Origin of the sequence: Sphaerimonospora cavernae, assembly GCF_042435035.1 — a bacterium.
In the GTDB taxonomy this organism is placed as follows: Bacteria; Actinomycetota; Actinomycetes; order Streptosporangiales; family Streptosporangiaceae; genus Sphaerimonospora; species Sphaerimonospora cavernae.
In genome coordinates this window covers 1-56,202 of the sequence record NZ_JBHMQT010000063.1, presented here as the reverse complement: position 1 = coordinate 56,202, position 56,202 = coordinate 1, and the positions used below count along the sequence as shown (strand labels likewise).

Sequence of the window (56,202 nt, the reverse complement as noted above, 5' to 3'; positions counted from 1 at the left end):
CTTCGGGGGATTCGTTGGCAACGTGGTGATGGGCCTGGTCTTCGGGCGCCTCTATCAGCGCTGGGGCCGGGCCATGCCGCTGGTCGCCGCCCACACGATCATCGACGTCGTCGCCTTCGTCGGGTACGGCATTCTGCGCGACCGAGTCTCCTGGCTCCCCTGACCGACCCCTCCCCCCCACCCCTCTTGTCGTGATCTTGCAAATGCTCGCATATATGTCTGTGACCAGGGAAAACACCTTCCGTGATCTTGCAGAAACTCGCATAGATGGCCGCTGGCCTGGGGAAACAATGTTCGTGATCTTGTATTTGGAGTCGGACTGCAAGATCACAAAAGGCGTTCGCGCAGGTCGACGGCGCAGCATGCGAGTTTCTGCAAGATCACAACAAGGGTTTTGCCTGGTCGGAGGGGTTTCTTGCGAGAAATCGCAAGATCACGGGTGGGGGGTGGTGGGGGGTAATGGCGCGCCTCGTTGATATGCGGCCGATCGCGGTGCATGGTTGACGTGCCGCCGCCAATCGCCTGGACGACTGGATGAGCGACACGTCCGAATCCCCCCGGCAAAGCACCGTCAAACCAGCCGAACCGGCCGAACCTTCGGCCGTCATCATCGGGGATTTTCGCGTTGATTCGCTTACTGGAGCGTTCTTCACATAGCACGTCGGTCCGGCCCGTGACCGTACGGCGGCAGGCCGCCACGCGAGCGCAGCGCGCACGCGGACCGATCACGCCACGCACCCGGCGGGGGCCTGCCACTCGGTCGAGATCCACGACTTCGCCGGGCATCCGTCCGGCCCGGCCCCGCTTGCGCCCGTGCCCGGCTCATCCTCGTCTCCCCGCCTGGCCCGGCCGTACGATTCATCGTCCGGCTCAGACCGTCGCGGTGGCAGGTGGCGGTCCGCGCGAGCCCGGTCGAGCCCTGCTGTTCGGCCCGTCGCCGTCGCCGTCGTCGACGACCATCGCACCCGCTCCGCCGTCCGCCGCGGCGGACCACCGCGGGGAGTTATTACCCGCGACCGCCGCGGCCGCGGCCGACCCTTAAGGCCCTTAAGGCCCTTGAGGCCCTTGAGAGCCGCTGAGGCGGGTCAGGCGAGACAGCGGAGTGTGCCGCGGATCCGGGGATCGAGCGGGTGCGCGGCCGGCAGCCGGCCGACCGTCGCCTCGACGAACTCCACCTCGGTCAGATCAGCCGTCAGGCCGTCGACGTGTGCCGTGATCCGATCCCCGTCCCGCTCGATCCGTGCCTTCGAGCCGTGCTCGTCGAGAGCGAACAGCCCGAAATCGACCCGCCAGGCGAGCCTCGCCGCCGCCTCGTCGTCCGCCACCGGGGCACCCACGTCGTCGGCATGCGTGGCGTACTCGGAGTCGTAGTGGAAGGACTGCAGACCCACAGGGTACGGCCCGACGGACGTCTGGAGCGACCCGCCCCGGCCCAGGTCGCGCATCCGCCTTCGGGTCTCGGCGTTCTTGCTCCGCCACTCGTCCAGCACCTGCTCGACCGGCAGGCTGTGGCGCTTGTGCACGCACCACTCGTTGAACGCGTCGAAGCCCGACCGCACCCCTTCGCGTTCGAGCATCTCGAAGAACCCGTCCATGTCCTCGTCGAGGCAGGCGTGGTTGTAGAGCTCCTCCCCGGCGAGATGGGCGAGTACGTCGCGCACCGTCCACCCCTCACACCTCGACGGCCGGTTCCAGCCCTCGTCGTCCAGTCCGGAGAAGAAGCGGTCGAGCCGCCTCGCCTCGGTGTCGAAGATGTCGAACGGCTCAAGCCGCGCCAGCACATCGGGTTCAGACGTCATCATGTCGTGAGCGGTACCCGATCCGCCTGGTTTCACTACCGCCACCGCCCGCCCCCGGTCCCGGTGTGAAGATCGGGAAGCGTTCGGGCAGCATGAGGGCATGAACACCATCACTCTCAACAACGGTGTCACCATGCCGCAACTCGGGTTCGGGTCGTGGCAGGTGCCCGACGACGAGGCCGAGCGGGCCGTGAGCGTCGCTCTCAAGGCCGGCTATCGCAGCATCGACACGGCCAAGCTCTACCGCAACGAGGAGGGCGTCGGCCGGGCCGTACGGGAGTCCGGCATTCCCCGAAACGAGCTGTTCGTCACCACCAAGCTGTGGAACCGCGACCATGGCCATGACAACGCGCTGCGGGCCTTCGACGCCAGTGTCGAGCGTCTCGGGCTCGACGTGGTGGACCTCTATCTGATCCACTGGCCGTGCCCGGCGCAGGGTAGGTACGTGGAAACGTGGAAGGCGCTGGAGAAGCTCTACGCCGACGGCCGGGTCCGGGCGATCGGGGTCTCCAACTTCACGGCCGAGACGCTGGACCGATTGCTCGCCGAGGCGGAGGTGGTCCCCGCCGTCAACCAGATCGAGCTGCATCCACAGTTCGGGCAGGCCGAGATGCGGGCGGTAAACGCCAAGCACGGCATCGTCACCGAGGCGTGGAGTCCGCTCGGCCAGGGTCAGGGCCTGCTCGACCTTCCGCTGCTCGCGGAGATCGGAGGCAGGTACGGCAGGAGCCCGGCCCAGGTGGTGCTCCGCTGGCATATCCAGCTCGGCCACGTGGTGATCCCCAAGTCGGTGACCCCCGCGAGGATCCGCGAGAACATCGAAGTCTTCGATTTCGCCCTCGACCAGGAGGAGATGGACGCGATCACCGCGCTGGACTCGGGCCGCCGCCTCGGCCCCGACCCGGCCAGGTTCAACCGGGCCTGATGGTCCGACACCTGGGCCCGGCAGGCGGCACTTCCCGCACAACGGGGGCTCAGGCCAGGACGACCTCGACCACCAGGTCGCGTGGGCGGACGCCGTCGCGGCGTCGGAGCCGTACGCGCGTGATTTGCGCTCGTCATCCGGGTGCGCGACCAGCGCCACACACGCCGGGATGAGCTCGGGCCGGGTCGTCGGCCTCCCCGCGGCGTACCCATGCCGACTCCAGGCCGTCGAGAGTGGGCTTCTCGGGCATGGCGGTGTGGTGTGATCACTGCTGTGTCATGCGCCAACCGTAGGGTCTCCCCTCCGGAAAACCCCGAAGGACAACGGACGATCTAGCCTGATGATCTACGGAACGGTAGGCTCGATTCCGCTGTTGTAGGCCGAGCGGGAGAAGATTCGCGTGAGCGACCAGGACTTCGCCGAGCCCTCAGACCGGCCGGCGGCGCGGGAGATCGACACCGGCGTGCCGCAGAGCGCCAGGGTGTGGAACTACTTCCTCGGCGGCAAGGACAACTATCCGGTCGATCGCATGGTCGCCGAGCAGGCCATGCGGGTCTTCCCGCAGATCACCGAGATCGCCCGCAACGACCGGGGCTTCCTGAAGCGTGCCGTACGGTATCTGGCCGGCGAGGCCGGCGTTCGGCAGTTCCTGGACATCGGCACCGGCCTGCCGACGATGGACAACACCCACGAGGTGGCCCAGCGGATCGCCCCCGAGTCGCGGATCGTCTACGTCGACAACGATCCCCTGGTCCTCGTGCACGCCCAGGCCCTGCTGACCAGCACGCCACCCGGGGTGACCGACTACATCGAGGCCGACCTGCGGGAACCCGACGCGATCCTGGCCGCGGCGGCCAAGACGCTGGACTTCAGCCGCCCGATCGCGATCATGCTGCTGGGCATCCTGCACTACATCCCCGACTACGACCAGGTGCGTGCGATCCTGGCCAGGCTGCTGGAGGCCGTGCCCTCCGGCAGCTACCTGGCCATGACCCACTCCACATCCGATCTCGGTGACGAGGCGGTCAGGAAGGCGAACGCCGACGCGCTGGCGGTCTGGAACGAGCACGCGCCGGTGCCCCTCACCGCCCGCAGCCGGGAGCAGGTCGGCCGCTTCTTCGACGGACTCGAACTGGTGGAGCCCGGCATGGTCTCGATGTCCCGGTGGCGGCCCGAGGACACCCCCTTCGGCGAGCCCCCCGTGGTCGCCGGCTTCGCCGCCCTCGCCCGCAAACCCTGACCTTGAAGCGGGTGATCCGACACACCTCCACCGATGGATTACTCGCGGGACACCGTGGTGGCGGAGGCAGCGGCGGCTCCGGCGGATGCCGGCGGCCGGATCCGGCGGCCGGAGATCTGCTCGGGCGCCATCAGGATGAAATGGTCACGATTTCCCGGGGCCCAGGGCGACAGCGGCAGCCGTGACAGGCGGGCGATCTCCTCAGGGTCGGACGCGGCCCGCGCGTGTCCGACCGCGGTCACCGACCATCCCCAGCGGAAATCGACGTCGAAGTCGTCGATTTCGAAGGCCACGATGGCGTTCCGCGCCGCGGCGGCGAGTTTCGAGCCCGCCATGGTACGGATGACGACGTTCCCCTCGAACAGGCAGAAGTTCACCGGCTGAACGGCGGGGAGGGCGCGATCGGTGAAGACGATCCTCCCTATAGGAGTCGAGTCCAGCAGTTCGAGACACTCACCCCGCGAGAGGATCTCCAAGCCGGCCGAATCAAGTTTCATGCCCTCCAGGATGCGTGTTTCGAGGCCGCGATCGTTAGGGGCGAAGGTCCCGTCATCGCCGCTGATCAAGCCGGTCTGCGAGACCCCGGTGGCGTTGGGCGGCAGTGAATCCGGCCTTCCCTTCGGCCGGCTGGGTAGGGACGTAAGTCCCTGGATCACCGAAGCCGCGACGGGAGACGCTGATCACATGGACGCACTTGAGCTCATCGACGTTTACTGGCGTGCCGCCAACTACCTGTCGGTCGGGCAGATCTACCTCCTGGACAACCCGCTGCTGACCGAGCCGCTGCGGCCCGAGCACATCAAGCCGCGCCTACTCGGCCACTGGGGGACCACGCCCGGGTTGAACTTCTGCTTCGTCCACCTGAACAGGATCATCCGTGAGCGCGACCAGGACATGATCTACATCGCGGGCCCCGGGCACGGCGGCCCGGCCGCGGTGGCGCATGCCTGGCTCGAGGGTTCCTACACCGAGAAATATCCGGAGATCACCCAGGATGCCGAGGGCATGCGGCGGCTGTTCCGCCAGTTCTCCTTCCCCGGTGGGATCCCGAGCCATGTCGCGCCCGAAACGCCCGGTTCGATCCACGAGGGCGGTGAGCTCGGCTACGCCCTCGCCCACGCGTACGGCGCGGCGTTCGACAACCCGGATCTGGTCGTGGCCTGCGTGATCGGCGACGGCGAGGCCGAGACCGGGCCGCTGGCCGCGAGCTGGCATTCCAACAAGTTCCTCGACCGGTCCAGCGATGGGGTCGTGCTGCCGATCCTGCACCTCAACGGCTACAAGATCGCAAACCCCACCGTGCTGGCGCGGATCCCCGAGGAGGAGCTGGTCAAGCTCATGGAGGGGTACGGCTACCGCCCTCACATCGTGTCGGGCGACGATCCCGCCGTCATGCACGCACTCATGGCCGAGACACTCGACACGGTCTTCGACCAGATCGCAGAGTTCAAGCACGGGTCGGCCGACCGGCTGCCGATGATCATTTTGCGTACGCCGAAGGGATGGACCGGCCCGGCGATCGTGGACGGTGTGCCCGTCGAGGGCACCTGGCGTGCCCACCAGGTCCCGCTGGCGGCCGTACGGGACAACGACGAGCACCGCGCGATGCTGGAGGAGTGGATGCGCTCCTACCGGCCGAACGAGCTGTTCGACCCCGAGGGCCGGCCGGTCGCGGCGATCACCGAGACCGTTCCCGAGGGACCGCGCCGGATGAGCGCCAACCCGCACGCCAACGGCGGTGAGCTGCTCCGTCCGCTGCTGCTTCCCGACTTCCGGGACTACGCGGTCGAGGTCAAGGCGCCCGCCGCGGCGCACAGCGAGCCGACCCGGGTGCTCGGCGGCTTCCTGCGCGACGTGATCGCGGCCAACCCCGTCGACTTCCGCCTGATGGGCCCGGATGAAACCGCCTCCAACCGGCTGTCGGCGGTGTTCGAGGTGACCGACCGGGCCTGGCACGCCGAGACGCTGCCCACCGACGAGAACCTGTCGTCCGACGGCCGGGTGATGGAGGTGCTGAGCGAGCACCTGTGTCAGGGCTGGCTGGAGGCCTACCTGTTGACCGGACGGCACGGCCTGTTCAACTCCTACGAGGCGTTCGTCCACATCGTGGACGCGATGTTCAACCAGCACGCCAAGTGGCTGCAGGCGTCCAAGAAGATCCCGTGGCGGCGTCCGGTCGCCTCGTTGAACTACCTGCTGTCCTCACATGTGTGGCGGCAGGACCACAACGGCTTCACCCACCAGGACCCCGGGTTCCTGGACGTCGTGGTCAACAAGAAGGCCGAGGTCGTGCGGGTCTACCTGCCGCCGGACGCCAACACGCTGCTGTCGGTCGCCGACCACTGCCTGCGCTCCCGGGACTACGTCAACGTGATCGTGGCGGGCAAGCAGCCGGTGCTGGACCTGTTCACCATGGACGAGGCCGTCGCCCACTGCACCCGGGGTCTCGGCATCATCGACTGGGCCTCCAACGACGAGGGCGCCGAGCCCGATGTGGTGCTGGCCTGCGCCGGCGACGTGCCGACCCTGGAGACGCTGGCCGCCGCCGCCCTGCTGCGCGAGCACCTGCCCGAATTGAAGGTGCGGGTCGTCAACATCGTCGACCTGATGCGGCTGCAGCCGCCGTCGGAGCACCCCCACGGGATGAGCGACGACCAGTTCGACGCGTTGTTCACGACGGACAAGCCGATCATCTTCAACTTCCACGGCTACCCCTGGCTGATCCACCGGCTCACCTATCGACGTACGGGCCACGGCAACCTGCACGTGCGCGGCTACAAGGAGGAGGGCACCACGACCACGCCGTTCGACATGGCGATGCTCAACGACATCGACCGCTACCACCTGGTTATGGACGTGATCGACCGGGTGCCGGAACTGGGCGAGCGGGCGGCGCACCTGCGCCAGCGCATGGTCGACGCCCGGCTGCGGGCCCGCGCCCACACCCGAGAGTACGGCGAGGACCTCCCCGAGGTCCGTGACTGGACCTGGACGCCGCACGCCGACGCCCGCTGAGCCCGCTCTTTCGCCGAGTCCCGCGATGGCCCCGCCAATGGTGGGGCCTCAGGTCCTGTGCGGGCCGTACGGCGGTCGATGAGACGATCTCACGCATGTCCAGCGCGATCCCACCCGTGATCCTGAGCGACGAACCCGGCTCCTTCGCCTGGGGCGTCTTCCACGAACGGCATCCGCGGCTTGTCCGGCAGGTGATCGACGCACTGCCGTACGGCCCGGCCGAGCGGCAGCGGCTTGAGCAACTGCTCGTCGAAAGCACGACGGGCGTCCTGACGCCGCTGGACGAGAGCGCCCACGACCACGAGCAGTGGCAGGAGTGGGGCCGGGATCTGTTCGGCCTGCCGTGGGGCGAAGCGCCGTTCCTGTGGGCGGAGAGCTACTTCTACCGCAGGTTGCTCGAGGCCACCGGCTATTTCGCACCCGGCGCCTGGCAGGGGATCGACCCGTTCGCCCCGTTCAAGAACGCCGAGCTGGCCGGTGCGGCCGTGGATGACGAGCTCGCCGCGCTCGGAGACATGGTCTCCCTGCCCGCCGAGGAGCGCGGGGAGAGGCTGCTCCTGTCCGCGCTCTGGGGCAACCGCGCGGACCTGGGATTCAAAATCACCGCCGCGGACGACGATCTCCGGCCACTCGGCGTCCTCATCGACGACAGCCCGCGTCTATGGACTGAGCTCGCCACGGTCGCTGACTCACGGGTCTGCCTCGTCGCGGACAACGCCGCCGGAGAGCTGCTGCCCGATCTCGTCCTGATCGACCACCTGCTCGTGAACGGCCTGGCCGCGCAGGTCGTCCTTTACGTCAAGCCCTATCCCTACTACGTCTCGGACGCGACCATGGCCGATGTCCTCGCCACCGTCCGGCGTCTCCGCAGGGCGCACGAACCGGCGGCGGAACAGATCGGCCGACGGCTGTGGCAGGCGATGAGCGGCGGCACCGTGCTGGTTCGCACCCATCCGTTCTTCTGCGCGCCGCTGCCGTTCCACGACATGCCGGCCGACCTGCGGTCGGAGCTCTCGGGCGCCGCCATGACGATCCTGAAGGGCGATCTCAACTACCGGCGCCTCGTCGGTGATCGGCTCTGGCCCGCGACCACTCCCTTCACCGAGGTCGCCGCCCACTTCTCCTCCCCTGTCACGACGCTGCGCACCCTGAAGTCGGACGTCGCCGTGGGCATCGACGCCTCGACGGTCGCCGAAGTCGACGCCCACGACGACGCCTGGCGTACCAGCGGTAAGCATGCCGTCATCCAGGTCCACATCGGCACCGACAAGCCATGAAAAGCAACCCTGAGCCAAAGCCCGTGCGACGCCGGCGGTCCGTGGCCGTGAAGCCGATGCCCGCAGGTACGACTGGATCGACACGCTCGGCGCACGCGAATCGTCCGTAAGGTGGGGATGTGGCTCCCGCGCTGACCCTCCTCGACGGCGTCCGCTGGCGAGGCGTCCGTGTGATCGGAGATCGCGCGCAGACCCTGCTGGCGGTGCTCGTCCTGCATGGACGGGCGGGAGCCGGTGACGAGCGCCTGGTCGACGAGCTGTGGGGCGACGAACCGCCGGCCAACCCCACGAAGGCGCTGCAGGTGGTCGTCTCACGGACCCGGGCCGTGACCTCCGCCGACGCCGTGGTGCGTACCGCGCATGGTTACCGGCTGGGGCTGCCCGATGAGCAGGTGGACGCGCTGCTGCTGGGCGCGCTGGTGGAGCAGGCACATGCCGCGCTGGGCAGGGGCGACGCGGCCCTCGCACGTGGCCATGCCGAAGCGGCCATGAGCCTCGCAGCCGACGGCATGGAAGCCGCCGCGGGTCCGCTGGGGGAGCTGAGGGAGATCGCCGCCGGGCGGCTGGCCGAGGCGCGCCGCATGTCGGCCGTCGCCCGCGGCCGAGGCGGAGATCACGAGGGCGCGTTGCCGCTGCTGGAGCGGGCCGCGGCCGACCGGCCGCACGACGAGGAGCTGCTCGCCTGCCTGCTGCGCAGCGAGGCCGCGGTGCGTGGCGCCGCCGCGGCGCTGGAGCGTTACGAGCGCTATCGAGCGGGCCTGGCCGAGCGCCTCGGCGCCGATCCCGGGCCCGAGCTCGCTCGCGTGCATGCTGGGTTGGTCGTCGCGGATCGACCGGTGCGAGAGGGCGTCCTGTTCGACGGCTCCTCGTTGCTTGGTCGCGAGGGCGACATCCGCGCGGTGCACGCCCTGTTGCAGACCAACCGGGTGGTCTCCGTCATCGGTCCGGGTGGGCTGGGCAAGACGCGGCTGGCCCACGTCGTCGGCAGGAACGCCGCGCAGCCCGTCGCTCACTTCGTCGAGCTCGTCGGCGTCTCTTCTTCCGAGGACGTGGTCGGCGAGGTGGGCGCGGCGCTCGGGGTGCGCGACTCGGTCAGCGGGCGCCGTGCCCTCACCCCCAAGCAGCGGTCCGACGTACGGGCCAGGATCGCCCAGCATCTCGACCAGGCCCCGGCGCTGCTGATCCTCGACAACTGCGAGCACGTGATCGAGGCCGTCGCCGACCTGGTGGCTTTTCTGTCCACGACCACCCGGGACCTGCGGGTGCTCATCACCTCACGCGCCATTTTGTCGATCCCCGCCGAACGGGTCTATCTCCTCGGCCAGCTGGACGCCGGCGACGCGGTGGAGCTGTTCCGTCAGCGCGCCACGGCGGCGCGCCCCGATGTACGGATCGACGAACGGGTGGTCGGTGAGGTCGTCGCACGTCTGGATGGGCTGCCGCTCGCGATCGAGTTGGCCGCCGCCAAGGTGCGGGTGATGTCGGTGGAGGAGATCGCGCGGCGCCTGGCGGACCGGTTCGCCCTGCTGCGCGGCGGCGATCGCACCGCTCCCGACCGGCACCGGACGCTGCTGTCGGTCATCGACTGGTCGTGGAACCTGCTGGGCGAGCCGGAGCGGCGGGCCCTGCGGTGGCTGTCGCTGTTCGGCGACGGGTTCACGCTGGCCGCCGCCGAGCACGTGCTGGGCCAGGATGCCCTGCATGCCGTGCAGGCGCTGGCCGAGCAGTCGTTGTTGAGCGTCCGCGAGACCGGCTATGGCCTTCGCTACCGGATGCTGGAGACCGTCCGGGAGTTCGGCCGGGTGCGGCTGGCGGAGACCGGCGAGGAGGCACCCGCGCGGGCCGCGCTGCGGGCCTGGGCGATGGATTACGCCTGGACGAACGCCGCCATACTGTTCGGCCCCGCCCAGTTCGCGGCGGTCGACGCGCTGCGGGCCGAGGAGGGCAACCTGGCCGATCTGCTCCGCCGCGCGCTTGGAGAGCCCGACCCGGCCACCGTGGTGCAACTGCTGGCGAGCATGGGCACGCTGTGGTCGATCCGGGGCGACCACCCGAGGATCATCGCGCTCAGAGACGCGATCAGGCAGGCCGTCACCGGCTGGCATCCGCCACCGGAGCTCGAAGAGGCGACCCGGGCGGCTCTGCTGGTCGTTCTCATAAACGTGATGACCCTCGCGGACGGTTACGGTGAGGAGTTGCGTGGTCTGCTCGGCAGGTTGCCCCTCCGGGACACGACGGACCCCCGGATCGCGGCGATGGCGACGGTGCTGCACGCCTACGACCCGGCCGATGGCGCCGGATTCCGCCACCGGCTCGCTGAGCTGTGCCGGAGCGACGATCGTGACGTGGCGCTGATGGCGACGCAACTGAGCGCCCAGGTCCTGGAGAATGCGGGCGATCCACCGGGGGCGATCGCGGCGGCCAGGCGGGCGCTGGAGCTCGTCCGCGAGGACGACGGGCCGTGGTTCGGGGCGATCCTGCACGCTGTGCTGGCCCACCTGTCCATGCAGCTCGGTGATCGTCGGCGGGCGGTCGACCACGCGCGGGCCGCCCTTCCGGTCCTGAGCCGGCTTGGCGCCACGGATGACGAGACGCAGCTGCACGCGGTGCTGCTGCTCGCCGCGCTGGCCGAGGGAGACCCCGAGACCGCGGAAGCCGAGTTCATGGAGATCGCCCGGATCAACGACGTAGGGGCGGTCCTCGGCGGCCCGGTGTTCGTCCCATTGTGCGCCGCCGAGCTCGCCTTCTCGCGCGGTGACCCGGTCGCCGCCCTGGCGGAGTGCCGCCTGGCCGTTCAACGAGCACGTGACCTGCGCATACCCGGCGTGCGGACCGGAGCCGAGCCGTGGGCGGTCATCGCCGAGGCCTTCGCCCTGACGGCGCACGCCTACCACGCTTACCACGCGGGGCCGGCGGACCTGCGGTACGGCGAGGAGCTGTTTCACTTCTGCGTCGGCGTCCGCGCGGGCGACATGTTGGCTGAGGGCTCTGCACAAGACGGCCATGGGCCTCGGGCTTTCCTCGACTACCCGGCGTGCGGATCGATTCTGTTCGCGCTCGGCGCCTGGGGGGTGTTGCGCGCGGCCATGGCCCCCGGTGACGCGGTCGGGCTGCTGGCGCTGGCTGAACGGTTCGCCTACAACCGCCTCGTGCCGAGCCTCGCCTTCGAGCGGATCGAGCCGTACGCCGAAGCGGCCGCGCCCGGCGTGATCGCGGCCATGCGTGCCGAGTACGGCGATCGGCTTGGCTCGGACCTTCTCGACGAGGCACGGGCGCTCGTCGAGAAGGTCCGCCGTGCGGGCTCACATGTGCCGCCGCTTGTAGCTGCGGACGGACAGCGGCGCGAAGATCGTGATGACGGCCAGGCACGCCAGGACCGTCCAGGCTACCTCTCCGGTGACGAGAGCGCCGTTGGCCAGGTCGCGGGCGGCCGTGACCAGGTGTGAGACCGGGTTGACCCGGACGAACGTGGCAAGCCAGTCCGGCAGCGTCTCGACCGGGACGAACGCGTTGGACAGGAAGGTCAGCGGGAACAGGATCATCATGGAGATGCCCTGCACGGCCTGGGCGCTCCGGGCGATCGTGCCGACCCAGGTGAAGACCCAGGCCAGCGACCAGCCCGTGAAGATCGCCAACAGGATCGCGCCGAGCACGCCGAGCGCGCCCCCACCGGGCCGATAGCCGATCAGCAGGCCCATGCCGAAGGTCAGGGTCGCCGCGATCGTGTAACGCACCAGGTCGGCCACCATGGGGCCGGCCAGCGGCGCGATCCGGGAGATCGGCAACGACTTGAAACGGTCGAAGACCCCCTTGTCCATGTCCTCACGCAGTTGCGTCCCGGTGGCCATGCAGGTGGTCAGGATGGTCTGGGCGAGGATGCCGGGGATCAGCAGCGGGAGATAGCTCGCCACGTCACCGGAGATGGCGCCGCCGAAGATGTAGGCGAACATCGCGGTGAACAGGAGGGGCTGCAGCGTCACGTCGAAGAACTGCTCCGGGTTGCGGCGCATCTTCTTGAGTGCCCGCCACGCCATCGCCAGGGTCTGGCTCAGCGTCTCGCCCAGTGAGACGTGTCGCCGGGCGGCCGCCACCCGGTCGGCGGCCCGTACGGTCTCCCGGGCGGGTGCGATCATGGTGCTCATCGGTTGTCCTCCGTGTCGGTCTCGTCGTCTCCGTCTCCGTCTCTGTCTCCGTCTCTGGCTCCGTCCGCCTCGTGGCCGGTGAGGGCGAGGAACACCTCGTCCAGGCTGGGCTTGGCCACGCTCACCGAGGAGATCGAGACCCCGGCGGTCCGCAACGCGATCAGCACGTCGGCGGCGAGGTCGGCCTGGTCGAGGGCGACGTTGAGCCGGCCCCGCTCCGGGCTCAGCACGGGATCGGAGCCGAGGACGCGCCGGATGACCTCGGCGGCGGTGGGCACCTCGCCCGGCTGGGTGAGCAGCAGTTGGAGGGTGGAGTCGCCGACCGCGGTTTTCAGTTCGTCTGGGGTTCCCTCGGCCACCTTGCGGCCGCGGTCGATGACGGCGATCCGGTCGGCGAGTTGGTCGGCCTCATCGAGGTACTGCGTGGTCAGCAGCACCGTGCAGCCGTCGGAGATCAGGCCGCGGATGGTGTCCCACATCTGGCCACGGGTGCGCGGGTCGAGGCCGGTGGTCGGTTCGTCGAGGAAGATCAGCGGTGGTCTGCTGATCAGGCTGGCGGCCAGGTCGAGGCGCCGCCGCATGCCGCCGGAGAACTGCGCGATCGGTTTGTTCGCGGCCTCTTCCAGGCCGAACTGCCCGAGCAGCTCGGTGGCGATCCGGCGGGCGCGCGGCGAGGCGATCCCCAGCAGTCGGCCGAAGAGCCAGAGGTTCTCGCGGGCGGTCAGGTTCTCGTCGACCGACGCGTACTGCCCGGTGACACCGACCAGTTGCCGGACCACATGCGGGTTGCCGGCCACGTCGACCCCGAAGATCTCGGCGCGACCGGCGTCGATCTTCAACAGGGTGGCCAGCATCCGCAGCATGGTGGTTTTGCCAGCGCCGTTCGGCCCGAGAACGCCGAAGATCTCACCAGGACGAACGGCCAGGTCGATGCCGGCCACGGCACGGTGCTCACCGAACGTCTTGACCAGCCCTTCGGCATGTACGGCCAGATCGGTTCCGTCGGGAGTGGTGATAACGCCCCCGGCACGGTCGAGTTCTGTAGTGGTCATGACTTCACTCTCGGCGGTACCGGTTTCACGGCGCCCTCGACCCGGTTTCATCACCTGAAGGCGTGCGGCCCGGCGGCACCCGGGCGGCACCGCCGGTCAGCGGCGGGAGAGGCGGCGGAGTGCCTTGCGGAGACGGCCCATGACCGGTCGGCGGTGGCTTCCCTGGGCATCTCGGGCCTGCCGCAACTCGGTCAGGGCGGTCGCCGCGTCGGGGCGCTTGCCCGGCGTCGGCTCACGCATGCGCCGTACCAGATCCATGATCTCCGGGGCGACGCCGCCCGCGTCCGGCTCGGCGTCCGCGCCGGGGGTGGGCAGCTCGCCGGTCAGCAGCTGAAAGGCGATCACCCCGGCGGAGTAGACGTCGGACGCGGTGGCCATCCGGTCGGGCCTCGCCCGGCACTCGGGCGCCACATAGTGGACGTCGAGGATGTTGGGCAGTTCGTTGGCCACGGTGTGCTTGCGCTGCCCCGGCTTGGCGTAGTCGAACCCGGTGAGCATCGCGTGGCCGGAGTCGGTCACGAGCACGCACGCGGGGGTGAGCGCACGGTGGATGACCTTGTTGGCGTGCACGTGGGCGAGGCCGGCCAGCATGTCCTCGAACACGCCGAGCTTGGCGGTGACGCCCAGCTTCCGCCCGGGGAGATGCAGGTGCAGCGCCTGTCCGTGTACGTCGTCGAGAACGAGGACGAACCTGCTCTCGTCGTCGATCGCAAAGAAGTCGCGGGAGCGTACGACACGGGGATGCGGCGGGATCTTCGCGAGCGCCTGGTAGGCGTTGGCGATGCGCCGCTGCTCGGCCACCCGCCGCCGCTCGGGCGCCATCGGGTCGGCCCGATAGACCCGCAGCAGGACGGTCTCGCCGGCTGCCGCGGTCGCGTTGACCGCGCGGTACTCGGTGACCCGGTCGTCGCCGCCGAGCTGCTCCTCGACCTCCCAGTTGCCGAATCTCGGCGGCGCGGTGGGCCTGCGCACGGTCCCGTTGAGCGCCTCGAGGATCGCGGTGCGGTACGGCATGGCGTCCCGGCTGCAGCCGTGCCTGACGCGTGACACGTCGCTGAGCATGTCGATGAGGCCGGCGAGGTTGGTGACGTGCCGGGCGTCGCGGCCGGTGGGGTCGATGAGGACGGCTCCGGGTGCGGTCAGCACGACGATGTTGTCGACGTACAGCCGCTCCAGCTCACGGTGCTCGTCGATGAGCAGGCCCTTCAGCGCCCGCGCCGTACCCCGCAGCTTGGCGACCGGGGATCCGAAGGCCTCCCGGTGCTGGGGGAACCACCGGTTCCCCGTGACCTGGAACCGGCCGCGTGCGCCCTTGACGTCGATGACGCAGAGCGAGTGGTCGGTGAGCACCGCCACATCGACCTCGAACAGGTCGGCGCCGCGCGGTACCTCGATGTTGTGCAGCAGCAGCCAGTCGTCAGGGGCGTTGTCACGCAGGTGCGCGATGACCCTTCGTTCGGCGTCATTGACGGGCCGCCCGCCACCGACGATCTGAGCCATCTCCCTTGTGCCGCCTCTCTGACCAGAATGAGAACTCCATCCTCGTTGGTATCGGTATTCCCGCGCCACCACTGAATTTCCCACCTATGTCCAAGCTGACACCTCCGATCGCTGGTCAGGTGAGCCCGGGGTGGGTGCTGTCCGGTTTGCTGGGCGTTTTGTCGGGAATGCGGGGAACATGCGAGTTGTCGTGGTCGGTGCGACCGGAAACGTTGGAACCAGCCTGCTCAGCGCTCTCGAGTCCGATTCCACGATCACCTCGGTCGTCGGAGTGGCGCGACGGATGCCGGGCTGGCGGCCGGGGAAGACCGAGTGGCGGCAGGCCGACGTCTACCGGGACGACCTCGGCGAGATCTTCTCCAACGCCGATGCCGTCGTCCACCTCGCCTGGCTGTTCCAGCCGACACACAATCCGGTGACTACCTGGAACACCAATGTGCTGGGCAGCGTCCGGGTTTTCCGTGCCGCCGCCCGGGCCGGGGTGTCCGTGCTCGTCTACGCGTCCTCCGTGGGCGCCTACTCTCCGGGGCCCAAGGACCGGCCGGTCGACGAGAACTGGCCGACGCACGGCTGGCCGGGGGCCGCCTACGGGCGGGAGAAGGCGTACGTGGAACGGGTCCTCGACACGTTCGAACGCGACCATCCCGACATCCGCGTGGTCCGCATGCGGCCCGGGTTCATCTTCAAGCGGGAGTCCGCGACCGAGCAGCGGCGGCTGTTCGCCGGGACGCTCCTGCCGCAGCGGTTGGTCCGGCCGGACCTGATCAGGTTCATCCCGGACGTCCCCGGGCTGTGCTTCCAGGCGCTGCACACCGCCGACGCCGCCGAGGCGTACCGGCTGGCCCTCACCCGGCCCGTCTCGGGTGCGTTCAACCTGGCCGCCGACCCGGTCATCGATCCGGCCGTCCTGGCGGAGATGTTCGGGGCGCGGCGGGTCCCGATGCCGTCGACGGTGGCCAGGGGCGCGGTCGCGGCAGGATGGCACATGCGGCTGATCCCGGCCTCGCCCGGTCTGATGGAGATGGCACTGCGGCTGCCCGTCATGGACGTGACCCGGGCCCGCACGGAGCTGGGCTGGGATCCCCGGCACAGCGGTACGGACGCCCTGCGCGCGGTGATCGAGGGCATGCGCGGCGGAGCCGGCATGGACACACCACCGCTCGCGCCCGAGTCGGGAGTGGGCGGCCGGATCAAGGAAGTGACCACGGGCGCCGGGACGCGTCCGTGAAATGAGGCGATCGAACCAGAGAGTGCCGAGGAGGCGGAGGGCATGCCGCTCGTGGACCGGGAATGCGCCCGGCGGCTGCTGGAGTCGGACGATCCGGACGTGGCACTGGTATTCGTCCGAGGTGAGTGCCTCGTGCTGCCCGTCGACGAGATCGACGACGAGCACCGCGGGCTGGTGATCATGCAGCGCAGAGACCTTCCGGACGCCTTCGTCGCCGCTCCGATCAGCGATGACCGGGTGGAGGCGCTGGCCTGCCGGTTGGACAACGCCGCCAGGGATCTCGGCGGCTGACCGGACGGGTGGAACCGCCGCGGTCTCATCCGGTCGGCCGGGTGGCGCCCAGGGCGGTCACGAACTGTTGCGGTATTGTTGCTTTCCGTCATGGCATCGACGCGCGCCGCCGGCCTGGTGCTCGGCCTGGGCATCGGCGGCTTCATCGACGGGATCCTGCTGCACCAGCTGATGGGCTGGCATCACATGCTCAGCGGGTGGTATCCGCATGACGACCGTCTCAACATGATCGGCGACGGGCTGTTCCACGCGGGCTGCCTCGTGCTGGTGATCGTCGGCGTCGCGCTGCTGTCGCGGAGCGGTCCGCATCCCGGACGTGAGCTGCTTGGGTACGGCGTGGCCGGCTGGGGCGTCTTCGATGTCGTCGAGGGCCTCGTGGACCACGAGTTGCTGGGGGTCCATCACGTACGGCCCGGCCCGCATCAGGTCGCCTACGATGTCGGGTTCCTCTTGCTCGGTGCGACCCTCGTCGCGATCGGGCTGTGGGTGGCGAACAGCGCGCGGCGCGGGAGGCGGAGCGGCCGCGCCGCCGGGGACGTTCACCGCGCTTGATGGCCCTCCTCCCAGAAAAATGACGGCGTGTCGCGGCCTGACCCAAAATTCCGGAAAGAGCGGACGGACAAATCGGACAGTAAAATGCTCTTATCGGGACATATCGGGGCTAAAGTATATAGCAAACTGTGATTCGATCGTCACTCTTCGTAGCGTCGGCAGAATGCTGCTCGATCTCCATTGCGTACGCGGCGCGTCAATGTGACCATGAAATCCACCGTCCGGAATCCCCCACCGGGGTTGGCGCGAAGGCGCTGCGGGGATTCCCGTGCGGCCTCGTGACGTCCCGGGGGATTCCCGCTCGGTCCGGCATCTCGGGGGGCATGCGTTCCCCGGGTGGAGCATATGGAGAGGGGGCCACGATGACTACCACTCGGCCCCGCGTACGCGGGGGACGCCGTGACGAGAAGCGGTTTCACGACCCGGAGTTCGGCTCCTGGATCGGAGAGGTGGCGAGAACGGTCCGGGACGTAGTTGACAGCACCCCCCGGACCATCCGCCTCTGCATCCTGATCGCGGTTGCCGCCGCGTCATGGGCGTACCTCAAGTAGCGGTTCACCTGTGGTCGCGGACCCCAGATTAGGGCGAGCAGTCGACCTCGTCGGCCCGATTTACGGGACTCCGACGATAACGAGGTCAACTCCAACGCTTGACAGGGGTCCGCGACCATCATTTTTTGCGCCCGACAGCAAATGACTTGACCCCATTCCCGCTTTATCCCGTGATCTTGTAGTTTCTCGCAGACTTCACCGTTGACCTGGGTTTTTGGCCTTCGTGATCTTGCAGAAGCTCGCACGGACATGGCGTGACCTGGGGGATGGCAATCCGTGATCTTGCAGTACGCGAGACGGTGCAAGATCATGAACCGAGGATTCGCAGGTGACCGGCGGTGTGTGCGAGAAACTACAAGATCACGGGAGGAGGGGGGCCGGGTGCAGGGTCATCGACAGACGGACCCGTGAGTGCCCGGGCGCCTGCTCGATGCTCACCGTGTCGCAGAGCAGGCCGATCAGCCACAACCCGTAGCCACGAGGGGCGTGCGGATCAGGCCGGGGCCGCGGAACGTCGTCGGGACGCAGTCGGCCCGCGTTGTCCACGATGTCGACGGTCAGGTGGTCGTCGTCGTGCCAAATGGTCAGCGTGCCCGATCCGCCTCCGTGCTCGAGCACGTTGATGGCCGCCTCGTTCGCGGCGATGACGACATCGTCCAACCGGGTTCCGGTGAGTCCGGCCTGGACGGCGTAATTGTGGACGTGCTCGCGCAGGGCGGCCAGATCATCCGTGATCGGCCACTGCCGGAGCTGATCTTCCACCTTTCCCTCCTCGATGCCGTCCATTCTCACCCTCACCGCAGGCCCCTCCGCCGAGGCACCGCCGGGATCACCGATCGACCGGTTCGTTTTCCGACACCATGATGGTCTCGGGTGCTTCTGCAACGCTACCGGAACCCGGACCGGCACCCGGACCAAGGGCAGCCGGGCCCGGCAGGGCGTGATTTTCCTTGAAGGGCGGCACTAGCTCGAAGACGACCGGATCCGGGCCCGGGCGCCGCCGAGCGCCTCCGCCAGGTCGGCCGTGACTTCGAATCCCCTGATGAGCCCGGTGATCCGGAACATCTTGGAAAGCCGGGCGTTGAGGTTCACCAGGGAGACGGCTCCGTCGCGCTCGCTCAGGAACTCACGCACGTCGAGCAGCGTCCGCAGGCCGGTCGAGTCGCAGAATTCCAGGGCCGTCAGGTCCAGCACGAGCTCCCGCTGCTCCGGCGCCAGGGCGGCCCGTACGTCCTCGCGGAGTTGGTCGGCGTTGGAATAGTCGAGTGACCCGGTCAGCGCGGCGACCAGAATGCGGTCGTCGCTGCCGTTGGACATCGGGGTCAGTTCGACGGCGGCTGTCACTTGCACACCTCGTCGGACGCTGCGGGAACGGTCAGGGCAGGGGCGCTTCGCCCCGCTGTGGGCGTTGTTCGACAGATCATGCTCTGCCGTACATGATGCGGTGAACGCGTCGCGACGGTTGGCATGTGTAGAGCACTCCCCGGAACTGGCCGCCGGGCAGGCGAGCCTCGATCAGGCCGTCAGCCAGTTTAGGCCACGCGACGGTTCAGGTCACCCGGACGTCACCACCTTCCACCTCGACGGAGACCGCCTCTCTTGCCCGTGTCCTGAGCTCCTCAAGAATCTACAAACGTGGTTTTCCCCGCATCCGCCGGGGAAAACGGCTTTTGACCATTGGCTGCCCCTAGAGGAGAAGCCGGTAAGACCGCCCATGCCTGACGGGACAAAGGGGACCCAGTTCGGCACCGGTCGGGGGACCGCCCCTGCGACGACGGCGAAGGCAGAGGCGGCGGTGCGCCATCCCGTCCCGCGGCTCACTGTGGGAGTGGAGGAGGAGTTCCTGCTCCTCGATCCCGCGACCGGATGTGTCGTCCCCGCTGCCGAGGACGTTCGCCGCCGCGTGGACGGCCGGGTGGCGAGCGGCCTGGTGCCCGAACTGACGCAGTTCCAACTCGAGACCAACAGCACGGTGCACACCGATCTCGGGTGGTTGCAGCGCGAGTTGCTGGAGATGCGCGGGGCCGTGGCCGTGGCGGCCGCCGAGGTGGGAGCGCGGCTCGTCGCCTGCGGTACGGCACTGCACGGCAATGCCGGGATGCCGCCGCTGTCGGTCTGCCCGCGCTATCACGCGATGCTCAAGGAGTTCGGCGCGGTGCTGCGCGGTCAGGGCGTGTGCGGGTGCCATGTCCACGTGGGGATCGGTGACCGTGAGGAGGCCGTGCTCGTCAGCAACCATGCGCGTCCCTGGCTTCCCGTCCTGCAGGCGCTGACCGGAAATTCCCCGATATCCGACTCGGTGGACACCGGATACGCGAGCTGGCGGGCGATGATGATGGGCAGGTGGCCCAGTGCGCGGCCTCCGCCGTACCTCCGCTCCGTAGGCCACTACGAGAGCCTGGTCGACGGCATGCGGGCCAGCGGCGTGATCCTGGATCGTGGGATGATCTACTGGCTCATCCGGCTCTCCGATCACGTGCCCACCCTCGAATTCCGCACCGCCGACTCCTGCGCGACGGTGGCGGAGACCACGATGCTGGCCGGGCTGGTACGTGGGCTGGCGGCCACCGCGCTGCGGGACGTACGGGCCGGCGTGCCCGCTCCGCGGATCGACGACACGCTGCTGAACGCCGCCTGGTGGCGGGCGGCCCGGGACGGGGTCGAGGGCGAAGGGCTCGACCTGATGTCCGGCGGGCGCATGCCCGCCTGGGATCTGGTGGGCCGGTTGGTCGAACACGTACGGCCCGGCCTGGAGGAGAGCGGAGACTGGCCGGTGGTGGCCCGCGTCCTCGGGCGGTTGCGGCGGCGCGGTTCAGGAGCCGCCCGTCAGCGTGCGGTCTACGCGCGGCGGGCCCATCTCCCCGACGTGGCCGACCTGCTCGTCCGGCAGACCCTGGCCTCGCCCGCCGACACCCCCTGACCTCAAATCTCACGCGACGTGGTTTCAGGCGACGACGCGCAGCGTCCGCAGGGTCGGATCGCAGGCGTCGGGGATGTTCATGCCGGCGGCGACGCCGGTGGACACGTAGCGGAGAACGGGAGCAGTGATCAGTTCGCCGGGCGTCAGCGCCGGCGCGCCCGGCGGATAAGGCGTGACCATCTCGGCGATGACCCGGCCGGCGGCCTTCTCGATCGGCACCTGCTCGGTGCGGCCGAAGAAGGCGTCGCGCGGTGACATGACGGTTTCGAGTTCCAGCTCGCCGGGGCCGGGAAGGTCGATCTTCGCGGCCGACGGCAGGTCACCGGCGGCGGCCATGGCCCGCAGGGACTCGACCAGCACGTTAGTCGTCTCCGTGTCGTCACCTACCGTGATCTCCGCGCTGATCCGCCGATGGTCGCTCAGCGCCATGTTGATGTGGGTGCGCTGACGGAGCCAGTCGGCGGCGTGATAACCGTCGGCGCCGAGGCCGGAGACATCAATGACGATCTTCAGGGGGTCGAGCTCGAAGGCGTCGCACGACTCCTTGTCCAGCACCCGCAGGCCGCCGATCCGATTGATCGAAGCGCGGGCGGACATGGCCAGGTTGATGGCGCGGTCGAGCAGCTCCTTGCCCTGTTCGACCATCTGCCTGCGCCAGCCGTCCATCGCCGCGTAGAGCAGGGTGGACGGGCTCGTCGTGCCGAGCAGGTCCTCGCGGGCCCCGAGCACGTTCGGATCGACGCGGTCGCCCTGCAGATGGAAGACGGATCCCTGTTCGAGGCCGTTTCCCATCTTGTGGACACTGGTCACGCACACGTCCGCGCCGGCGTTCATGCCCCAGACGGGCAGACCCTGCGGGTGGAACGGCAGATGGGCGCCCCACGCCTCGTCGACGATGAACGTGCGGTCGTGGCGTACGCACACCTGCTTGATGCCGGCGAGATCGGCGCAGGTGCCGTAGTCGGTGGGGCTCGCGACCAGCACGCCCTTGGCGTCCGGCTCCGCCTTGAAGGCCGCTTCGACCGCGGCGGGCGAGGGCGGATAGGAGAAGTGGAGGTCGGCGTCCCATCCGGGGTGCACCCAGATCGGCTCGACCCCGCTCAGGATCAGCCCGGAGATCACCGACTTGTGCGAGTCGCGCGCGACCAGCAGTTTCTCTCCGGGTCCCGCCACTGACAGCATCGCGCTCTTGACCGACAGGGAGCTGCCGCAGGTGGAGAAGAACGCCTTCTGCGCGTTCACGGCCTCCGCCATCAGCTGCTGGGCCTCCTCGAGCACGCCGCCGGTCATCCTGCGATCGTCCAGCCCGTTCGGAAGCATGACGTCGGCCTTGAAGACGTCCTCCCCGAGCACGGCGAGCACCCGTGGGTCCACCCCCCGTCCCTGCTTGTGCCCGGGCGGCGTGAACGACAGGTCGCCGCGCTCGTGATAGGCGACGAGCGCTTCCAACACGGGCACCCGAGACTGATCCATGGTTTTCCCTCCTCGGGGTTCGCCCGACGGGCACCCGACGGTGGGCGCCGACGCGGACCGATTGAACCGCGTGGCGGGCTCCACCCCCGGAGGGTGGAGCCCGCCACGCCCAAACCATGATCGATAAGGCTCAGGCCAGGCCGCTCAGCGCAGGCCTCTCTCGCCGTTCGCTCATGGTGACGTCACGGACGGGCGCGACCAGCACGTCGGCCAGCGCCTCGGCAGGAGTCGGCCTGATCTTGAGCGTCTCAGTCCCGGTCACGTCGAGCACCAGTCGCAGGACGCCGTGCACTCCGGCGAGGCACATGGATCCGCCGGCTTCCCTCAGAGTGTCGTGCATCTCCAGCAGAGCCTCCAGCCCGTACGAGTCGCAGAACTGGAGCACGGACGCGTCCACCACCAGCCTGACGCGTCCACGCTGGATGAGATCTCTGATCGCGCCACGGAGCACATCCCCGGTGGCGATGTCGAGCTCACCGGCCAGCGCGACCACGGAAGCCGCCTGGTGATCGCTGACAGTAATCTCGAGTGGTATTGCCATATACGCGCCTTCATCCATTTTCGGGGCGTACTGTCTGAAACGACGCTACCCGGCGGTGTGTCAGGTCCTGGTAATGCCGGACGGTCGATGCGTCGGGAGTCCGTCGCCGAGTCCCACGTTCCCGCCACAAAGCGGCAAATCTGTAAAGAACCGTCTGAAGCGGGTCTTTGTCGCGATCACTCTGTCAGATGCCTGGAGTTCCCGGCCGGGGGTGCGGGTAATAATGCCGCGCCGTGCCTTGGTCTGCCTCTGACCAGGGGTATGCCTCCCCTTGGGAGCGATTGGTGTTCCCTTTTCGAACGAGGGACGAATCCGACCACTTGTTCCTGAAAAGGGGGTGCCTCTTGAGATCGTTCGAGATGAGGCTAAATGGAGCTCCTTGTGGCGCTGCTGACCGCGCTGGGCGCGGTCGCCGGCGTGGTGCAGGCAGTCGTCGAACTGATCGAGCGATCAGAGCGCAGGCGCCGCCGCCGAGAGGGCGGCGCCGGACTCGGCGGCCCTGATGCCGAGAGCTTCGAGAGCCCTGGCGTAGGGGGCGGCTTGGGAACCGATGCATCTAATGTCGGTTATGTGACGCCGTTCGGCGCCGCGCCGCCCTTGGACCCGGAGGTGCTCAGCACTTCCTGGCACTCCTGCTTGGCGTACCTCTTCGGGCTCGTCGGCGCTCTGATCTTCCGTCGCGACCCCAGGCCCAAGGTGCGCTTTCACGCCGCTCAATCGCTGCTGCTCGACGTGGTGTCCCTGGGATATCTGACGGTCGGCCTGGTCGCATGGGTGCTCTACAGCGCCGTACGGTATCCGGGGCCGGACGCGGAGATCCCACCGAACGACGCCGTGACCTGGGTATGGGTGCTCACGTCGCTGGCGGGACCGCCCGTGACACATCTTGTACTCGCGCTTCTCGCGCTCATGGGGCGGCATCCGCGGATCCCCGTGTTGTGGAAGGTCGCCGCGACGATCAGCGCCCGCCCGGTCTCGTATTCGGGTTCGACTCCCTCCGACTTCGAAGCCGTCTGGCACCGCGTCGAGCTCTACGAGGGCGCCGAGTTCCGCAGGGCGTGGGGCGGGCGGTTCGTCTACCGGGTACGGGACGGCAGGGTTTGCCCGAGCTGTACGACGATCGACTCTGGCACCGGCATCCTGGGCAGTGGGCTGCTCCGCAGGCTCAGCGCGATCGTGTTCCCGAAGCATGTGCGCGACGGCATCCCTCGGGAGGATTTCGAGCGGGCGTGGCACATCATGCCGGTGCGGGGATCGAGGCAGCTCGATGACGTCATTGGGCGGCCGTATGTGTATGCGATCCTCACCGACCCCCGGGTGAGCCAGACGGAGACCGGAGGACGGAGGAGACACGCCGCGCCGGTGGAGCTGGTGGAGGAACGGCCCTTCGATCCGAGCCTGTTCGCGGGTGTGCTCACGGCTCAGCCCAGTTGTTCCTGGCATGGTCATACATGTGCCCGTCCAGTTGTCGCCGGCGTTCTGGTCCGTGACAAGGGCGGCGAAACCTGGCACGCCGTCTGTGACCATGCCCTCACCGCCCTCCGCCACGCCTGACCTGGCTGCCGATCACTGTTGGGGGCTGGTGCGGCCGCGGCCGCACCCGAGGTCAGCGACTCAGATGGCGGCGATGGTGGCCGGGGCGCGCTCGGCGCGGCTGAGGGCACGCAGGACGGCGGTCGCGCCGTGCCGCTGCACGGCCAGGCGGGACAGCAGGTCGATCACCGTGTCCACGACGGAACCAGGAAGTTCCGGCGTGGGGACGCTGACGCTGACAGCGAGGTCGTCGGAGTGGACCGCGAGCTCCATCATCCGGGTGATCAGCAGGTCGTCGAGCGTCAACGGCCTCCCGCTCCACGGCAGGCCGACCACCCGGTCGCCCGCCGCCGTCAGGCTCTGTGGCAGCTCCTCGATGGTGGCGTCCACGCGGGCGATCAGCACGGCCGGCCCCTCGGCCGCGACCTTCTCACCGCTGTCGCGGACCCTGACGTTGACCTCGGCATCGAGATCGGCCCCGATCCACTGCGCCTTGCGGTAATTCTCCAGGAGAGTAAGGGGCCGCTCCTGCGGCACGGGCGCGGCCAGAGCCTGCGGGACGATCAGGATCTGGTTCGCCAGGTGGGCGGCGAGGCCGCCCACGCTGAACTCCGCGAGCGTGCTCGGGCTGCTCCAGGCGGCGGCGACCACCGGTTCCCGCAGCAGGTCCGCGGCCGATCGGGCCATGGACAGGTAGTCGGTCTTGATCCCGTTCAATCCCGTCTCGCCTCCGAGGCTCGCTCCTGACCTTCGTGGCGTACGGCCCGCCTCTGGCGGGCGGATCATCGAGCGCCGGGACAAGCCTCTCACAGACAGGGGGAACCGCCGTCTGCGAGAGGGGGGCGGGTGTGCCGGCATCCAGGGCGTCGAGCAGTTCGTCCGCCCAGGACGGGTCGTAGGCGTGGCAGCCGCGGGGAACCACCCGATGCCGGGTGAGCAAAATGTCACTCTTGTCGTCAGATAGCTTTGCGCTATCTTGGTGATATCACTTCGATAGCCGACGATAGGAGAGAGGCGATGGAACGGAAGGTGTTCCGGCTGAACGGCTTCGCCGTGCTGCTGGTCCTGCTGGTGCTGGCCGGTGCGCTGGCCGCCGCCTGGCAGAGCACGCTGTCGGGGGCGGACCCGATGCCGTTCGAGGATGGGCTGCCGGAGGGAGCCGGGCCGCTGATCACGCTGACGATCGTGTGGGCGGTGTTCGCCGCGATCATGGCGACGGGCTTCACCGTGATCAACCCGAACGAGGCCAAGGTCGTGCAGTTCCTGGGCCGGTACGTCGGCTCGCTGAGCGCCGCCGGCTTCCAGTGGGTGCTCCCGCTCACCACGAAGCAGCGGGTCACGCTGCGGGTGCGGAACTTCGAAACCTCGAAGATGCTGGAAGCACACACAGCATACATGCCACCATGCGCCACATGGATCACCTGTCACTGAGCGGCAACCCCGTCTACCTCTACCGGCTGCGCGCGAGCATGGCCGAGGCGCACGAGTACCTTGATCGCGAGCTGCGTAACAGCCTGTCCCGGCTCGCACCGCAAGACCTGCCAGGCGTGGCCAAAGACTTCGGTGTGCCCGTGGCAGTCATCCAGAGAATGGTCTCCGATGCGGAAATGCCGGACGCCATTCTTCTTTATTCCGGCATCCAGGCAGCCCGCATCCTTCCCGAGCTACCAGTGGACGCCATATGCGACGTGCGGGACGCACTCGCCATTGAAGACGCAACAGACCGGGACATCCGGGAAGTCGCCCACTATGTCGTCTCCATCGCTGAGCAAGCGCCAATCGACAGTGACATATGGGCCGGTGCCTCCCTCGTGGACAAGATGACCTTCCAGCGCGCAGTCTCCTACGCCCGCACGCTGATCGGCTCGTAGCCGGTGCCCCATGCCGGGCCGAAACCTCGGATACCCCCATGGCCTGAAAGGTCCCCAGAACTGCTTTCAGCCACGAAGATGCCCCCGGCCCGAAGGCCGGGGGCCACTCTCTGCCACTACTTAATGGCGACCTTCACGCCGAAGGAGAACATCGAGTCGTGCAACTCAAGCTCCTTGAGCTTGGCATTCATCGGCACATCGAACAGCAAGATGCTTTTTACTGAGTTGCCGGGGTTGACCTGCTCAATGAAGGAGTTGGAGCCCTTAACGAAAATCGCAGCCCCCGTGTCGGCGTCGAACTCCCGACCCTTGGAGTCTATGAGCTTCTGGTTACTCCCATAGAAGGTCTGGGCCTTGTCGCCGATGTTCCTCACGGTAAGGTGAACCAGCACGTACCGACCCTGGGCCTTCGACGCCGTGAAGCCCTGTCCCACCTGAGAGAGACCCTTCTCAACCTTGGTGACCTTGAAGGAGAACTTGCCATCTTTCACCACATCCCCAATTTTCGGGCGAAGATCCTTGGGTTTGATTTTTGTGGGGCTGGCCTTCGGCGTGGATTTAGGCTCGGCCTGGCTGTCGCTATCAATAGAGGTAGGGGTGTCGGTAGTGTCCGATATAGGGGTGCTGATGTTGTAGGTGGTGGTCTTGGTGCCATTCACACTGCATTTGCCGATCAACACTAGGACCGCCAGGACGCCAATGGAGATCAGGAAGAACTTCAAGCAGCCGCCCATCTTCTTGGGCTGTTGCGGGGCCTGGTAGTACATGGGAGGGGGCTGATTGTGCATGGGGGAATTACCTTTCAGTCCTGATAAAGGAAGAGCCCCCGGCCCGAAGGCCGGGGGCCAATCTGTACCGCTAGCTGCTAGGTGAGGTCAGTATTCGACCGATCCGCCGATCGCTTCCTTCACCGCCGCAGCAAACGACGGGTCGTTGCTAGTGTTGATCCACCAGTTCACACCGAAGATGGACGAAGTAGGACGGGGATGTCTCACGCCACGCATAGATCCGGGGCCGGTCTCGAACGTGACGTTCCCTATCCCCGTCCAGCACGATCCCGTCCCAGCTTGTTACCAGTTGATCTCTCGTAGCGCTCACCGAACTTGGGGTCGATACAGTACAGGCCCGTGGCCTCGAAGGCTGCGTAGAGGGCCTGCGGGAGTAGCGAACCGTCCACCGTCCGCCTGTCGCACGAAGGCCGGGGCCGGTTGAGGTTCTTCCTGGGGTGCCACTGTCACAGTCTCTGTCACAGTCACGGTAGCCGCAGGCTCGGTAGCCGGGGGTTTTTCGACGAGGGGTTGAGGGGTGGCCTGTCCGCCACATCCGGCCACCAGTGCGAGGACTGCAAGGGCCAGGGCGAGCCTCATGAATAAAGCGATCAATTCTTCATCACCTGCCCGCCGAGAGCGTTCTTGACGGCGGCAGCGAATGCGTAATCGCGCCTCGTATTAACCTGCCAGTTCTGTCCACGCACACCAGGAAGCCCGCCGCCGTTGTGAAGGTCGCCTTCGTAGTCCCCAATTAGAATCCTTTGCACGGATGTGTAGACGTCGATATAGCCGCTGCCCGACCAGCAGGTGCCCTTATAAATATAAAGGCTTTTGCTAGCCTTGAACTTGGAGTACTGGGGATCGATGCAGGACATCCCCAGATCGTTGAGGGTCTTGATGAGTTCCTCAGGGGAATCGAACCGTCCGCCGTCCGCCTGTCGTACGAACGTCGAAGCCGGCTCGTCCGCACCGCAACCAGTCGCCAGCATGAGCGCCAGGGCGACCGGAATGATCTTTATGTACTTCATCAGTCCTCTTGTGGGGATGCATGCCCAGTAGTCCGAATACTGACGACTAGGGCATTATGTCCTGTCCGAAATCCCACTTAAAGCACAGGTAGATCACGTTTACGACTGTCTTAGCTCTGGCGTGGTAACGCCCCCCTGTCCCGCGATAGGGGCAGGGGAGCGGAGAGGAGGTCAGGCGGCCGTCTCGTCAGAGAACAGGGTCACGGGGAGCGCCACGGCCTTACCGGCCTTAGTCGACTTGGGGGTGACCTTGGAAGCTTTGCGGACCTTCACGGCCTCCACCTTGGCGGGAACCTCGATCCCAGCAAGAGCGGCCTTGAGCAGGGCCAGGGTCTCCGGGTCCGACAGAACCATCTTGACCGCGTCAGCGGCGGTCATGGCCTGGGAAACCTCGGCGGCCTCTGCCGCCTCAGCCTCACGGGCCGCGTCCACCTCGGCCCACTCCTCATCCGACAGGACCGGGACAACCTTGACCGGCTCAGGGGCGACCGTGGGAGCTCCGGCGGCCTCCGCGTCCACCTCATCCCACACGTCCGACAGGTCGAACGGGGAAACCTCCTCATCCTCCGCGTCGCAACCCGCGACCATGAGAGCGGGGATCTCGACAGGGGTTTCGTTAGTTTCTTCGGAGACCTCATCGTCGGTGTTCTCGACGATGTCCGCCTCGAAGATCACAAAGTCATCCTCGAAGGTTTCCTCAGGCTGGCCCGTGTACACGTAACGCATGCTGGGCCGTCCCCCGGTCCCCTTGGCCGACTGGCCCTTGATCACGGTGACGGCTTCGAGTTGGGCGACGATGTCCCGAAGCTCACTCGCCTTGATCGCGAACGCCTTGTAGATCTCCGTTGCCGTACGGCCCGCCTGCCCAGCCTCCCGAATGAACGCCTCGACCTTGACGGGCATGGAAGCCTCTTCGCTGGCCTCCGCCTCCGGCATGATGTACGCGATCGTTTCGACGGAGTAACTGACGAGAGCCAGGGCGGCGTCAAAGTCGGCCGGGGTGATCTCGTCTCGCCTGTCCGACAGGGCGAACAGAGCCGCAAGGCGGATGCAGTAGGCAAGTGCCCGCTCAGCCATGATCGACATGGCCTCGTTAGTGATCATGGACTCGATTACGGGACGGTGCTTCGCCTCGAAGTGGTCGCGCGGTGTGCGGGCATGAAAAAGCCCCGGTCCATGCGGATTCCGGGGCGAGGGCATGTCAGAAGATCCGGGGTCAGGTGTCACCTGCCCGGCTCGCCCTCGCGATCGGTATTAACCGCATCTCCGTTGCCCTCCTACCTCGCCGCTCAACCCAGCGCCGAACGTAAATTCCACTATATCACTTGATCAAGGAATAGCCAGCACACAGCTATCTTGATCGTGAACTTGAAACACAGGCCGTGTACACGCCGCCTAGTACGGAACTCAGAAACTAAGAAACCCCCGGCGAAACCCCCGGCGCGACGGCCGGGGGTCTGTTGATCGCTAGGCGATGCCCCGCGCGATGCGCTCGATAGCCTCAAGGTCGCCATAGTCGATCTGGTAGGACGTTGCACCGCTGGTGCGGTCGTAAGCGATCGTCACCCGCATCTCTTGCAGGAAGCGGTTCCTCGCCTCGCGGTCGAGGTCCTGCCAGTATTCGGCCACGCTCTGGCCGGTGTCGACGTAGCGGTATCCGGCAGGCTTCACCGGCTGCTTGAGCAGTTCGGCCCGTCGATCGGTCCACTTCTTCATCAGGTTGAAGTACTCGTCTTCGCTGCCATCGAAGAAACCGGCGTACTTCTCACGCCGGATCGTCGCGATGTTCTCCTCAAGTTGCGCCAGCTCGGCCGTGTGATCCTCCCCAGCCATGTGGACCTTCTGTATCCTCGGCAGGTTGCCGAAGCGGTCCATGATCGAGTCCACGAGGATCTCCTCAAGCAGGGGGGCCTGAATTGAGGGGTTGAGGCAGACCGGCTGGAGGCTGCCATTCGAGTTAGCCACGCGGGAGCCGCAGCGGTACCTACGGAAGCGCTCCGCTCCGGAGTAGTGAAGCCCGAGGCCGCAAACACCGCACTTGCCGACCTTCCGCAGCAGCGACGAATTGCGACTTCCTTCGATCTGCCGCTCGGACTTCTTCCCCTTGGTGTTCATGACCTTCTGCAACTGAGCCCACTTGTCCAAAGAGATCAGAGGCTCGCAGTACTCGACCGGCCTACGGTCAGCGCCGGTCACAATGCGAGTGCCGACCTTCTTCCCGTCCTCCAGGATGTCAATCTCAAGCTGACCGATGAGCGTGCGGGAGCGGAGGATGATATTGACGGTCACCGAGTTCCACTCGATCTCCTTCTTCGGCTTACGGCCGGACGCCTCGACCTGGCGTGCCAATGCCGTCTTGATGCCCCGCTTGTTGAGCTGGTGGGCTATCACGCCGCCCGAGGCACCGGAGATTGCCTGCTCTACCATCCAGTGGACGATTTCCGCCTCCTCCGGGTTGGCCTTCAACGTCCAACCGTCGTCAAGCTTCACCGGCATGAAGCCGTAGGGGATACGACCACCGGCCCACCGGCCATTTGCGTGCAGGCTCTTACGAGCCTCCTTGTTCCTTGTCTTGATGTTGTTTAGCTCAAGCTCGGCGAGAATCGCCATGATCTGAGCGACGGCCCGCCCAATGGGCGTGGAGAGGTCTATCGGGTCATCCACGCAAAGGTAGGACTTCTTGTGATCGTCCAGCCATTGGATGAAGCGGGCGAAGTCAAGAATGGAACGGCAGACCCGGTCCAGCTTCCACGAGATCGCAATGTCGAACTCGTCGAATCGCTCATTCAGCCACGGCCCAAGCTCGGGACGCTCCCACGGTGTGGTCTTGTCCGCCGACACCCCGGCGTCGATCGCCCAGCCGACGAGCACGTACTGCTTGGAAGGGTCGCGCCGGTTCAGGTCCTCCACCCGGCGCTCGATGAGAGCCTTCTGCATCTCGACGCTGACCGCGTCGGCGTGAGTCCTAGACTGGCGGATGATGCCCAGGATTCTTACGACTTGTGTGACTGACAAGGGGGTCTCCGTGGTGACTTGGTGCCCCAGTGAACTGGGACAACATGACGTTACCTGCTTGTGTGTATCCGCTTGCTTCGAAACGGCCAAGCTCAAGGTCAACGACGCCGACGGCAACCCGGTGGAGATCGCCGCGGTCGTGGTCTACAAGGTCGTCGACACCGCGCGGGCCGCGTTCTCCGTGGACGACTACGAGGAGTACGTGGCCATTCAGTCCGAGGCGGCCGTACGACACCTGGCCACGAGTCGTCCGTACGACGCGCACGAGGAGGGCCGCACCAGCCTGCGCGACGGCGCCGAGGTGGCCGGGGAGCTCACCGCGGAGTTGCGCGAGCGCACCGACCTGGCCGGCGTCGAGGTCATGGAGGCGCGGATCACCCACCTGGCCTACGCCCCCGAGATCGCCCAGGCCATGCTGGTCCGTCAGCAGGCGGCCCAGGTCGTCGCCGCGCGTACCCGCATCGTCGAGGGCGCGGTCGGTATGGTGGGGCTCGCCCTGGACCGCCTGTCCGAACAGGGAGTGGTCGAACTCGATGAGGAGCGCAAGGCCCAGATGGTGTCCAACCTCCTGGTCGTCCTCTGCGGCGACCGAGCGACCCAGCCGGTGGTCAATGCCGGCAGCCTCTACGCCTGACCATGGTTGAACGGAAGAAGCTCCTGCTCCGGCTTGATCCGGCCGTCTACGAGGCGGTGGCCAGGTGGGCGGCCGACGATCTGCGCAGCATCAACGCCCAGATCGAGTACGGCCTGCGCCTCGCGCTCAAGCACGCGGGTCGCGAGCCCAGGCGGCCCGGCGCGAGCGATCCCGGAGAACCAGAATCCGGGTAGAGGGAATCCGGTGGCGGGCCCGCCGCGTGGGAGGTCCCCGAGCCCCGACCGCTGATCCGTCCTGTCGCCGCACTTCATCTGCTGTACACTCCATCTATACTCTCCATGTATAGCTGAGGTGTACAGTGACGCCATGTCACTTTCCCACACGCTGCTGGGGCTGCTGGAGCGGGGCCCCCGGCACGGGTACGACCTCAAGCAGGAGTTCGACGCCCAGTTCGGCCAGGATCGCCCGCTCCACTACGGCCAGGTCTACGCCACGCTGGCGCGGCTGCTGAAGAACGGGCTGGTCGAGGTCGACGCGGTCGAGCACGGGGCCGGGCCCGAGCGCAAGCGGTACGCGATCACGGCCTCCGGCGTCAGCGACGTGGAGGAATGGCTGTCCCAGCCGGAACGCCCCGAGGTCTACCTGAACAGCACCCTCTACACCAAGGTGGTGCTCGCGCTGCTGACCGGCCGGGACGCCGCCGCGATCCTCGACGTCCAGCGGGCGGCCCACCTCGACCTGATGCGGGAGCTGACCCGGCGCAAGACGCGCGGAGACCTGGCCGACGCGCTGATCTGCGACCACGCCATCTTCCACCTCGAGGCCGACCTGCGCTGGCTGGAGCTGACCAGCGCCAGGCTGGACCGGCTCGCCGAGGAGGTCCGTTCATGACGGGCGAGGCTCCGCTGCTGTCGGCCCGCGACCTCCACAAGACGTACGGTCCGACCCCGGCACTCGACGGGGTGAGCATGGATGTGCGGGCGGGGGAGATCGTGGCCGTCATGGGACCGTCGGGATCGGGCAAGTCGACGCTGATGCACTGCCTGGCCGGGATCGTGCGTCCGGACGCCGGGGAACTGCGGTATCGCGATCGGAACCTGATCAACGCGCCCGACGCCGAACGCAGCGCCCTGCGGCGGAGCGAGTTCGGCTTCGTCTTCCAGTTCGGGCAGCTCGTGCCGGAGCTCACCTGCCTGGAGAACGTGGCGCTGCCGCTGCGGATGGAGGGTGTGCGCCGCAGGGAGGCCGAGCGGCGGGCCGCGCACTGGCTGGACCGGCTCGACGTCGCCGATGTCGCGGGCAAGCGGCCCGGTCAGGTGTCCGGCGGGCAGGGCCAGCGGGTCGCGGTCGCCAGGGCGCTGGTCACCGATCCGGCCGTGGTGTTCGCCGACGAGCCGACCGGCGCGCTCGACTCGCTCAACGGCGAACTGGTGATGCGGCTGCTCACCGAATGCGTCGAGCAGTCGGGAACGGCGGTCGTGCTGGTGACCCATGAGCCGGCCGTCGCCGCCTACTCCCACCGGGAGGTCGTCATGCGGGACGGCAGGATCCGTACGAGCGCGGGGATGGTCCAGTGACCGGGGGTCCGGCGAGTGGCGCGGGCTGGGTGCGGCAGCTCGCGTTCGGCGTACGACTGGCGTTCCGGGGCGGGGCCACCGGGTGGACGCGGGTGGCCCTGACGGCGACCGCCGTCGGCCTCGGCGTCGCTTCTCTGCTGCTGGCGGCCTCCATGCCTAACCTCCTGTCGGCGCGGGACGCCCGTGAGAGAGCCCGCGTCGACTACATCCAGGATCTGGAGCAGCGTGGCGGCGACACTCTGCTGCTCGGCAGGGCCGACACCGAGTTCCACGGCATCAGGATCCGAGGCCGGCTCCTCCAGCCGGAAGGCCCCGCCGCTCCGGTGCCGCCGGGCCTGACCACGCTGCCGAAACCGGGCGAGATGCTCGTGTCGCCGGCGCTGGCCGAGCTGCTGTCCGCACCGGAAAGCGAGCTGCTGCGGGTCAGGCTGGATTACCGGATCGTCGGCCAGATCGGCGACGAGGGCCTGTCCGGGCCGGGTGAGTTCGCGTTCTACGCGGGCGGCGACCGGCTGGAGGGCAGGTCCGGTGTGCAGCGGCTGAACGCCTTCGGAAACACGAATCCGAGCGAAGGACTGAGCCCGCGGCTCATGCTGCTGGTCGTCGTCGCCTTCGTGGTGCTGCTGGCACCGGTAGTGATCTTCATCGCCGCGGCCGTACGGTTCGGCGGCGAGTCGCGTGACCGCCGGCTCGCCGCGCTGCGGCTGATGGGCGCCGACCGGCGGATGACGCGGCGGTACGCCGCCGGGGAGGCGCTGGCGGGCGGGCTGCTGGGGCTGGCCGTCGGCGCCGTGCTCTTCCTGGCCGGACGGCAGCTGATCGGCCGGTTCACCCTGTGGGACATCAGCGTGTTCCCCGCGGACGCCCGACCGAGCCTTCCGCTGACGGTGTCGATCGCCGTCGCCGTACCGGCGCTGGCCGTCGTGGTCAGCCTGGGCGTGCTGCGCAAGGTCGCCGTCGAACCTCTCGGCGTGTTCCGCCGCACCGGGCAGGGCCGCCGGCGGCTGTGGTGGCGGCTCCTGCTCCCGTTCGCCGGGCTGGCCCTCCTCGCTCCGCTGTTCGGCGGTAGGGCGGACACCGATGGGCAGCTCGCCCGCGTACAGGTGGGAGGCGGCGCGGTCCTCCTGCTCGTGGGCGTGGTGACCCTGCTGCCGTGGCTGGTGGAGGCGGTCGTACGGCGGATCGGCGGCGGTGGAGGCGTGTCGTGGCAGCTCGCCGTCCGCCGGATCCAGCTGGACAGCGCCTCCTCCGCCCGACTCGTGAGCGGGGTCGCGGTGGCCGTCGCCGGGGCCATCGCGCTGCAGACCCTGGTCGCCGGCGTGGAGTCCGTCTCGGTCCAGGACACCGGTGCGGATCTCCACCGGGCGCAGGTGAACGTCGTGCTCAGTGAGGGAGCCACGCTCGCCGAAGGCGAGGAGATCAGAGCGCGATTCGCCCGGACCCGGGGCGTGCGCTCCGTCGTGGGCAACGTCAGCGCCGGCGCGTGGGTTCCGGGCGCCGACGAGGGAGTGCAGTTCATGATGGGCACCTGTGCCGATCTGCGCGAGTTCGCAGAGATCACGCGGTGCCGCTCCGGTGACGTCTTCATCACTGAGGACGATCCGGAGGCGAGTGGCGGTGCCGAGCCGCCGCACCCTGGACAGCGGGTCGTGGTCGACGGGACGAACTGGACCATCCCGGCCGGTGCCAGGTGGGTGAAGGGCCGGCGCGCGCCGGACGGAGGCGTGTGGCGCGGGGCGATCCTGGCCATGCCCGGCGCGGCCGCCGACCTGGCGGCGAAGCCGCTGCGGCTGTCGCTCTACCTCGGTCTCGACCGGTCCGACCCGGACGCCGTGGAGCTGGTACGGAACACGGCCGCCGCGATCAGCCCGCTGACGTATGTGTTCGGCATCCAGGAGGTTCAGATCGACAACAAGTTTGCGGGGATTCGCCGGGGGATCCTCGTGGGCACGGTGGCGATCCTGCTGCTGATCGGAGCGAGCATGCTCGCGACCACGCTGGACCAGCTCAGGGAGCGGCGTGCCCTGCTGGCCGCGCTGACCGCCTTCGGGGCCCGGCGCGGCATGCTGACGCGGGCGACGCTGTGGCAGATGGCGGTGCCGGTCGCGCTCGGACTCGTGCCCGCGGTCCTGATCGGCACCGGTCTGGGGCTGGCGCTGCTCGCGATGCTGGGCCTTCCGCTCCACGTCAGCCCGGCGAACCTGCTGGTGACGGTCTCCGCCGGGGCGGGTGTGGTCGCACTGGTGACGCTGGCGAGCCTGCCGGTCCAGCTGCGGCTCATGCGCCCCGAGGGCATGCGCACGGAGTGAGCCGCCCGCGGGAAACACGGGTGAGGCCACCGGTCGTGACGCCGTAGCCTCGGGGGAGCGCCGGACCACGAGGACGGCGCCTACGACGCACGAGGAGACTCCCGCAATGTCGCCCGAGAAGCCCGAGCAGTACGGGCAGTCTGAGCAGCACGGGCAGCACGGGCAGCACGGGCAGCCCGAACTGCGCGCTGACTGCGCGAACTGCTTCGGGCTGTGCTGCGTCGCGCTGCCCTTCTCCGCCTCGGCGGACTTCGCGATCGACAAGCCCGGCGGGCAGCCCTGTCCCAACCTGCGGGCGGACTTCCGCTGTGGCATCCATCGGGATCTCAGGCGGCGCGGCTTTCCGGGCTGTGTCACCTTCGACTGCTTCGGCGCCGGGCAGAAGGTCTCGCGGGTCACCTTCGGTGGCCGGGACTGGCGGGAGGACCCGGCGTCCGCGAAGCGGATGTTCGAGGTTTTCCCGGTCATGCGGCAGCTCCACGAGCTGCTCTGGTACCTGAACGAGGCGCTGACCCTTCCGGCGGCCCGCCCGATCCACGGCGATCTGCGGCGGGCACTGGAACAGACGGAACGCCGCACGCTCGACAACCCCGACACGCTGATGAAGCTGGACGTGGCGGCGCATCGGAGCGAGGTCAACGTGCTGCTGCTGCGCGCGAGCGAGCTCACCCGGGCCGCTGCCGTACCCGGGCTGAAGGCCGAGGCGGCGCGCGGGCGCAACAACGCCGGAGGCAAGAACGCCGGAGGCAAGAAGGCCGGAGGCAAGAAGGCCGGGGCAGGGCGGGCACGGAAGAAGGAGCTCAGGGGCGCCGATCTCATCGGAGCAGATCTCAGGGGCGCGGATCTGACCGCCGCCAACCTGAGAGGGGCCTATCTCATCGGGGCCGACCTGAAGGGCGCCGACCTGCGGGTGGCCGACCTCATCGGAGCCGACCTGAGAGGGGCCGATCTTCGCGGTGCCGACCTCACCGGCAGCATCTTCCTCACCCAGTCGCAGGTGAACGCCGCCAACGGCGACGCCGCCACCCGTCTGCCCGTGGCGCTCGAACGCCCCGCCCACTGGGCCGAGAACGTCCGCGGTGACCGTCGAATCCCTGCGGATAATGGCGATTCGGACACGTCAAAATAATTGTTTACCCGGATATTTAGTGCGATAGCCGTACGACGACTCACCTGGAGTCCCATCTCCGGTCTCCCTGAGAGTTTCCTGATAAACCGCCATGTGCTTCGCTGGGAAGCGCATAATCGCGGATGGCAGAGGGGGCGGCACCTGATGTGCCGGCTGGGGAAGGAGTAGCACAAACCGCCATGGAATGTTCCACGAACTGACCGAGGTCGGCAATGGAGTGTCCATGAAATCGCAGCGAATCCTCCGTGCGCTGCCGTTCATCGCGATGGCCGCCGTGGTCGTGGCCGACCTGATGGTCGGACCGACCCTGGTCTTCCTGCCGCTGCTCACCCTGGGGCCGGCCTTCGCGTCGGTCTCGGGCGGCGTCCGCCGTACCGCGGTGGTGGGCGGACTCTCACTCGCGCTCTACGTTCCCCTGGTCGCGTACGACCATCTGCTGGGCAGACCGCAGAACACGCTCACGATGGCCTCGATCGTCGGAGTCACCGGGGCCAGCATGCTGGCGAGCCGGCTGCGGACCGGGCGGGAACGTGAGCTGGCCAACGTCCGCCTCGTCGCCGAGGCGGCCCAGCGCGTGCTCCTGCGGCCCGTCCCACGCGGGGCCGGAGACGTGCGGGTCGCGCTGTCCTACACCTCCGCCGCGGCGGAGGCGCAGATCGGCGGCGACCTGTACGAGGTGGTCATCACGCCCGAGGGAGTGCGGCTGCTGATCGGCGACGTACAGGGCAAGGGCCTGGAGGCCGTGGAGACCGCGGCGTGGGTGCTGGGAGCGTTCCGCGAGGCCGCCTACGACCAGGCCGAGCTGCTCGGCGTCGCCGAGCGGCTGGAGGCCAGCCTCGCCCGCCACCTGAGCGGGGAGAAGTTCGTCACGGCGATCCTGGCCGAGGTGCACGACCACGAGATCTCACTGCTCAACTGCGGTCATCCCGCCCCGCTCGTGTTGAGCCGGGACGGCGGCATCCGGCTGGCCGAGCCGCCCGAGGAGGCCGCTCCGCTCGGGCTCGTCGAACTCGGCTCGCCACGGCCCAAGCCGTACGGCATCCCCTTCGAGGACGGCGACCAGATCCTCCTCTACACCGACGGCGTCGTCGAGGCCCGGGACAGGCAGGGGACCTTCTATCCGCTTGAGGAACGTGCGCGCCTGCTGCGGGCGCCCGACCCCCAGGTCGCGCTGGACGAGTTGCGTGCCGATCTGCTCCGTCACGTGGGCGGTCCCGTGCCGGACGACGCCGCCATGCTGCTCCTGCGACGCAACCCGGCTCACCGCCTGTAGCACGCGGATATGCCGCCTCCAACGTGGACCGCCCGGGATTGCGGGTAAGGGGGCGTGGATGGCCGCGAGCTAAGGAGGGGACGCGGTGAGTCAGCACACGCCGGAACACGATCCGCATTCGCGGTTCGAGGACGAGGGCATTCCCGATCTGCAAGACGGGACCCCGCAGCAGCAGTGGGCGGTCGACCCCCAGGAGGCGCCGCTGCCGGCGGATCAACCGACAGCGGTGGACGACCACGGCACCACGATCGACGAGGCGATCCAGGGCGAGCCCCTGGACAGCCGGTTGAGCAGGGAGATGCCCGAGGAGCAGCCGGTCTACGGCACGGGCGGGCCGCCCACCGTCCACCAGGAGCGGCCGCGGACCGGGCGCGCGATCACCGAGGACAGCGGGCTCGGCGTCGGCTCCGACCTGGACACCGACTACGAGCAGGACAGCGGGGTGGCCCCCGGGTGGCAGGCACAGCCGCAGGAGCCGTCCGGCGCCGTCTGGGACACCCCACGCCCCGCCGGTCGTCTCGTCGCTCCGGACGAGGGCGCCCATGGCGACGCCGAGCCGGACGAGGCGGCCATGGAGGTCGGCCCGGACGCGGGGGGCTACAGCGCCGAGGAGGCCGCCATGCGAGTGGAACCCGAATGAGGGAGGACGAGCGATGCCAAGGGAAGAGGACAAGGGCACTACTTTCGACAGCGATCTGCACAACATGGGCGGCGACATCGGACCGGCGTCGATCCGCGGCTCCAACCGCACTCCACGGGGCAAGCCGGACGACACGGCCGAGCCCGCGAGCGGCTACGCCAAGCCGATGGGCTACGTCACCGGACGCGACGACGAGTGGGGCGTGACCGCCGGGTCGGACGAGAAGTCGGTGGCGGCCCGCACCGACGAGATCCCGGATCACCTGGAGACCGCCGGCCCCAGCCCGCACCCGATGCCGCCGGACGCCCTCGAAGAGCAGGGACATGGCGGCCGCCCCGGCTTCCGGGTGCAGGGGCCTGTGGACGAGGCCGAGCACGGTGTGGTCGAGGACGATACGCCGCGCGGCTCCATGCCGTACCGCGTCGGAGAAGGCGGGCACGTCAGCGGCGACCTGGAATGGGCGGCGCCGGGCGAGGACGATCCGGATGTCGGCTCGGGCCGTACCGACGCCGACGACGGCGGTTACCTGCCCGGTGAAGGCACCGGGCGCCCGTACTGACGCAGACCTCTCGCGTACCTGACGGCACGGGCCGGAGCCGCCTCCGCGCCCGAGCCTGTCTTCGCCCCCCGGGGACGGGGACCGACGCCGGACGACGCCGGACGACGCCGGACGACCCGGGAGGGCGCCGGTCCCCGGCATCGGGGGATGCCGGGGATCGGATCGGCCGCGTAACTACACGACCATGCGCAGGGGCTGTCGCAGAAGCTCCTTGAGGCCGGTGAGGAAGGTGGCCCCCGTGGCGCCGTCCAGAACGCGGTGATCGATGGACAGGGTCAGCGCCATCATGGTGCCGACGGCGAGTTCGCCGTCGCGTACGACAGGTTGAGGCTGCGCGGCGCCGACGGCGAGGATCGCCGCCTGCGGAGGGTTGATGACCGCGGTGAAGTGATCGATGCCGAATGGTCCGAGGTTGCTGACGGTGAAGGTTCCGCCGCCGAGCTCGTCCAGGGTGAGACGCCCCGCCCGGGCCTTGTCCGCGAGGGCGTGTGCTTCACGGGCGATCTCGGTGAGGGTCCTCACATCGGCGTCGTGGACGACCGGCACGATCAGGCCGTCGTCGAGGGCGACCGCGATCCCGATGTGCACCCGGCGGTGCCGCAGGATGCGGGTGTCGGCCCAGGAGGCGTTCACCTCGGGATGCTCGCGAAGCTCGATGGCGCAGGCCTTGACGATCAGATCGGTGACGGTGACGCGTGGACCGCTCTCGCCGAGGCGCGTGTTGACCTCGGCGCGGAAGGCGAGCAGCGGCTCGGCGTCCACGATCGTCGTGAGGTAGAAGTGCGGGGCCTGCTGGACGCTCTGGGTCAGTCTTCTGGCGGTGATGCGGCGCACCGCGGTCAGGGGGACTTCCTCGACATCCCCGGCTTTCTCGGCCCTCTCGACATCTCGTTCCTCGCCCTCGCGTACCGTCTCGGCACGCTCGGGGGCCGTCTCCTTCAGCCGAGGCGCCCGGGGGGCGGGCTCCACGGGCGGTGCCGCCTCGGAACGGGTTGTGGCAGGGGGCTCGCCGCGCCGGGCGATGGCCTCCTCCACGTCGGCGCGTATCACCCGGCCGCCGGGGCCGCTCCCGGTGAGGGTGGTGATGTCGATGCCGTGCCGGCTGGCCAGGCGCCGGGAGAGCGGCGAGGACGGCAACCTGATCGGTGAGACGGGTTCGGATGGCTGTGCCGGCTGCTCGGGTTCCGCTTCGGCCTCGGCGCTGGCCTCGGCGCTGGTCCCGGTCTCAGCGCCGGCCCCGGTGTCGGCCCCGGTGTCGGCCCCGGTGTCGGCCCCGGTGTCGGCTCCGGTGCCGACGACGGCGACGGGTGCGCCGATCGGCACCGCGCCGCCCTCGGGGACGAGGATGCGGGTCAGCGGTCCCTCCTCGTAAGCCTCCAGTTCCATGACGGCCTTGTCGGTTTCGATCTCGGCGAGGACGTCACCTCTGCGGATATGCTCCCCCTCGCGCTTGAGCCAGCGGCTGATGGTCCCCTCTTCCATCGTGTCGGACAGGCGCGGCATGAAGATTTCGGGCATGTCAGGTCTCCTACCCCTGGCTGGACGGGACGCGGCGCGGCACGAAGCGGGTGGCCTCGAGGACTTCACGGATCACCCAGGTCAGGGCGGCCGCGTCCGGCAGGGCGGCGAGCTCCAGCGGTTTGGCGTACGGGAGAGGAACCTCGGCGGCGGCCACCCGGCGGACGGGCGCGTCGAGGTAGTCGAAGGCGCCCTCGGCGATGGTGGCGGCGATCTCCGCGCCGATCCCGTAGCTCAGCCAGTCATCCTCCAGCACGATCGCGCGGCCGGTTTTGCGGGCCGAGGCGCACACCGTCGCGCGATCCAGTGGGCGCAGGCTGCGCAGGTCGATCACTTCGGCTGAGACGCCCTCGTCCTCCAGGCGTCGGGCGACGTCGTGGGCGATCACGGCCGCGCGGGAGTAGGCGACGAGGGTCAGGTCACTTCCCTCCTTGACGACCGCGGCGGTGCCGATCCGCACGGTGTGATCACCGCCTGGCACGACGCCCTTGGTGTTGTACAGCGCCAGGTTCTCCAGGAAGAGCACCGGGTCGTCGTCGCGTACGGCGCTGGCCAGCAGGCCTTTGGCGTCCGCGGGTGTGGACGGGGCGACGACCTTCAGCCCGGGTACGTGGGCGTAGAAGACCTCCAGGTTCTGCGAGTGGGTCGCGGCGAGCTGCTGACCACCGCCGCCCGGGGTGCGGATCACCATCGGCACCGAGACCTGGCCGCCGAACATCGCCCGCATCTTCGCCGCGTGGTTGACGATCTGGTCGATGGCGAGCAGGCTGAAGTTGATCGTCATGATCTCCACGACCGGCCGCAGCCCGAGCATGGCCGCGCCGATCGCGGCGCCCACGAACCCCTCCTCGCAGATCGGCGTGTCGCGCACCCGCCGCGGTCCGAACTCGTCCAGCAGGCCTGCGGTGATCTTGTATGACCCTTCGAAGACGCCGATCTCCTCACCGAGGAGCAGCACGTCCTCGTCCCGCAGCATCTCGGCGCGCAGCGTGTCGTGCAGCGCCTGCCGGTAGGTGACGGCCTGCTCGGCTGTCTGCTCCGCTGTCCGGCCCACGGTTGTCCGGCCCACGGTCAGCTCTCCCCGGGTGCGGTGACGGTGGTCTGGCCATCAGGCGGCGGGTCGCCCGGCAGGCCGGTGAAGACGTTGGGGACCGGGGTGGCGTAGACGCCGTCGAACAGCGCGTCGACGGGCGGGGGAGGACTGGTGTCGGCGAACTCGACCGCGGCGGTCACCGTCCGCTCGGCCTCGTCGTCGATCCGCGCCGCCGTCTCCTGATCGAGCACCCCGCCCTCGATCAGGCGGGCGCGGAACGCGGGCAACGGATCGAGATCGCGTACCCGCTGGGTCTCCTCCGCCGTCCGGTAGCGGGCCGGATCGACCACGGAGTGCCCGCGTATCCGGTAGCTGACGGCCTCCAGCAGGCCGGGCCGGTGTTCCTCGCGTGCGCTCTCCATCAGCGCGAGCGCGGCGTCGCGGACCGCGAGCACGTCGTTGCCGTCCACCCGTTCTCCCGGGATCCGGTACGAGCAGCCCCGCCGGAACAGCTCCGGCTCTCCCGACGCCGCCTCGACAGGGGTGCCCATCCCCAGTTGATTGTTGACGATCGTGTAAACGATGGGCAGGCGCCAGACCGCGGCGAGGTTGAGCGCCTCGTGGAAGGCGCCGATGTTCGTGGTGCCGTCGCCGAGCAGGCACATCACCGCCTCACTGTCGGGCCCGGGCGCGCCGCGATAGGCGATGGCCAGCGCCGCACCGGTCGCCGGGGGCAACTGGCCGCCGACGATGCCGTAGCCGCCGAGCAGGCGTAGACCGGCGTCGAACAGGTGCATCGAGCCGCCGCGGCCGCCGGACATGCCGGTGACCCGGCCGAACAGCTCGGCCATCACCCGTCCCGGTTCGGCTCCGCGGGCGAGCGCGTACCCGTGCACCCGATAGCCGGCGAACAGGTAGTCCGACGGGCGCAGCGCGGCCATCAGGCCGACGACGGTCGCCTCCTCGCCGAGGTTGAGGTGGCAGTAGCCACCGATCTTCGCCCGGGCGTACATCTCCGCCGAGCGCAGTTCGAACGCCCGGATCAGCGCCATCTGCCGGTAGTAGCCGCGCAGCACCTCGGCGTCCTCGGACGCGCCCGGCGGTCGTACCGCGCCTGCATCGGATCGGGCGCCGTGCGCCGGGCCGGGCTCGGGGCTCGACGCCGGTCCGGGTGTGTTCGCGACCATCGCCGGGTGCCTCCTGACATCGAACGCGTGCGTCATCTCAACGGGTCATCTCAACGGGTCATCTCAGCTGCCTGGGAGCGGCTCCTGGGGGGCGAACCGGTCGGCCTCGGCCTCACACTTGGGGCAGCGAGGCGGGGGGCGCTCGCCCCGCGTGACCTCGCCGCACACGGCGCACGCCCATTCCGTGGTCAGCAGAACCACCACATCCGACCGGCTGACGATGCCGACCAGCCGGCCCCCGGCCAGAACGGGGACACGCCGGATCCGCCGGTCCACCAGCAGGTGGCGGACCTCGTCCACGTCCGTGTCCTCGGTGACGCAGATCACCGCGCCGGTCATCACCTCGGCGGCGGTCGCCCCCTTGCGAGCCAGCAGATCGTAGTCGCTGACCAGTCCCACGACGGCGCCACCGGCATCGACCACGGGAACCGCGCTGATCCGCCGGCCGCGCAGCAGGGCCGCCACCGCAGGTACGGGCGTGTCCTCCGCCACTGTGACGACCGGGGCCGTCATGATCTCCTTGACCTGCACCTCGCCTCCCGGATCAATCCGCGCACCCTTTGTCTGATGGTTTGTCCCAATATCCCCCGCTTAGTCAATTATCGAAGGGGTATGTGGCCATGGATATTCGCGAGACGCATCGACACCCGGTGACTTACCCCGACACGACGGCCCGGGTGCTCGCTTTGACGGGGTTTGACGGGGTTTGACGAGGAAGGTGGCGATGGCATGGCCGGCGACTTGACGCTTCGGGTCTGGCGCGGCGATGCGAGCGGCGGTGCACTCGTCGAATACCTCGTGCCCGTGCAGAAGGGCGAGGTCGTCCTGGACGCTGTGCTCCGCCTGCAGGCCACCCAGGCCGGAGATCTCGCCGTGCGGTGGAACTGCAAGGCGGGCAAATGCGGTTCGTGCAGCGCGGAGATCAACGGCCACCCCAAGCTGATGTGCATGGCCCGGTTGTCGGCCCTGCCGCACGGCCGCGTCACGGTCACCCCGATGCGGGCCTTCCCCATCATCCGGGACCTGGTCTGCGACGTCTCCTGGAACGAGGAGAGGGCCCGGCGCATCGCCTCCTTCACCCCGCCGCCGGACCTCACCCCGGGGGAGTACCGGATGTTCCAGGAGGACGTGGGGCGCTCGCAGGAGTTCCGTAAGTGCATCGAGTGCTGGCTGTGCCAGGACGTCTGCCATGTCATCCGCGATCACGAGGAGAACAAACCGATCTATGCCGGCCCGAGGTTCTTCATCCGCCACGCCGAACTGGCCATGCACCCCCTGGACACCGGCGACCGCCTCCGGGAGCTGCGCGAGGAGGACGGGCTCGGCCTGTGCAACGTCACCAAGTGCTGCACCGAGGTCTGCCCGGCCGGGATCAAGATCACCGATAACGCGATCATCGCGATGAAGGAGCGGATAGCCGACCAGTGCTACGACCCGCTGGTGCGGCTGGTGCGGCTGGTGCGGCTGGTACGTGCCTGGCGGCACCGCGGGGGAGCATGAGAGGGGTTCGACGTGACGATCGACAGCTTCAACACCCGGGGAACGCTGTGCGCCGCCGGATCCTCCTGGACCGTCTTCCGTCTCGACGCCATGGACGGTACGGCGCGGCTGCCCTACAGCCTCAAGGTGCTGTTGGAGAACCTCGTACGCAACGAGGACGGCCGCAGGGTGACCGCTGACCAGATCACGGCGCTGGCTCAGTGGGATCCGGCGGCCGAACCGGCCACTGAGATCCAGTTCACCCCGGCCCGGGTGCTGATGCAGGACTTCACCGGCGTGCCGTGCCTGGTGGACCTGGTGGCGATGCGCGAAGCGTTGGCCGGGCTCGGCGGCGACCCGGCGCGCATCGACCCGCGACGCCCGGTCGAGCTGGTCATCGATCACTCAGTGATCGCCGACCACTTCGGCAGCCCCGAAGCGTTCGAGCGCAACGTCGAGCTGGAGTACGAGCGCAATCGGGAACGCTACCAGTTCCTGCGCTGGGGGCAGGGCGCGCTGCGAAATCTGCGGGTGGTCCCCCCGGGAACGGGCATCTGCCATCAGGTCAATCTCGAACACCTCGCCCGCGTCGTGTTCGGAGAGGACGGCGTGGCCTTCCCCGACACCCTGGTCGGCACCGACTCCCACACACCGATGGTCAACGGGCTGGGCGTGCTCGGCTGGGGGGTCGGCGGCATCGAAGCGGAGGCGGCCATGCTCGGCCTGCCGTTGAGCATGCTCATTCCCCGGGTCATCGGGGTGAAGCTGGCCGGCGCGCTGCCCGAGGGCAGCACCGCCACCGACCTCGTCCTCACCATCGCGGAGCTGCTGCGCACCCACGGCGTGGTCGGCGCGTTCGTGGAGTTCTACGGGCCTGGAGTGGCCAATGTGCCGCTGGCCAACCGGGCCACGATCGGCAACATGAGCCCCGAGTACGGCGCCACCTGTGCGATCTTCCCGATCGACGCGGAAACCCTGTCGTACCTGCGGCTGACCGGCCGCAGCGCCGACCATGTGGCGCTGGTCGAGGCGTACGTCAAGGAACAGGGCCTGTGGCACGACCCCGATCAACGGCCCGACTACTCCGAGACGCTGGAGGTGGACCTGTCGACCGTCGTCCCGTCGATCGCGGGACCCAAGCGCCCACAGGACCGCATCGCCCTGGCGGACGCGGCATGCGTCTTCCGCGCTGTCCTGGGCGGCTACGTCGACTGCGAGCCGGCACTCTCCGGGCTGGACGAGAGCAGCGCGCAATCCTTCCCCGCCTCCGACCCCTTCTCGCTGACCCACAGCCGCCCCGGCGACACGCCGACGTGTTTCGACACCTCCGGGACGGTGACCTGCCCTCCACTCGAGCACATTCCCGTTTCGCTGGAGGACGGCACGTCCTTCGAGGTCGAGCACGGCGCGGTGGCGATTGCGGCCATCACCTCCTGCACCAACACGTCCAATCCGGACGTCATGGTCGGTGCGGCGCTGCTGGCCAAGAAAGCGGTCGAGCGGGGACTGAGAACCAAGCCGTGGGTGAAGACCACCCTGGCCCCCGGCTCGAAAGTTGTGATCGACTACTTCGAGCGTGCCGGGCTGACGCCGTACCTGAACGAGCTCGGCTTCGACCTGGTCGGCTACGGCTGCACCACCTGCATCGGCAACTCCGGCCCCCTGATCGACGAAGTGTCCCGTGCCGTCACGGACGCCGACCTGGCGGTGGCCGCCGTACTGTCGGGCAATCGCAACTTCGAAGGCCGCATCCACCCGGAGACCAAACTGAACTACCTCGCCTCTCCGCCCCTTGTGGTCGCCTACGCGCTGGCCGGATCGATGAACGTCGACCTCACCCGAGATCCGCTCGGCGTCGACGCCACCGGTGAGCCGGTCTACCTGCGCGACATCTGGCCGAGCGGGCAGGAGGTCCAGGAGATCGTCTCCACCTGTCTGCGCGCGGAGATGTTCAGCCGCGGCTACGCGGACGTCTACGCCGGTGGCGAGCTGTGGCGTGATCTGCCCACACCGGAAGGGGAACTGTTCACCTGGGATGCCGGCTCCACCTATGTACGCCGACCGCCGTACTTCGAGGGCATGAGTCGAACGCCCAAGCCGTTGGAGGACATCGAGGACGCCCGCGTGCTGGCCCTGCTCGGCGACTCGGTCACCACCGACCACATCTCACCCGCCGGTGCGATCAAGACCGAATCCCCGGCCGGGCGATATCTGAGCGCCCACGGCCTGAAGCGCGAGGAGTTCAACTCCTACGGCTCCCGGCGCGGCAACCACGAGGTGATGATCCGCGGCACCTTCGCCAACATCCGGCTGCGGAACCTGCTGGCACCCGGCACCGAAGGGGGATTCACCCGCCATCTCCCCGACGGGGAGCAGACCACCGTCTTCGACGCGGCGATGCGGTACGCCGCCGAAGGTGTGCCGCTGCTCGTCATCGCGGGCAAGGACTACGGCTCGGGCTCCTCACGCGACTGGGCGGCCAAGGGAACCGCGCTGCTCGGCGTCAGGGCCGTCCTGGCCGAGTCGTTCGAGCGCATCCACCGCTCCAACCTCGTCGGGATGGGTGTCCTGCCCCTTCAGTTCGCTCCCGGTCAGAGCCCGCGATCTCTCGGCCTCACCGGAGAGGAGACGTTCACCATCCACGGGCTGACCGGCGCTGAAGACCCACCCCGTGAGGTCACGGTGACCGCGAACGGCCGCGGCGACAGCATCCGGTTCACGGCGAAGGTGCGCATCGACACACCCACCGAGGCCCACTATTACCGTCATGGCGGAATCCTGCCGTACGTCCTCCGCTCCATGCTGCCGACATGAGGCGGCATCGGCCGGAATGCCGTGGCAAACGAATGAGTTGCGACCGAAGAACAGGCCAGGAGAATCCTTGATGTCGACGAACGACGTTCCTGCCGCGACAGCGGATGCCTCGATGGTGACCGTCTGGTCGGACGTCGGCTGCCCGTGGGCCACGCTCGCGCTGCACACACTGCACGCGGCCGCCGACCGACGCGGTGCGCCGCTGCTCATCGACCACCGGGCGTTCCCGCTCGAACTGTTCAACCGGCAGCCGACCCCGAAGCACATCGTGGACCCCGAGATCGTGATGCTCGCCGCTCACCGCCCCGAACTCGGGTGGCGGCTGTGGCGGGGTCCCGACTGGACCTACCCGGTCACCACCCTGCCCGCGCTGGAAGCCGTCCAGGCCGCCAAGGCGCCGGAGGTCGGCGGGCTGCGGGCGAGCGACGAACTGGACATGGCCCTGCGCCGGGCCTTCTTCGTCGACAGTGCGTGCATCAGCGTCCACTCCGTGATCCGCGACATCGCGGAGAAGTGCGAATCCGTCGACGCCGATGCGCTCGCCGCCGCGCTCGCCCGGGGCAGCGGACGCGCTGACGTCTACGACCAGTGGCGGATCGCCCAGGGCCCCGAGATCAAGGGCAGCGGACACGTGTTCGGCCCCGGGGGCTATGCCGTACACAATCCCGGCGTCACCTATCAGTGGACCGGTGACCCCGACGAGGGCGGTTTCCCGCGAGTGGACGCCTACGACCCGGCCTGGGCGGACGAACTGCTCGACACGCTACCCATCGCGGCACCGGACGGCATGGCCGAACGCTGATCCGGCCTGCGTGTCCTCGCCACCTTGAGCAATGGAGACGAAGATGGAGAAGAAGGCGGTATTCGGAAGCGCTTCGGAGCTCGCGGAGTTCAGCGCCGAGTCGTTCTGCCCGAAGGTCCTGTCCGCGAGCGACCTGGCCAGGGTGATGATCGTCGGCATGGAGGACGGACAGGAGATCCCGCTGCACACGCCGAGTGTGGAGCTGGCGCTGGCGATCCTGGAGGGTACCGGGGACGTGTGGATCGACGACGCCCCGCATCCCGTGGCGGCGGGTGACGTCGTGGTGATTCCCGCCGGGACCACCCGGGGGGTTCGTGCCCGCGGCGGTCGGCTGATCTTCATGAACGTCGTGTCGCCCCCGCCGACCGCGGCCGATCACGAGGTCGCGCGCCGCCCCTGGCCGGCCGAGACCACGAAGTAGGGCGAGCCCCCGTCCGGCCCGCGGTTGTGGATCTTCGACTCGCGACGGCAGGGCCTCAACAAGCAATCTCCTCTTGCCCCAGCCTGGGGATATCGCGGGTGAGTGGCCGGGTACCACCGTCGTACGGACGGCCCGTTCAGTCTGCTTGGATCCACGATGGTTGCCAGGCTTCCCGGAAGGACCTGTGATCCCTAAGCACGCGACCCCATCCGCTGCGAGGCCCGGGCCGGCGACCCTGCGTCGGTTGGTGGCGGCCGCCCGATGGCTCTCGTCGCCACTGCTCCCAGAGGACTACCTCGGGTTGATCAACCCGCTCTGGACCGCGGGGGATCTGTGCGGCCGGGTCGAGGAGGTGATCCCCGAAACCGCCGACGCGGCGACCTTGGTGATCCGTCCGGGCTGGGGCTGGGCCGTGCACCGTCCCGGCCAGTGGGTCCCGATCGGCGTCGACATCCGGGGACGGCGTCATTGGCGTACCTTTTCGCTGTCGTCAGCCCCGGGAAGACCCGACGGTCGCGTCACCATCACGGTCAAGGCCATGCGCGAGGGGCTCGTCTCCAACCACCTCGTGCGGCGCACAGAGCCGGGGACGATGATCAGGCTGGGCCGGCCGGAGGGCGCGTTCGTCCTCCCGGAGCCGCCGCCACCGCGCCTGCTGTTCGTGACCGCCGGGAGCGGCGTCACACCGGTGATGGCGATGCTGGACGACATGCTGGACGACATGCTGGACGGCATGCCGGGCGGCGCCCCGGCCGTGGAGGGGCCGGACGTCGTGCTGGTCCACTCGGCGCCGACACCCGATGAGGTCATCTTCGGCCGGCGTCTCCGGAGCCTGGCCGCGCGATGCCCGCGGCTACGGCTGTACGAACGGCACACGCGGTCTGAGGGACGGCTGCGGCCCGCGGACCTGGCCCGGCTCTGCCCAGACTGGGCGGCACGTGCCGTCTGGGCCTGCGGACCGCCGGCCATGCTCGACGAGATCGCGGCCCACTGGGCCGGGCCCGCGGATCGGCTGCGGGTCGAGCGCTTCCGCCTGGTGCCGACGGCCGTGGGATCGGGGGGACGCGTGTGCTTCACCAGGAGCGGCCGGGAGGCGGACGCCGACGGCGGGACATCGTTGCTGGACGTCGGCGAGGGTGCGGGGGTGCTCATGCCGAGTGGCTGCCGCATGGGCATCTGCTACTCATGCGTCGCGCGCCTCCGCTCGGGCCGGGTACGCGACATGCGCACCGGCCAGGTGCACGGAGAGGCGGGCGACATGATCCAGACCTGTGTGTCGGCCGCAGCGGGCCCGATCGAGATCGAACTGTGAGAGGAAAGCGTATGCCTGCCACTTTGACCTCGGTTGACGCCGAAGGTTTCGGCCGTGAGCTGGACAGGATCCGCGATGAGGTGCTCGAGAGTCTCGGCGAGCGGGACGCGCGTTACATCCGGGGTCTCATCGCGATCCAGCGGAAGCTGGAGTTGGGCGGCAGGGCGCTGCTGTTCGCCTCCTGGTTTCCGCCCGCATGGATCATGGGGACCGCGGCACTGGCCACCGCGAAAATCCTGGAGAACATGGAGATCGGCCACAACGTCCTGCACGGGCAGTGGGACTGGATGCGGGACCCAAAGATCCACTCGACCACGTGGGAATGGGATACCGCATCCCCGGCCGACCAGTGGAAGCACTCCCACAACTTCGTCCACCACACCTGGACGAACGTGCTCGGCAAGGATCGGGACATCGGCTATTCGGTGTTGCGCATCAGCCCCGAGCAGCGATGGCACCCGATCTACCTCGCCCAGCCGTTCTACAACGCGCTGCTGGCCCTCTTCTTCGAGTACGGCATCGCGATCTACGATCTCGAACTGGAGCGCATCCCGTCCGGGAGGAAGAACGCCAAGGAGGCGCTCGCCCAGCTTCGCGCGGTCGCGACCAAGATACGACGCCAGGTCACCAAGGACTACGTCGCGTTCCCGCTCCTCGCCGGCCCGGCTTTCCTGCCCGTCCTGCTCGGCAACCTGACCGCGAACCTGGCGCGCAACGTGTGGGCGCACACCATCATCTTCTGCGGCCACTTCCCCGAGGGTGTGGAGGTCTTCACTGAGGACCGGCTCGAGGACGAGACCCGCGGCGAGTGGTACGTCCGCCAACTGCTCGGCTCGTGCAACATCGACGGCGGCAGCCTCTTCCACATCATGAGCGGCAACCTCAGCCACCAGATCGAGCACCACCTGTTCCCCGACCTGCCCAGCAACAGGTACGCCGAGATCGCGCCACGGATCCGCGCCCTGTGCGAACGGTTCGGCCTGCCGTACACGTCCGGCTCGCTGGCCCGGCAGGCGGCCTCGGTCTGGAAGCGCGTCCTGAGCATGGCCCTGCCCGGGCCCCGGCAGCGGCCACCGGCGACCGCACCGCCGGTGAAGACGCTCGGTGCCGTGGCCTGAGCCGTGGCCCGAGCCGTGGCCTGAGCCCTCCAGATGACAGCGGCCCCGGACTGTGCGCGAGTCCGGGGCCGAATGCCCGTCAGGTGCCGTGCCAGGCTACAGCGGTCGTACCCGCTCGGCCTGCGGGCCCTTGGCACCCTGACCCGCGGTGTACTCGACCCGCTGGTTCTCCTCCAGCGACCGGTAACCACCGGCGTCGATGGCCGAGTAGTGGACGAAGACGTCCGGAGTGCCGTCGTCGGGGGCGATGAAGCCAAAGCCCTTCTCGGCGTTGAACCACTTGACAGTTCCCTGAGCCATGCTTTCTCTCCTTGTTGAGACGATCTCCGTGAGGCACGGACTGATCTCGGGGCTGCTGCGACCGACCGCCTTGGAAAGCCGTGGCTTCATCCGGTAGACGCCCGCTGTCATAGCTCCGCAGGCGCTGTTACGCAAACTGGGACTTCGACACAACCTGTTTCCTTCACCCTACACACCACCCGGAGCTTTCAGCGTCGGTTACGTACAGGACGGCCCACGTGTACCGTCAAGGGCCTGAGCCGTACACGATCAGGCGCCGGTGCCGCCGGCGGAAAGGCCTACTGGTGGCCGGTGGCTTCGGCGCGGATCTCGCGAGCGGCCGCGACGAGGTTCTCCAGCGAACCGCGGACCTCGGCCCAGCCGCGGGTCTTCAGGCCGCAGTCGGGGTTGGCCCACAGCCGGTCGGCCGGGATGGCCTTCAGTCCGGTACGCAGCAGGGACACCAACTCCTCGATCCCGGGCACTCGGGGGGAGTGGATGTCGTAGACACCTGGCCCGACCCCACGCGGGTATCCGGCCTCGGCCAGCTCACGGGCCACCTGCATATGCGAGCGGGCGGCCTCCAGGCTGATCACGTCCGCGTCGAGATCCTCGATCGCGGTGAGGATCTCGCCGAACTCCGCGTAGCACATGTGGGTGTGGACCTGCGTCTCCGGTCGTACCCCTGCCGTGGTCAGCCGGAACGCCTCGGTCGCCCAGCTCAGGTAGGCGGGCCGGTCGGCGGCGCGCAGCGGCAGCGTCTCACGCAGGGCGGGCTCGTCCACCTGTATCACCGCGATGCCGGCCGCTTCCAGGTCGGCGACCTCGTCACGTAGCGCCAGCGCCACCTGGCGGGCGGTGTCGCCGAGCGGCTGGTCGTCGCGGACGAAGGACCAGGCCAGCATGGTGACGGGGCCGGTGAGCATGCCCTTGACCGGTCGGCTGGTCTGCGACTGGGCGTACCGGGTCCAGCGCAGGGTCATCGGCTCGGGACGGGAGATGTCCCCGGCCAGGATCGGTGGCCGGACGTAGCGGGTGCCGTAGGACTGCACCCAGCCGTGCCGGGTGGCGACGTACCCGTCGAGCTGTTCGGCGAAGTATTGGACCATGTCGCTCCGCTCGGGCTCACCGTGGACCAGGACGTCCAGGCCGGCCTTCTCCTGGAAGGCGAGGACCTCGCGGATCTCGGCCGCGATCCGCTCGTCGTAGGCCTCCTGGCCGATGCGCCCCGACAGCAGGTCGGCGCGGGCGGCCCGCAACTCGGCGGTCTGTGGGAAGGAACCGATGGTGGTGGTCGGCACCGGCGGCAGGTCCAGCCGGGCGCGTTGCGTCCGCGCCCGCTCCGGGTACGGCTGGGCGCGCCGGGCGTCCTGCGGGGTCACGGCCGCCGCGCGGGCGCGTACGGCCGGATCACGGATCAGGGTGGAGACCGCCCGGGACTCCAGGGCGGCCCGATTGTCGGCGAGATGGCCGGCGATGGCCCGGGTGCCCCGCGTCAGACCCCGGGTGAGCGTGACGATCTCCGCGGTCTTCTGCCGGGCGAAGGCGAGCCATGGGGTGATCTCGGGGTTGATCCCGGTCTCGGCGGCGACGTCCAGCGGGACGTGCAGCAGCGAACAGGATGCGGCGACATCGACCTGCCCGGCCAGGCCGAGGAGGGTGGCCAGCGTGGACAGCGACTTCCCCAGGTCGTTGATCCAGACGTTGCGGCCGTCCACGACACCGGCCACCAGGCGTTTGCCGAGCACCCCGCCGACCCGGGCGAGATCGTCCAGATTGGCGGCGGCGGGGCCGGTGAAGTCGAGCCCGAGCCCCTCGATCGGCGCCTGCGCCAGCACCGGCAGCGCCTCGCCGAGCCGGCCGAAGTAACCGGCGACGAGGATCTTCGGCCGGTGCTCGAGCGAGCCGAGGCGCCGGTAGGCGGCCGCGACCGCGTCCAGGACGGCCCGCGACCGGTCCTGGACCAGGGCGGGTTCATCGAGCTGCACCCACTCGGCGCCCGCCGCTCTCAGCGCCGCGAGTACGTCGGCGTAGACGGGCAGCAGCCGATCCAGCAGCGTGAGCGGCTCGAAGCCCGGATCGGCACCGGGCGCGGGCTTGGCGAGCAGCAGATAGGTCACCGGTCCGACGAGCACGGGGCGCGGGTTGAGCCCGAGCTCGAGGGCTTCTCGCAGCTCGCCGAGAGGCTTCGCGGGGTCGGCGGTGAACACGGTATCCGGCCCCAGCTCCGGCACCAGATAGTGGTAGTTGGTGTCGAACCACTTGGTCATCTCCAGCGGGGCGACGTCCTGGGTGCCGCGTGCCATGGCGAAGTAGCCGTCGAGCTGGTTCGCCGCGACGGCGGGGCGGTGGCGCTCGGGGACGGCGCCGACCATGACCGTGGTGTCCAGCACGTGGTCGTACAGCGAGAAGTCACCACAGGGCACCTCGCCGAGGCCCGCGTCCGTCAGTTGCCGCCAGACGCCGCGGCGCAGTCCTTCGGCGGTTGTGCGCAGCTCGTCGGCGCTCACCCGGCCGGCCCAGTAACCTTCGACCGCTCTCTTCAGCTCGCGGTCCGGCCCCTGTCGCGGATAGCCGTACACCGTGCCGAGCGAGGTGGTGGGGGCGTCGGTCACGAAACTCTCCTTCGCGAGTCACGGAAGACCTCGGCGATCCCGGGGTGCGAAGGCGCGACCGATGAGCGGAAACGCGGTGCGTCCGCCTGGTCTCGCCGGGCCCGCCCTCGAGGCCGTCGACGTCACCGCACGCAGGTCGCGTACGGGCAGTGGCAGGTCTTCGGACTCGTGGGCGTCGCGCTCGTTCCTACTGGCCGTCGCTTCCCGGATCTTCCGATCCAGTGCGTGTGACGGCGGTCGTTCCCACTCACCGCTGCGGGGCAGCCCCGGAATCGCACCGGGTTCCCTCTTACGACGCGCCTGTCTGGCGGACAGGGCGAACCAACTGCGGCACCCAGCCTAGGTCGTGTTGCCCCTCCCGCCAACTTGAAAGATCGGTCAGAGCCAGCCGCGTTCCGCTGCCCGCAGCCCGGCCTCGAAGCGGCTTCGGGCGCCCAGTTGTTCCATGATGTCGGCCATCATGCGGCGGACGGTGCGCTGTGACAGGCCCATCTGGCGGCCCGCTCCCTCGTCGGTGAAGCCCGCCGCGAGGAGCTTCAGCAGTTGACGCTCGCGCGGAGAAAGCCCGGCGTCGTCGCGGGGCGGAGGGGTCCCGATCGGCGTGGCCGCGTCCCAGATCGTCTCGAACAGGGAGAGGACTGCGGTGAGGACACCGGTGTCGAAAACCTGGACGACGCCCTTGCGTGGGTTGGCGGCCTCCAGCGGCAGCAGGGCGGTGATGCGATCATAGATCGTCATGCGTACCGGGAGCGTAGGGGCGGTCCGGATCTCAGCGCCGTTCTCGGCCAGCCACTGGGCGTACGCCATGGTCGACGGATCGTGACGGGCGCTTTCCAAGAAGACCGAGCGCATGGCCACCCCGTTGCCGAGCACCCGCAGATCCAGCGGTTTGGCGATTTCCAGCGCGCGAGGGTCGTGGGCGCGGTGGGACATGAAACTGACGATTTCGATCCGGGCGCTCACCGAGAGCTCCTCGATGCGCGCCTGGATCGCATCCATGCCGATCAACGTGCCGATGCTCGATGTCTGGGAGCCCAGGCGGTGGTTGGCGTATTCGTCGATCAGATCCGCGATGGTCGACTGAGCCTGGGCGATCTGCTGCTGCTGGCGGGCGAGTTCGGCCTGACGCTGCTGCAGCAGGGTCTGCAACCCCGCCTCGGGGCTTACCGGGCGGAATCCGCCTGGTAAGTCCCATGAGGGACGCAGCAGCGCGAGCTCGGCCAGATGGTCGAGGGCCGCTCTGACCCGGTCGATTTCGACGTCGAGCGTCTGGGCGATCTCATCGACGTCCAGATCATGCCGGGTGAGCAGCAGCCTGTAGACCTTTTCCGTCAGCTTGTCGAGCCCGAGTGATTCCAGCAACCCCGTGTCCTCTCGCCAGCCGCCTCGTCTTGATCGTAATGACGAGTTTTGCGAAAGGTGTGCGTGGCCACAAGGATCTTCGTCCGCCCGGCGATGGGGAAATCTCAACCTGTTGACCGTGCGGCCAGAGCGTCCAGCGCGGCTCCGCTCATCGCCGTGATGCCGGTCGGCAGTGCTGTGCGGAGGTCGGGGGCGAACTGAGGCGAGTGATTGACCGGTATCGGTTCGCCCAGATCTAGTGCGACGCGCCGCTGCCGGGCGCTCGTGACACCGAGAAACCAGTAGGCCGTGGGGATGCCGCCTCCAGCGAACCAGCCGAAGTCCTCGGTGGCAGTCGTCGGTGGAGTGGAGCCCACTCGTCGCGGGCCGAACAGGCGCTCGTGGACGCGGCGCACGGCAGCCATCGCGGAGGGGGCCGGTAAGAGGGCGGGTGAGCGCGAGGTAATGGTGATCTCCGGTTCCTCCGGGCAGTTCGAGGCCGCGCACTCGGCTCGCACGATCCGCTCCACGGCCGCGGTGACGCGTTCGAGTGCGGCTTCGGAGAAGGCACGTACGGTCAGGCTGAGCTCGGCCCGGTCCGGGATGACGTTGCCCCGTTCCCCTGCCCTTAGTGAGCCGACTGTGAGAACGACCTGCTCGGAGGGGGCGGTCTCACGGGAAACGATCGACTGGAGTCGTATGACCACGGAGGCGGCGGTCACCACCGGATCGACACTCAGATGCGGGGTGCCGCCATGGCCGCCCCGCCCACGGATGATCACATCCAGTGCGACGCTGCCGGACATCAGCGGGCCGGGGCCCGGATGGGCGACGGTTCCGGCGGGAGAGGGAGCACTGTGCTGGGCCAGGACGAGGTCGGGGGTGCCGAAGCGCTCGTAGAGCCCGTCCTCGATCATCGCCTGCGCCCCCTGCAGGGTTTCCTCCGCAGGCTGACCGACGAGCATCACGGTGCCGCTCCAGGCGTCTTTGCGTCCGGCGAGGTCGGCGAAGGCCCCGGCGGCCGCGGCCAGGTGCAGATCGTGGCCGCAGGCGTGCATCACGCCGGGGACGGTGCTCGTGTACGGCAGGCCCGTGCGCTCCTGCACGGGAAGCGCGTCGAGTTCGGCTCGGAGCATGACAGTCGGGCCGGGCCCGTTGTGCAGGACACCGACCACGCCATGCCCACCTCCGACACCGCGGGTGACGGAGGCGCCGTAACGGCCGAGCCAGAGGGACAGCCTCTCGGCGGTGTGCCTTTCATGGCCCGACAGCTCGGGATGGACGTGCAAGTCAAGATAGAGCTCGAGAGCCGGCTGCAGCACTTCCAAGGGGACACGAGACGTCTCGGTGACGGATACGCCGGGCATACACGTCCCACCTTCCAGGCGTTTTCCTCTGAGCATGCGCCGCGCGGCCCACGGATCGGTGTCACTTCACTGTCAGCGGGCGACAGCACCCTGAGAGCGGACGACCGGTCG

At 68.6% G+C, this 56,202-nt stretch carries 49 protein-coding genes, 2 pseudogenes and 1 riboswitch (1 of these 52 only partly in view); of the genes and pseudogenes, 29 read left to right on the top strand and 22 right to left on the bottom strand.

Going from position 1 to position 56,202, the window contains the following annotated elements; genetic code table 11:
- Nucleotides 1-163 carry the end of a CPBP family intramembrane glutamic endopeptidase gene (locus ACFHYQ_RS27475; RefSeq protein WP_394304045.1) on the top strand. 641 nt of this gene lie to the left of the window's left edge, so only the last 163 of its 804 coding nucleotides appear in the window; its start codon lies beyond the left edge, outside the window; it ends in the stop codon at nt 161-163.
- A gap of 922 nt (nt 164-1,085) precedes the next feature.
- On the opposite strand, the gene ACFHYQ_RS27470 is transcribed toward ACFHYQ_RS27475, so the two are convergent.
- Nucleotides 1,086-1,802, bottom strand: coding sequence for a maleylpyruvate isomerase family mycothiol-dependent enzyme (locus ACFHYQ_RS27470; protein ID WP_394304044.1), 717 nt, complete (start codon nt 1,800-1,802; stop codon nt 1,086-1,088).
- Between the two features lie 97 nt (nt 1,803-1,899).
- Here ACFHYQ_RS27470 and ACFHYQ_RS27465 point away from each other — a divergent pair, with 97 nt between their 5' ends.
- Complete coding sequence (locus ACFHYQ_RS27465; RefSeq protein ID WP_394304043.1) at nt 1,900-2,724, top strand: aldo/keto reductase; 825 nt, start codon at nt 1,900-1,902, stop codon at nt 2,722-2,724.
- A 400-nt stretch (nt 2,725-3,124) separates the two neighbouring features.
- Entirely contained in the window at nt 3,125-3,964 is an 840-nt protein-coding gene (locus ACFHYQ_RS27460; RefSeq protein WP_394304042.1) for an SAM-dependent methyltransferase, read from the top strand.
- A 38-nt stretch (nt 3,965-4,002) separates the two neighbouring features.
- Here ACFHYQ_RS27460 and ACFHYQ_RS27455 read toward each other — a convergent pair whose 3' ends face one another.
- Nucleotides 4,003-4,461, bottom strand: a complete 459-nt coding sequence (locus ACFHYQ_RS27455) for a pyridoxamine 5'-phosphate oxidase family protein (RefSeq protein ID WP_394304041.1) — start codon at nt 4,459-4,461, stop codon at nt 4,003-4,005.
- A 187-nt stretch (nt 4,462-4,648) separates the two neighbouring features.
- Here ACFHYQ_RS27455 and ACFHYQ_RS27450 point away from each other — a divergent pair, with 187 nt between their 5' ends.
- The 3 genes and pseudogenes from ACFHYQ_RS27450 to ACFHYQ_RS27440 all read left to right on the top strand — a co-directional run.
- Nucleotides 4,649-6,979, top strand: coding sequence for a phosphoketolase family protein (locus ACFHYQ_RS27450; RefSeq protein WP_394304040.1), 2,331 nt, complete (start codon nt 4,649-4,651; stop codon nt 6,977-6,979).
- A gap of 95 nt (nt 6,980-7,074) precedes the next feature.
- Nucleotides 7,075-8,256 carry a damage-control phosphatase ARMT1 family protein gene (locus ACFHYQ_RS27445; protein ID WP_394304039.1) on the top strand — a complete coding sequence of 394 codons (1,182 nt, stop codon included), beginning with the start codon at nt 7,075-7,077 and terminating at the stop codon, nt 8,254-8,256.
- 119 nt (nt 8,257-8,375) lie between these two features.
- Nucleotides 8,376-9,527: pseudogene (locus ACFHYQ_RS27440) on the top strand (AfsR/SARP family transcriptional regulator); the annotation flags it as partial.
- 2,031 nt (nt 9,528-11,558) lie between these two features.
- Here ACFHYQ_RS27440 and ACFHYQ_RS27435 read toward each other — a convergent pair.
- The 3 genes from ACFHYQ_RS27435 to mads6 all read right to left on the bottom strand — a co-directional run bounded on the left by ACFHYQ_RS27435 (nt 11,559) and on the right by mads6 (nt 14,950).
- Entirely contained in the window at nt 11,559-12,398 is an 840-nt protein-coding gene (locus ACFHYQ_RS27435) for an ABC transporter permease (RefSeq protein ID WP_394304038.1), read from the bottom strand.
- Nucleotides 12,395-13,450, bottom strand: a complete 1,056-nt coding sequence (locus tag ACFHYQ_RS27430) for an ATP-binding cassette domain-containing protein (protein ID WP_394304037.1) — start codon at nt 13,448-13,450, stop codon at nt 12,395-12,397. Before ACFHYQ_RS27430 ends, ACFHYQ_RS27435 begins: the two co-directional genes overlap by 4 nt.
- A gap of 96 nt (nt 13,451-13,546) precedes the next feature.
- Nucleotides 13,547-14,950 carry a methylation-associated defense system protein kinase MAD6 gene (gene mads6 / locus ACFHYQ_RS27425; RefSeq protein WP_394304036.1) on the bottom strand — a complete coding sequence of 468 codons (1,404 nt, stop codon included), beginning with the start codon at nt 14,948-14,950 and terminating at the stop codon, nt 13,547-13,549.
- Between the two features lie 178 nt (nt 14,951-15,128).
- Here mads6 and ACFHYQ_RS27420 point away from each other — a divergent pair, with 178 nt between their 5' ends.
- From ACFHYQ_RS27420 to ACFHYQ_RS27405, 4 genes are all read left to right on the top strand, one after another.
- Entirely contained in the window at nt 15,129-16,178 is a 1,050-nt protein-coding gene (locus tag ACFHYQ_RS27420) for an NAD-dependent epimerase/dehydratase family protein (RefSeq protein WP_394304035.1), read from the top strand.
- Between the two features lie 42 nt (nt 16,179-16,220).
- Nucleotides 16,221-16,469 (top strand): hypothetical protein, encoded by a 249-nt coding sequence (locus ACFHYQ_RS27415; RefSeq protein ID WP_394304034.1) that lies wholly within the window; start codon nt 16,221-16,223, stop codon nt 16,467-16,469.
- 90 nt (nt 16,470-16,559) lie between these two features.
- Nucleotides 16,560-17,021, top strand: a complete 462-nt coding sequence (locus ACFHYQ_RS27410) for a DUF2243 domain-containing protein (protein WP_394304033.1) — start codon at nt 16,560-16,562, stop codon at nt 17,019-17,021.
- A gap of 362 nt (nt 17,022-17,383) precedes the next feature.
- Entirely contained in the window at nt 17,384-17,572 is a 189-nt protein-coding gene (locus ACFHYQ_RS27405) for a hypothetical protein (protein WP_204017495.1), read from the top strand.
- A gap of 360 nt (nt 17,573-17,932) precedes the next feature.
- On the opposite strand, the gene ACFHYQ_RS27400 is transcribed toward ACFHYQ_RS27405, so the two are convergent.
- Together ACFHYQ_RS27400 and ACFHYQ_RS27395 are read right to left on the bottom strand one after the other, a co-directional pair.
- On the bottom strand, nt 17,933-18,334 hold the full coding sequence (locus tag ACFHYQ_RS27400; protein WP_394304032.1) for an ATP-binding protein: 402 nt from the start codon (nt 18,332-18,334) through the stop codon (nt 17,933-17,935).
- A gap of 201 nt (nt 18,335-18,535) precedes the next feature.
- Nucleotides 18,536-18,916, bottom strand: coding sequence for an STAS domain-containing protein (locus ACFHYQ_RS27395; RefSeq protein WP_394304031.1), 381 nt, complete (start codon nt 18,914-18,916; stop codon nt 18,536-18,538).
- 370 nt (nt 18,917-19,286) lie between these two features.
- Between ACFHYQ_RS27395 and ACFHYQ_RS27390 the strand changes: the two genes are divergently transcribed.
- The gene (locus ACFHYQ_RS27390; protein ID WP_394304030.1) at nt 19,287-20,492 is read left to right on the top strand and encodes a carboxylate-amine ligase; all 1,206 of its coding nucleotides are present in this window, start codon (nt 19,287-19,289) and stop codon (nt 20,490-20,492) included.
- A 24-nt stretch (nt 20,493-20,516) separates the two neighbouring features.
- Here ACFHYQ_RS27390 and ACFHYQ_RS27385 read toward each other — a convergent pair whose 3' ends face one another.
- Both ACFHYQ_RS27385 and ACFHYQ_RS27380 read right to left on the bottom strand, forming a co-directional pair.
- Nucleotides 20,517-21,965: an aminotransferase class I/II-fold pyridoxal phosphate-dependent enzyme gene (locus tag ACFHYQ_RS27385; protein ID WP_394304029.1), complete on the bottom strand. Its 1,449-nt coding sequence runs from the start codon at nt 21,963-21,965 to the stop codon at nt 20,517-20,519.
- Nucleotides 21,966-22,095: 130 nt separating this feature from the next.
- Nucleotides 22,096-22,506, bottom strand: coding sequence for an STAS domain-containing protein (locus ACFHYQ_RS27380; protein ID WP_204017490.1), 411 nt, complete (start codon nt 22,504-22,506; stop codon nt 22,096-22,098).
- A 369-nt stretch (nt 22,507-22,875) separates the two neighbouring features.
- Between ACFHYQ_RS27380 and ACFHYQ_RS27375 the strand changes: the two genes are divergently transcribed.
- Nucleotides 22,876-24,060 carry a hypothetical protein gene (locus tag ACFHYQ_RS27375; RefSeq protein WP_394304028.1) on the top strand — a complete coding sequence of 395 codons (1,185 nt, stop codon included), beginning with the start codon at nt 22,876-22,878 and terminating at the stop codon, nt 24,058-24,060.
- Nucleotides 24,061-24,120: 60 nt separating this feature from the next.
- On the opposite strand, the gene ACFHYQ_RS27370 is transcribed toward ACFHYQ_RS27375, so the two are convergent.
- Nucleotides 24,121-24,756, bottom strand: coding sequence for a maleylpyruvate isomerase N-terminal domain-containing protein (locus tag ACFHYQ_RS27370; RefSeq protein ID WP_394304027.1), 636 nt, complete (start codon nt 24,754-24,756; stop codon nt 24,121-24,123).
- 300 nt (nt 24,757-25,056) lie between these two features.
- Between ACFHYQ_RS27370 and ACFHYQ_RS27365 the strand changes: the two genes are divergently transcribed.
- On the top strand, nt 25,057-25,470 hold the full coding sequence (locus ACFHYQ_RS27365) for an SPFH domain-containing protein (RefSeq protein WP_394304026.1): 414 nt from the start codon (nt 25,057-25,059) through the stop codon (nt 25,468-25,470).
- Nucleotides 25,452-25,910: a hypothetical protein gene (locus ACFHYQ_RS27360; RefSeq protein WP_394304025.1), complete on the top strand. Its 459-nt coding sequence runs from the start codon at nt 25,452-25,454 to the stop codon at nt 25,908-25,910. Before ACFHYQ_RS27365 ends, ACFHYQ_RS27360 begins: the two co-directional genes overlap by 19 nt.
- Before the next feature lie 116 nt (nt 25,911-26,026).
- Here ACFHYQ_RS27360 and ACFHYQ_RS27355 read toward each other — a convergent pair whose 3' ends face one another.
- From ACFHYQ_RS27355 to ACFHYQ_RS27340, 4 genes are all read right to left on the bottom strand, one after another.
- Nucleotides 26,027-26,677: a DUF4352 domain-containing protein gene (locus ACFHYQ_RS27355; RefSeq protein ID WP_394304024.1), complete on the bottom strand. Its 651-nt coding sequence runs from the start codon at nt 26,675-26,677 to the stop codon at nt 26,027-26,029.
- Between the two features lie 611 nt (nt 26,678-27,288).
- Nucleotides 27,289-27,708 carry a hypothetical protein gene (locus ACFHYQ_RS27350; RefSeq protein WP_394304023.1) on the bottom strand — a complete coding sequence of 140 codons (420 nt, stop codon included), beginning with the start codon at nt 27,706-27,708 and terminating at the stop codon, nt 27,289-27,291.
- Between the two features lie 171 nt (nt 27,709-27,879).
- Nucleotides 27,880-28,812: a hypothetical protein gene (locus ACFHYQ_RS27345; protein ID WP_394304022.1), complete on the bottom strand. Its 933-nt coding sequence runs from the start codon at nt 28,810-28,812 to the stop codon at nt 27,880-27,882.
- A gap of 363 nt (nt 28,813-29,175) precedes the next feature.
- Complete coding sequence (locus ACFHYQ_RS27340; protein WP_394304021.1) at nt 29,176-30,723, bottom strand: recombinase family protein; 1,548 nt, start codon at nt 30,721-30,723, stop codon at nt 29,176-29,178.
- Nucleotides 30,724-30,802: 79 nt separating this feature from the next.
- On the opposite strand from ACFHYQ_RS27340, the pseudogene ACFHYQ_RS27335 reads away from it, so the two are divergent.
- From ACFHYQ_RS27335 to ACFHYQ_RS27295, 9 genes and pseudogenes are all read left to right on the top strand, one after another.
- A pseudogene (locus ACFHYQ_RS27335) lies at nt 30,803-31,357 on the top strand (SPFH domain-containing protein); the annotation flags it as partial.
- Nucleotides 31,358-31,359: 2 nt separating this feature from the next.
- The gene (locus ACFHYQ_RS27330) at nt 31,360-31,551 is read left to right on the top strand and encodes a type II toxin-antitoxin system antitoxin (protein ID WP_394304020.1); all 192 of its coding nucleotides are present in this window, start codon (nt 31,360-31,362) and stop codon (nt 31,549-31,551) included.
- 133 nt (nt 31,552-31,684) lie between these two features.
- Nucleotides 31,685-32,209 (top strand): PadR family transcriptional regulator, encoded by a 525-nt coding sequence (locus ACFHYQ_RS27325; protein WP_394304019.1) that lies wholly within the window; start codon nt 31,685-31,687, stop codon nt 32,207-32,209.
- Nucleotides 32,206-32,895 (top strand): ABC transporter ATP-binding protein, encoded by a 690-nt coding sequence (locus ACFHYQ_RS27320; protein ID WP_394304018.1) that lies wholly within the window; start codon nt 32,206-32,208, stop codon nt 32,893-32,895. Before ACFHYQ_RS27325 ends, ACFHYQ_RS27320 begins: the two co-directional genes overlap by 4 nt.
- A complete protein-coding gene (locus tag ACFHYQ_RS27315; protein ID WP_394304017.1) occupies nt 32,892-35,204 on the top strand; it encodes an ABC transporter permease in 2,313 nt (770 codons plus the stop codon). The genes ACFHYQ_RS27320 and ACFHYQ_RS27315 overlap by 4 nt, the downstream gene beginning before the upstream one ends.
- Before the next feature lie 106 nt (nt 35,205-35,310).
- Nucleotides 35,311-36,333, top strand: a complete 1,023-nt coding sequence (locus tag ACFHYQ_RS27310) for a pentapeptide repeat-containing protein (RefSeq protein ID WP_394304016.1) — start codon at nt 35,311-35,313, stop codon at nt 36,331-36,333.
- Between the two features lie 223 nt (nt 36,334-36,556).
- Nucleotides 36,557-37,606: a PP2C family protein-serine/threonine phosphatase gene (locus tag ACFHYQ_RS27305; protein WP_394304015.1), complete on the top strand. Its 1,050-nt coding sequence runs from the start codon at nt 36,557-36,559 to the stop codon at nt 37,604-37,606.
- An 85-nt stretch (nt 37,607-37,691) separates the two neighbouring features.
- The gene (locus ACFHYQ_RS27300; RefSeq protein ID WP_394304014.1) at nt 37,692-38,246 is read left to right on the top strand and encodes a DUF5709 domain-containing protein; all 555 of its coding nucleotides are present in this window, start codon (nt 37,692-37,694) and stop codon (nt 38,244-38,246) included.
- 13 nt (nt 38,247-38,259) lie between these two features.
- Nucleotides 38,260-38,805, top strand: coding sequence for a hypothetical protein (locus ACFHYQ_RS27295; protein ID WP_394304013.1), 546 nt, complete (start codon nt 38,260-38,262; stop codon nt 38,803-38,805).
- A 174-nt stretch (nt 38,806-38,979) separates the two neighbouring features.
- Here the strand turns inward: ACFHYQ_RS27295 and ACFHYQ_RS27290 are convergent, their stop codons facing one another.
- From ACFHYQ_RS27290 to ACFHYQ_RS27275, 4 genes are all read right to left on the bottom strand, one after another.
- The gene (locus ACFHYQ_RS27290) at nt 38,980-40,323 is read right to left on the bottom strand and encodes a dihydrolipoamide acetyltransferase family protein (protein WP_394304012.1); all 1,344 of its coding nucleotides are present in this window, start codon (nt 40,321-40,323) and stop codon (nt 38,980-38,982) included.
- 10 nt (nt 40,324-40,333) lie between these two features.
- The gene (locus ACFHYQ_RS27285; protein ID WP_394304011.1) at nt 40,334-41,392 is read right to left on the bottom strand and encodes an alpha-ketoacid dehydrogenase subunit beta; all 1,059 of its coding nucleotides are present in this window, start codon (nt 41,390-41,392) and stop codon (nt 40,334-40,336) included.
- A 2-nt stretch (nt 41,393-41,394) separates the two neighbouring features.
- The gene (locus ACFHYQ_RS27280) at nt 41,395-42,543 is read right to left on the bottom strand and encodes a thiamine pyrophosphate-dependent enzyme (protein ID WP_394304010.1); all 1,149 of its coding nucleotides are present in this window, start codon (nt 42,541-42,543) and stop codon (nt 41,395-41,397) included.
- Between the two features lie 63 nt (nt 42,544-42,606).
- A complete protein-coding gene (locus ACFHYQ_RS27275; RefSeq protein ID WP_394304009.1) occupies nt 42,607-43,074 on the bottom strand; it encodes a CBS domain-containing protein in 468 nt (155 codons plus the stop codon).
- 198 nt (nt 43,075-43,272) lie between these two features.
- Between ACFHYQ_RS27275 and ACFHYQ_RS27270 the strand changes: the two genes are divergently transcribed.
- The 6 genes from ACFHYQ_RS27270 (at nt 43,273) to ACFHYQ_RS27245 (ending at nt 50,489) form a co-directional block, all read left to right on the top strand.
- Complete coding sequence (locus tag ACFHYQ_RS27270) at nt 43,273-44,043, top strand: succinate dehydrogenase/fumarate reductase iron-sulfur subunit (protein ID WP_394304008.1); 771 nt, start codon at nt 43,273-43,275, stop codon at nt 44,041-44,043.
- Between the two features lie 12 nt (nt 44,044-44,055).
- Nucleotides 44,056-46,836, top strand: a complete 2,781-nt coding sequence (locus ACFHYQ_RS27265; protein ID WP_394304007.1) for an aconitate hydratase — start codon at nt 44,056-44,058, stop codon at nt 46,834-46,836.
- 70 nt (nt 46,837-46,906) lie between these two features.
- On the top strand, nt 46,907-47,638 hold the full coding sequence (locus ACFHYQ_RS27260) for a DsbA family oxidoreductase (protein WP_394304006.1): 732 nt from the start codon (nt 46,907-46,909) through the stop codon (nt 47,636-47,638).
- A gap of 31 nt (nt 47,639-47,669) precedes the next feature.
- Nucleotides 47,670-48,059 (top strand): cupin domain-containing protein, encoded by a 390-nt coding sequence (locus ACFHYQ_RS27255; protein ID WP_394304005.1) that lies wholly within the window; start codon nt 47,670-47,672, stop codon nt 48,057-48,059.
- A 184-nt stretch (nt 48,060-48,243) separates the two neighbouring features.
- The gene (locus ACFHYQ_RS27250) at nt 48,244-49,371 is read left to right on the top strand and encodes a ferredoxin reductase (RefSeq protein ID WP_394304004.1); all 1,128 of its coding nucleotides are present in this window, start codon (nt 48,244-48,246) and stop codon (nt 49,369-49,371) included.
- An 11-nt stretch (nt 49,372-49,382) separates the two neighbouring features.
- Nucleotides 49,383-50,489 carry a fatty acid desaturase family protein gene (locus tag ACFHYQ_RS27245; protein ID WP_394304003.1) on the top strand — a complete coding sequence of 369 codons (1,107 nt, stop codon included), beginning with the start codon at nt 49,383-49,385 and terminating at the stop codon, nt 50,487-50,489.
- 96 nt (nt 50,490-50,585) lie between these two features.
- Here ACFHYQ_RS27245 and ACFHYQ_RS27240 read toward each other — a convergent pair whose 3' ends face one another.
- The 4 genes from ACFHYQ_RS27240 to ACFHYQ_RS27225 form a co-directional block, all read right to left on the bottom strand.
- Nucleotides 50,586-50,789: a cold-shock protein gene (locus ACFHYQ_RS27240; protein WP_203946720.1), complete on the bottom strand. Its 204-nt coding sequence runs from the start codon at nt 50,787-50,789 to the stop codon at nt 50,586-50,588.
- A 278-nt stretch (nt 50,790-51,067) separates the two neighbouring features.
- Nucleotides 51,068-53,383 (bottom strand): 5-methyltetrahydropteroyltriglutamate--homocysteine S-methyltransferase, encoded by a 2,316-nt coding sequence (gene metE / locus ACFHYQ_RS27235; RefSeq protein WP_394304002.1) that lies wholly within the window; start codon nt 53,381-53,383, stop codon nt 51,068-51,070.
- A 133-nt stretch (nt 53,384-53,516) separates the two neighbouring features.
- Nucleotides 53,517-53,725, bottom strand: a riboswitch (cobalamin riboswitch).
- A 36-nt stretch (nt 53,726-53,761) separates the two neighbouring features.
- The gene (locus ACFHYQ_RS27230; RefSeq protein ID WP_394304001.1) at nt 53,762-54,745 is read right to left on the bottom strand and encodes a LuxR C-terminal-related transcriptional regulator; all 984 of its coding nucleotides are present in this window, start codon (nt 54,743-54,745) and stop codon (nt 53,762-53,764) included.
- A gap of 104 nt (nt 54,746-54,849) precedes the next feature.
- Nucleotides 54,850-56,046: an amidohydrolase gene (locus ACFHYQ_RS27225; protein ID WP_394304056.1), complete on the bottom strand. Its 1,197-nt coding sequence runs from the start codon at nt 56,044-56,046 to the stop codon at nt 54,850-54,852.
- Nucleotides 56,047-56,202: the final 156 nt, after the last annotated feature.

What these genes read in the sequence shown, in the direction of transcription:
- ACFHYQ_RS27270 (WP_394304008.1), top strand. Translation starts at nt 43,273, where the DNA reads ATGGCCGGCGACTTGACGCTTCGGGTCTGGCGCGGCGATGCGAGCGGC.
- ACFHYQ_RS27410 (WP_394304033.1), top strand. Translation starts at nt 16,560, where the DNA reads ATGGCATCGACGCGCGCCGCCGGCCTGGTGCTCGGCCTGGGCATCGGC.
- ACFHYQ_RS27455 (WP_394304041.1), bottom strand. Translation starts at nt 4,461, where the DNA reads ATGAAACTTGATTCGGCCGGCTTGGAGATCCTCTCGCGGGGTGAGTGT.
- ACFHYQ_RS27325 (WP_394304019.1), top strand. Translation starts at nt 31,685, where the DNA reads ATGTCACTTTCCCACACGCTGCTGGGGCTGCTGGAGCGGGGCCCCCGG.
- ACFHYQ_RS27350 (WP_394304023.1), bottom strand. Translation starts at nt 27,708, where the DNA reads ATGAAGTACATAAAGATCATTCCGGTCGCCCTGGCGCTCATGCTGGCG.
- ACFHYQ_RS27260 (WP_394304006.1), top strand. Translation starts at nt 46,907, where the DNA reads ATGTCGACGAACGACGTTCCTGCCGCGACAGCGGATGCCTCGATGGTG.
- ACFHYQ_RS27465 (WP_394304043.1), top strand. Translation starts at nt 1,900, where the DNA reads ATGAACACCATCACTCTCAACAACGGTGTCACCATGCCGCAACTCGGG.
- ACFHYQ_RS27380 (WP_204017490.1), bottom strand. Translation starts at nt 22,506, where the DNA reads ATGGCAATACCACTCGAGATTACTGTCAGCGATCACCAGGCGGCTTCC.
- ACFHYQ_RS27305 (WP_394304015.1), top strand. Translation starts at nt 36,557, where the DNA reads ATGAAATCGCAGCGAATCCTCCGTGCGCTGCCGTTCATCGCGATGGCC.
- ACFHYQ_RS27310 (WP_394304016.1), top strand. Translation starts at nt 35,311, where the DNA reads ATGTCGCCCGAGAAGCCCGAGCAGTACGGGCAGTCTGAGCAGCACGGG.
- ACFHYQ_RS27435 (WP_394304038.1), bottom strand. Translation starts at nt 12,398, where the DNA reads ATGAGCACCATGATCGCACCCGCCCGGGAGACCGTACGGGCCGCCGAC.
- ACFHYQ_RS27280 (WP_394304010.1), bottom strand. Translation starts at nt 42,543, where the DNA reads ATGGTCGCGAACACACCCGGACCGGCGTCGAGCCCCGAGCCCGGCCCG.
- ACFHYQ_RS27330 (WP_394304020.1), top strand. Translation starts at nt 31,360, where the DNA reads ATGGTTGAACGGAAGAAGCTCCTGCTCCGGCTTGATCCGGCCGTCTAC.
- ACFHYQ_RS27365 (WP_394304026.1), top strand. Translation starts at nt 25,057, where the DNA reads ATGGAACGGAAGGTGTTCCGGCTGAACGGCTTCGCCGTGCTGCTGGTC.
- ACFHYQ_RS27470 (WP_394304044.1), bottom strand. Translation starts at nt 1,802, where the DNA reads ATGATGACGTCTGAACCCGATGTGCTGGCGCGGCTTGAGCCGTTCGAC.
- ACFHYQ_RS27255 (WP_394304005.1), top strand. Translation starts at nt 47,670, where the DNA reads ATGGAGACGAAGATGGAGAAGAAGGCGGTATTCGGAAGCGCTTCGGAG.
- ACFHYQ_RS27295 (WP_394304013.1), top strand. Translation starts at nt 38,260, where the DNA reads ATGCCAAGGGAAGAGGACAAGGGCACTACTTTCGACAGCGATCTGCAC.
- ACFHYQ_RS27355 (WP_394304024.1), bottom strand. Translation starts at nt 26,677, where the DNA reads ATGTACTACCAGGCCCCGCAACAGCCCAAGAAGATGGGCGGCTGCTTG.
- ACFHYQ_RS27360 (WP_394304025.1), top strand. Translation starts at nt 25,452, where the DNA reads ATGGATCACCTGTCACTGAGCGGCAACCCCGTCTACCTCTACCGGCTG.
- ACFHYQ_RS27430 (WP_394304037.1), bottom strand. Translation starts at nt 13,450, where the DNA reads ATGACCACTACAGAACTCGACCGTGCCGGGGGCGTTATCACCACTCCC.
- ACFHYQ_RS27385 (WP_394304029.1), bottom strand. Translation starts at nt 21,965, where the DNA reads ATGGATCAGTCTCGGGTGCCCGTGTTGGAAGCGCTCGTCGCCTATCAC.
- ACFHYQ_RS27375 (WP_394304028.1), top strand. Translation starts at nt 22,876, where the DNA reads ATGGAGCTCCTTGTGGCGCTGCTGACCGCGCTGGGCGCGGTCGCCGGC.
- ACFHYQ_RS27420 (WP_394304035.1), top strand. Translation starts at nt 15,129, where the DNA reads ATGCGAGTTGTCGTGGTCGGTGCGACCGGAAACGTTGGAACCAGCCTG.
- mads6 (WP_394304036.1), bottom strand. Translation starts at nt 14,950, where the DNA reads ATGGCTCAGATCGTCGGTGGCGGGCGGCCCGTCAATGACGCCGAACGA.
- ACFHYQ_RS27240 (WP_203946720.1), bottom strand. Translation starts at nt 50,789, where the DNA reads ATGGCTCAGGGAACTGTCAAGTGGTTCAACGCCGAGAAGGGCTTTGGC.
- ACFHYQ_RS27405 (WP_204017495.1), top strand. Translation starts at nt 17,384, where the DNA reads ATGACTACCACTCGGCCCCGCGTACGCGGGGGACGCCGTGACGAGAAG.
- ACFHYQ_RS27450 (WP_394304040.1), top strand. Translation starts at nt 4,649, where the DNA reads ATGGACGCACTTGAGCTCATCGACGTTTACTGGCGTGCCGCCAACTAC.
- ACFHYQ_RS27390 (WP_394304030.1), top strand. Translation starts at nt 19,287, where the DNA reads ATGCCTGACGGGACAAAGGGGACCCAGTTCGGCACCGGTCGGGGGACC.
- ACFHYQ_RS27245 (WP_394304003.1), top strand. Translation starts at nt 49,383, where the DNA reads ATGCCTGCCACTTTGACCTCGGTTGACGCCGAAGGTTTCGGCCGTGAG.
- ACFHYQ_RS27445 (WP_394304039.1), top strand. Translation starts at nt 7,075, where the DNA reads ATGTCCAGCGCGATCCCACCCGTGATCCTGAGCGACGAACCCGGCTCC.
- ACFHYQ_RS27320 (WP_394304018.1), top strand. Translation starts at nt 32,206, where the DNA reads ATGACGGGCGAGGCTCCGCTGCTGTCGGCCCGCGACCTCCACAAGACG.
- ACFHYQ_RS27345 (WP_394304022.1), bottom strand. Translation starts at nt 28,812, where the DNA reads ATGATCACTAACGAGGCCATGTCGATCATGGCTGAGCGGGCACTTGCC.
- ACFHYQ_RS27415 (WP_394304034.1), top strand. Translation starts at nt 16,221, where the DNA reads ATGCCGCTCGTGGACCGGGAATGCGCCCGGCGGCTGCTGGAGTCGGAC.
- ACFHYQ_RS27290 (WP_394304012.1), bottom strand. Translation starts at nt 40,323, where the DNA reads ATGCCCGAAATCTTCATGCCGCGCCTGTCCGACACGATGGAAGAGGGG.